The organism is Mesorhizobium robiniae, from assembly GCF_040545535.1.
Lineage (GTDB): Bacteria > Pseudomonadota > Alphaproteobacteria > Rhizobiales > Rhizobiaceae > Mesorhizobium > Mesorhizobium robiniae.
This window is the reverse complement of the sequence record NZ_JBEPMC010000003.1, coordinates 507,272-563,767: the sequence shown is the minus strand read 5'-3', so window position 1 is coordinate 563,767 and position 56,496 is coordinate 507,272. Positions and strand designations below refer to the sequence as shown.

Genomic DNA, 56,496 nt, shown 5'->3' with positions numbered 1-56,496 from the left:
CGGGATAGTTTCGATGCGCGGCCTTTTGATGGCGCTTCTTGCATTCGACCTCCCCGGCCGCAATGCGAACCATTGCGCCGGACGCGTCGGCGCGTCTCCTCGTTCCAGCAAAATCCCATTCTTGGTCAAAGAAGCCGGTAAACCGACCACTAAAACGGTCTGATTCCCTTGGCCTAACCACCCTCTCCCGGGTCCGGCCCGGGGGTTGAAACCCGCATCGGCCGGCGGGTTTTCTTCAAAAACCGAGCGGAGAGGACAGGAGATTTCGATGAGTTTCAAGGTTGCAATCGTCGGCGCCACAGGCAATGTGGGCCGGGAAATGCTCAACATACTGGAAGAGCGGGGCTTTCCAGTGAGCGAAGTGGTGGCGCTGGCCTCGCGGCGCAGCCAGGGCACGGAAGTGTCGTTCGGCGACCGCACGCTGAAGGTCAGGGCGCTCGACCAATATGATTTTTCCGACACCGACATCTGCATCATGTCGGCCGGCGGCAACGTCTCCAAGGAATGGTCGCCGAAGATCGGTAAGCAGGGCTGCGTCGTCATCGATAATTCGTCGGCCTTCCGCTACGACCAGGACGTGCCGCTGATCGTGCCGGAAGTGAACCCGGACGCGATTTCGCTGTTCACGCGCAAGAACATCATCGCCAATCCGAATTGCTCGACGGCGCAGCTGGTCGTGGCGCTGAAGCCCCTGCACGACTTCGCCACCATCAAGCGCGTCGTCGTCGCCACCTATCAATCGGTATCCGGCGCCGGCAAGGAAGGCATGGACGAATTGTTCACGCAGACACGCGCGGTGTTCGTCGCCGACCAGGTCGACGTCAAGAAGTTCACCAAGCGCATCGCCTTCAACGTCATCCCGCATATCGACGTCTTCCTCGACGACGGCTTCACCAAGGAAGAGTGGAAGATGGTCGCCGAAACCAAGAAGATGCTCGACCCCAAGATCAAGCTGACGGCGACCTGCGTGCGCGTGCCGGTGTTCATCGGCCATTCGGAAGCGGTCAACATCGAGTTCGAAAAGCCGATCACCGCAGACGAGGCACGCGAGATCCTGCGCGATGCCCCCGGCTGCCAGGTTTTGGACAAGCGCGAGGACGGCGGCTACATCACGCCGCTGGAATCGGCCGGCGAGGATGCCACCTTCATCTCGCGCATCCGCGAGGATTCGACCATCGACAACGGCCTGTCGATGTGGATCGTCTCCGACAATCTGCGCAAGGGCGCCGCACTGAACGCGGTGCAGATCGCCGAATTGCTGATCGAGCGCGGACTGATCCAGCCGAAGAAGAAGGCGGCTTGATTTTCGCTCACGGGCTCGGCCTTCGGCCGTTTAGGTTTCGCTCACGGGCCGTATCGCCGCTGCCGCGGCGGGCCCTCCGCGGGGCGCCGGAAAGCCGGCGGCCCGCAGTCGCGGGCTCGGCCTTCGGCCGTTAGTTCCCTTCTCCCGTTGACGGAGGTTAGAAGGTCCCGGCTGGGGATGAGGGGCGGCACCGGCGTCTCAAGTAGGCAGCCGGTGCTCCTCCGTCAGCTTTTCCAACATCGCCATCGCCTCCTCCGCCCGGTCGGCCGGGACGAACAGATGGTCGTGGTAGAAGGCCGAGACCGGATTGACGCCCATGCCGGCGGCGGCCAGACGCGTGGTGATGGCGGCGAGGAAGCCTACCGCCTCCAGCGAGGAGTGGATATTCAGCGTCACCATCCGGCAGCGGAAGACGGTTTCCAGGCCAGCGGCCTTGGCTTTCTCCTCTAGCGCGATCACCGTTATGCCCTCGCGCTCGCGAAACAGCATCACCGGCTCGAGGATGTCTGGCACGGGCGCATCGGGCGGCAGTGTGGCGAAGACATGGATGCCGGGACGCAATTCCGGCGTCATCGTCGCCAGCAGTTTCTTCAGGTCCGTCTCGCCGGCCATCGATTTGCTCCCGAACGTCTTGCAGATTTCGATAGCGTGCTCTGCCCCATCCAGGCAAGACGACATCGGCATGTCGCTGGCAGCCGGGCTTGTGCGTGTATTGAACCGCACAATGTAACTGATCAGGACCATTGCCGGTCCGTGAAAGGGGTTTCGATGATCGTTCGCCCGCGCCCGGGATTTCTGCGTCTGTTTTTCATCCTGCGCGGCTCGGTGGTACCGCGCATCCTGCCGCAGATCTTCGGCTTCGGCGTCTATGGCGCCGTGGTGGTGCTGGTGTTCAGGGCGCTGAAGCTCGATTTCGGCAATGCCGGCCCTGCGCCGTTCGCCTTGCTTGGTGTAGCGCTGTCGATCTATCTCGGCTTCCGCAACAATGCCGCCTATGACCGCTGGTGGGAGGCGCGCAAGCTGTGGGGCCAGCTCGTCTTCGACATTCGAAATCTGGCGCGAGCCAGCACCGGGCTGATCGAAAACCGGGCGGAACTGCGCGGCTTCCTGATGGAGGCGATCGCCTTTTGCCACTTCCTGCGCGGCCTGCTCAGGCGGGTGGATGCAACAGCCGAGGCACGCGCCTTCATCGGCGACGACGCCGAAAGTGCCGCCAAGGCGGCCAATGCGCCCGACGCCATGGTGCGGCGGATGGGCGAGCGAGCCGCCGCGCTGTACAGGGCCGGCGCGATCGATGTCATGGGTTACCGCATTCTCGATGAGCGCCTGTCGGAAATCGCCGCGGCGCAGGCCGGCTGCGAGCGCATCATGGGAACACCGCTTCCGTTTGCCTACACGCTGCTGTTGCAGCGCACCGCCTATATCTTCTGCCTGCTGCTGCCGTTTGGGCTCGCCTCGACTGCCGGTTGGGCGACGCCGCTGTTCACCGCGCTGATCGCCTACACCTTCTTCGGCCTCGACGCGCTTTCGGAAGAGCTCGAGGATCCGTTCGGCACCGAGGCCAACGATCTCGCCCTCGACGGCCTGTGCCGCGTCTGTGAAATCTCGGTGTTCGAGGCACTCGGCGAGACGCCGCCGAAAATGATCCCCGCCGAAAAATTCTATTATTCCTAGAGCAATTCCAGGAAAAGTGCTTGGCAGTTTTCCGTCCGGAATTGCGTAAAAACAAATACTTAGAGCGGTTCGGCGGTTCTATCAAAAGCTGAACCACTCTAGGGTTTTGTTCCCGCACTCATCGCAGCACCGCGCCCAAAAATCTTAGGCGTGTCGGATCGTCAGCTCACGCCGCGTCCTTGGTTCGGGTCCTGGCTAAGAGGATCAGTGCTCAAAACAGCTGAGGGGAACATCAATGACCATTTCTCAAACAGCATCCGTCACGCCGCGCGCGCTGTGGACTAGCCGTGGGCTCAGCGCTCTCATCGTGCTGTTCATGATTTTCGACGGCGTCATCAAGCTGCCGCCGCTCGACATCGTCACCCAGACCATGGTGCAGCTCGGCTGGCCGGCCAATCCCAACGTCTCGCGCACGCTCGGCATCATCGGGCTGGTCTCGACCGCGCTCTATGCGGTGCCGCGTACCTCGGTGCTCGGCGCCATTCTGCTCACCGCCTATCTCGGCGGCGCCATCGCAACCCATATACGCATCGGCAGCCCGCTGTTCTCGCACACGCTGTTCGGCGTCTATCTTGGATTTATGCTGTGGGGTGGGCTGTTCCTGCGCGATCCCAGGGTGCGCGCGCTGATCCCGTTCACGTCTTAAGCGGCGGCCTAGAAAGGCTTTTGATAGCTGTCGCGCCGCCAGCGAGGGCACTTCCTGCCGCCGCCCTTCTTCTTTGTCCTTGGATCAAATCGCCCGGTTGCGAGTTAGGAGATGTGGCGGTGAGGACGGAAAACCCCCGTTTGGGAGGAATGACGATGAAGAAACTCGTAGTCCTGATGGTATTGGCAGTCTCGCTCTCAGCCTGTTCCCGGACAGAACAGGGCGCTGCTGTCGGTGGCCTGGGTGGCGCTGCTGTAGGCGCTGCCGTGGCAGGCGATCCGGTGGAGGGAGCTGTGGTTGGCGGCGCGGTCGGTGCCGTCGCCGGCGCGCTGATCGGTCGCGCCACCGAAAGCGGCCAGTGTCGCTATCGCGGTCGCAATGGACGCGTCTACACCGCCCGCTGCCCTGAAGGCTACTGATCGGGCCGCGTCACAGTCGGACGAAACAGCAAAACGGCGGACAAAAGCGCCCGCCGTTTCGTAGGTGATAGAAAGCGAATTATTCGGCGGTCGCGGCTTCCGCCTCGGCCGGCGCGGCTGTCGCCGCGGCAACGGCGGCGGCAGCATCTTCCTGCGCCTTCTTCAGCAGTGCGGCGCGTTCCTGCGCCTTCTTGCCGGGTTCGGCCTTCTTCGGGTTGGAGCGGGCCTCGCGCTTGGCAATGCCGGCCTCGTCAAGGAAGCGCAGCACGCGGTCGGTCGGCTGGGCGCCGTGCGAGAGCCAATGCTTGACGCGGTCGGCATCGACCTTGACGCGCTCGCCGTCCTTGGGCAGCAGCGGGTTCCACGAGCCGAGCGACTCGATGAAACGGCCGTCGCGCGGCGAACGGGCGTCGGCGACGACGACATGGTAATAAGGACGCTTCTTCGAGCCCGCACGGGCCAGTCGGATTTTCAGTGGCATTTTTTTCTCCTAAACTCTGATTTTCGTTGATCGGGGTTATGGCTGTTGTCAGCCGGTTTTCGTTACGCCGTTTGATGCGGCGATCTGCTCGTGATGCCGGATCACTTCGCGGACGACGAAGTTCAGGAATTTCTCCGCGAAATCCGGGTCGAGATGGGCGTCCTTCGCCAGCTGGCGAAGGCGGGCGATCTGCTGCTGCTCGCGTGCCGGATCGGCCGGCGGCAGGCCGTGCGACGCCTTCAGCACGCCGACCGCCTTGGTGCAGCGGAAACGCTCGGCCAGCATGTGGATGAGCGCTGCGTCGATGTTGTCGATCGAGGCGCGGTAGTCGACCAGCGCCGCATATGCGTCGGCCATGTCCTTTTCTTCGTTCATGGCGCCCTCACTTCTTCTTGCCGAGGCCGGGCAAACCGCCGCCGCCCAAACCGGGAAGCTTCATACCGCCGGGCAGCCCAGGCAGGCCGCCGCCACCGGGAAGGCCACCGGGCAGGCCTTTCATGCCACCGAGACCGGCCTGCTTCTGCAAGGCTTCGAGCTGCTTGGGGTCCATCTTGGACAGGTCCGGCATGCCGCCGCCCATACCCCCTGGCATCATGCCGCCGAGGCCCATCTTCTGCGCCAGGCCGCCCATCATGCCGCGCATCAGGCCGCCGCCTTTGCCCTTGCCGCCCATCGCCTTCATCATGTCGGCCATGCCGCGGTGCATCTTCAGGAGCTTGTTGATCTCGGCCGCATCGGTGCCTGAGCCGGCGGCGATGCGCTTCTTGCGCGAGTGCTTCAAAATATCGGGATTGGCGCGCTCAGCCTTGGTCATCGACGAGATGATGGCGAGCTGGCGGCCGAACATCTTGTCGTCGAGACCGGCGGCGGCCATCTGGTCCTTCATCTTGCCCATGCCCGGCATCATGCCCATGATGCCGCCCATGCCACCCATCTTCGACATCTGCTGAAGCTGGCCGGCAAGATCGTTCAGGTCGAACTTGCCCGACTGCATCTTCTTGGCCATCGCCGCCGCCTGCTCGGCGTCGATGTTTTCGGCAGCCTTTTCGACGAGACTGATGATATCGCCCATGCCGAGGATGCGGTCGGCGATGCGCTTGGGATGGAATTCCTCCAACCCGTCCATTTTCTCGCCGGTGCCGATCAGCTTGATCGGCTTGCCGGTGACGGCGCGCATGGAAAGTGCCGCACCACCACGGCCATCACCGTCCATGCGGGTCAGCACAAGGCCGGTGATGCCGACGCGCTCATCGAAGCTTTTCGCCAGATTGACGGCGTCCTGGCCGGTCAGCGAATCGGCCACCAAAAGGATTTCGTGCGGCGACGACACCTTCTTGATGTCGGCCATCTCGACCATCAGCGGCTCGTCGATATGGGTGCGGCCGGCGGTGTCGAGGATAACGACGTCATGGCCGCCGAGCTTTGCCGCCTGCACGGCGCGGCGGGCGATGTCGACCGGCGTCTGGCCCTCGACGATCGGCAACGTCGCGACCTTGACCTGCTCGCCGAGCTGACGGAGCTGCTCCTGCGCGGCGGGACGCCGCGTATCGAGCGAGGCCATCAGGACCTTCTTGTTCTGACGCTCGCTGAGGCGCTTGGCGATCTTGGCCGATGTCGTCGTCTTGCCGGAACCCTGCAGGCCGACCATCATGATGACGACCGGAGCCGGCGCGTTGAGGTCGATGGCGACGCCCTCGGCGCCCAGCATCTCGACCAGCTCGTCATGGACGATCTTGACGACCATCTGACCGGGCTTGATCGACTTCACTACCGCGGCGCCGACGGCCTTCTCGCGCACCTTGTCGGTGAACGAACGCACCACTTCCAGCGCCACGTCCGCCTCGAGCAGCGCACGGCGCACCTCGCGCAACGCCGCCGAGACATCGGCCTCGGACAGGGCACCGCGGCCAGTGAGGCCGTTCAGGATCGAACCAAGGCGCTCTTGCAGGGACTCAAACATCGGTCAAACCGCCGTGCGAGAGCGCCTTGGATTCATGCTGATCCCCGTCAGGCCTGCGGCCCTCCACGCCTCTTGTGCGTTCCTGTAGCGATTCAAACATTCTTTTTCCTTTTCCCTGGCACCCGAATGATGCCCGAGAGGTAATGCGTTCGCGCCCAGTGTCCAAGCAGTCCGGGCAAAAGCCCAAAGCCAAAAAGCACCCGGGGGCGCACAGCGCTGCCGGATGTTGGCCTCCAGGATCGATTTACAGCACGTCACCTCAAAGAGGCTTCGGCGTCCCGGTCGGCTTGCTCGGAGGGATACTCGTCGCGGAATTCGCGGCGTGTAGACAGGAAATCGGCCGCGGAGTCAAGGCGTGGGCCGAATACGGCCAGGTGCGGCCCTTCCCTTCTCCCCTTGTGGGAGAAGGTGGCCGAGCGAAGCTCGGTCGGATGAGGGGTGTTCCAGATTGCAATGACGGCACTCCGTCCAACACCCCTCATCCGTCTTGGCGCTGCGCGCCAATCCACCTTCTCCCACAAGGGGAGAAGGAAAAAAGGGGCGATTCATGGCAACGTTTCGCCATCAAGAATCCGGGCATAGAGATCGAGATAGCCTTTTGCGGTGCGGGTGATCGGAAACCGGTCGACGGCGGAGTCCCGGCAGCGCTGCGGGGAAAGGCCGGCGACGGCGTCGAGGGCCGCAGCGAATTCCTCATCGCTGTCGAAGAATCGCCCGGTGTCGTCGTCGACGATCTCGAGCATGGCGCCGCGCCGCGTCGTCAGCACCGGCGTTCCGCACAACATCGCTTCGACCGGCGCCATGCCGAACGGCTCTTCCCAGGCGATTGGGTTGAGAAAGGCCTTTGCCGTGCCCAGCAAGCGCAGTTTTTCGTCGCCGTCGACGACGCCATGGAAGCGAAAGCGGCTGCCAAGGCTCTTGAAGAAAACGCCGTCGCGCCGGACCTGGCTGCGCGTCAAAAGCTTCCAGCGCGAACCACCGGCGATATCGAGGACGAAATCGAATTTTTTCGCGAGATCGACCGCGCGATTCAGATTCTTGCTGGCGCGCGCGATGCCGGCGAGAAACAGAAGGTGGTCGTTCTTCGAACCGGCCAGGCGGTAAGCGTCAGTCGGAAAGCCGTTGTAGACGAAGGTCTTCCTGCCGTGGTTGCGCGCGTGGCTGGCGCTGACGAAGCTCCAGTTTGCCTGCGGCCTGGGCCTTTCCGGGGAAATGCCGTGCGTCGTGTTGAGGGTTGGGAACGGAACGTCGAGAAACCAGCCGTGAAAGTGGACGATATCGGCGTCCGCGGGGATGGCGGCCCGGCATTGCGCTTCCGAAGATGCATGCCGCACCTCGCATAGGGGGTGGCTCGAGCCGGGGTCGGCAATCAGCACGACGCGATGGCCAAGCCGGGCAAATTCTCCAGCCAACCAGTCGACCTGGCGCTGGGTGCCGCCATAGCCCCTGGAGGGGATGGATCCGGTCACCGCCAGTGTGATGCGCATCAGCTTGGCACGCCAGTTTTTTGCCCGACCATGATCTTACCCAAAAACCGGATTCCGCTTTCTGGGATCATGATCTGTCCGGTTCGACCTTCAGCGGCGAGCGCGGATGCAGCAGCAGCAGGATCGTCAACAAGCTGCAGACGATGCCGATCGCCGCGATGAGTACGGCGTCAAGCGTCGTCCAGCCCGGGCCTTCGAGCGGCTTGGCGTTGAACAGCGCGAAGGAATTGTAGCTTTGCTGATGGGAAATCAGCAGGAAACCGATCAGATTGTTGCCGAGATGGGCGCCGAAGGCAGCGCCGAGATTGCCCGTAGCATAGACCACAAGCGTCAGCAGCAGCGCAAAAGCGGCGATCGAGGCCAGCACGCAGGCGTTGATGGCAGCACTCGAGCCTGGGCTCCAATGCATCGAGGTGAACAGAAGTCCCGGCAGCAATGCCCAGATGAAGGGGCTTTTAAACCGGTTGGCCAAGCCCCTGAGGAAATAGCCGCGGAACAGCACTTCCTCGGACGAAGTCTGCAACAGGGTCAGCACGGCGATCGGGATCAGGAACAGCAGCCAGGACGACAAGCCGATCGCTCCGCGCGCAATGTCAGGCTGCAAGAGATAGAGCAGGATTTCGGAGAGCGCCGAAGTGACCAGCACCGCGGCCAATCCGTTGAGGAATCCCGAGCGCGAAACGCGGCGGCTGGCGCCGATCAGCGCCGACAGCGGCTCACGATGGACCCAGCGCATGGCAACCCACAGGCCGAGCCAGATTCCGGCAAAAGAGGCGAGCGCGGCGAGGATTCCGGCGGGCGAAGCCATGAAGTTCTGCACCGCCTCTCCGTCTATCGGGGCCGATGATGCCTGCCAGACAACAAAAAGATAGGCGCCGCCGAACAGCACGGCGATGGTTGTCGCGACCCAGAACAGGATGACGATCGCCGTTCCGAGCAGCAGGCGCGGCAGCGTCGTCTTGGCGTTGGGGATATGCCGGTAACGCTCGAAAGCGGTTGGATCGATCGTCACGCGGGTTCCTTGCCTGATGCATCGGGTCGCATGATCTAGAGCATTGTATCCAAAAGTGGAACCGGTTTTGGGAAATCCGGAGTTCAAACAAAAGAGCTGGCGCGGCGGCGGCCGCTCCAGCGGGAAGCTCAGGTTAATAAGATATCGGAAAAGCGGCGGCCGCCATTGGCTCTTGCCCGGCGGCCGCCTGATTGCTTGGTGACGTCAGCGCTCGACGTACATGATGCGTCGGGTGCCCGGATCGACCAGTGCCGGCTGGCCGTTCACATAGACATAGCGGTAGTCATAGTCCGGAATCTCGCGCAACTCGACGGTATCGGGCAATGTCGCGCCCGTAACCACCTCGCCCTCGAGATAGACCGGGTCGAGCCGGTTCGTATCGATATAAGTTCGGACTTCGGCCGGTGGCCGCCTGATCGGCTCGATCGGATCGCCAGCGACGATCGCTCCGGTATAGGTGTCGGGGTAGTCGACGTCGGCGGGCGCTTCGACGATGGTAATGTCTGCGTCATCAGGGCGCTCGGTCAGGACGACCTTGTTACCGCCGAAATCGGCCGTCACATAGTCGGAATAGATCCAGCCTTGGCCGTTGGCCTCGGCTATGGTGCACCATTTGCTGTTTTGGATGCAGCCATCGAGGGTTGCCGACTGGCCGGCGGCGAGCACGCCGATAACCGGGTATTGCGGGCCGGGGCCGGCGCGCACATTGAGATCGGCGACAGCCGAGACGGCAGTATCGGCCAAGGCTGCGCCGGACATAGCGACAAGCGCTCCGGCGACAGCAGGAAACAGTATGCGCTTCATGGTTTTCGCTCCGTTTTTGGGTCCCTCGCGAACGAAAACGAAACAACACCTCATGCGTTCCGGCTAAAACGCTTCGGCCGGCTCACGTTTTGTTCCAGTTTCTTTCGCTACACCGGTCAGGAGTTCGTGGACGAAGGCCAGCTTGCGTGCAGTCACCTCCGAGATGACGAAGGGATAGAGGTCCGGCAGGCCCATGCAGCGGTTGATCGAGTTGGACGCTTCCGACAGCACCAGCCAGCGCGCCAGGATCTTTTCGAACGGTTCGGGAACGGCGGCAGGTTCCGACGGCGCCGGTTGCAGCTGGCCGCCGGTGTCGCCCCGCGACAGGTCGTTGGCCTCCACGGTTTCCAACCGGCCGAGCGGGAAATTCAACGCGTGCACCATCTCCAGCGTATCGGTGATGTGCAGATGGTGCGCCCATGTCTCGGCCCAGTCCTCCCAGGGATGGGACGTGGCATAGGCCGAAATGTGGCCCTGCTGCCAGTCGGGCGGAGCGCCATTGGCATGGTATGCCTTCAGCGCCTGCTCGTAATCGGTGCGCTCGTCGCCGAATAAAGCGCGGAAAGCGACAAGCCGTTGCGGATCGTCGCGGATCAGGCGGTCCCAGTAATAGTGGCCGAGCTCGTGGCGGAAATGGCCGAGCAAAGTGCGGTAGTTCTCCCCCATCTCGACGCGCCGTCTTTCACGCTCGGCCGAGTCCGCCTCGGCGACATTGAGCGTGATCAGGCCGTTTCCATGGCCGGTGAGGATACGGCCGCCACCCGGCCCGCCGCCGATCGGATCGGCGAGGAAGTCGAAGGCGAGACCGGCTTCGTCGCCGGCGTTCCGCTTGGGCGCGACCGGCAGTCCGGCTGCGAGCAGCGAATAGATTGCCCGCTTCTTTGCCGCTTCGACGCGGATCCAGCGACGGCGGTTGCCATCGACCGAAAGGTCCGGAATCAACTGGTTCAGCATGCAGGCGCGGCAGAAGGCATGGCCCGGTTCCGCCATCCAGTTGCAGGCGCACTCGTCGGCATTGGTGCACTGGAAAACGCCATCGACGCCAGACAACACGAAGCGCGCGTGTCCGGGATCGTAGAGCACGGAGCTGGCGCAGTTCAGGCACTGGGCGTTCTCGAAATAGAGGCGGTGGCCGCAATGCGGGCAATCGAAGAGCTTCATCCCAATCTCAAATCAGGTCTCAAATCATCAGGTCCGGATATAGTGCGGAGCGGCATTTCGCCCAAACGCCTATCAGCGACCGGCGTTCCTGCCGATGCTATTTTGCCGCAAGCTGGGCGGCGACCGCTCTTGCCACTGCCTCGCCCGACAGTCTGGCGCCGCCGCAGGTCTGCATCAGCGGACCGGCCAGATGCTCGCCGGCGAAGAAGATTTTTTCTGCCACTGGCTGCATCAGCGTGGCGCGCGCCTGCGAACGACCGGGGCGGGCCGCCGCATAGGCGCCGCGCACGAATCGCTCGCCGCCCCAATTGGTCATCATGGCGCGCCCGACATGTTTTCTGACGTCGCTGCCGAAGATGGCGCACAGCCGGTCGACGACGAAGTCGACGCCTGCCGCCTCGCCCGCCGCCGACATCTCCCAGGCGAAATCGCCGCCGACGAAGCCGACCATCAGATCGAGGTCGAAAGGAAAGCAAAGGAAGTAGATGTCGTGCCTGGCCAGCCGCTCGATCAGCAGGTCGTCGAACGGCGCCAACCCGAGCCTTGTGCCACTGATTTCAACCGGCAGCTTGGTCAGCATGCCCATCGGCAGGTCGAAGAAGGCAGCGAAATGCGTGTCGGGCAGTGCCGGCGAGAATTCGATCTCCTCGAAGGCGAGCACCGCCGGCGAGGCGGTGACGATGGCTGCCTTGGCGCGGATGGTGCCGCGATCGGTGACACAGGCAACGCCAGGCACGTCCCAGAGGATTTTCCGCACCGGCGTCGACAGCTCGACCGGCACGTCTGCGCCAAAACGGGCGACCAAAGCGCCGAACCCTTCCTTGGTGAAATAGTTCGGCTCGAGATCGGCGGCGGCCTGAAAGTCGCGGATCGATATCTCGTCCTCGTCGGCGCCGAAATCCATCGGCCCGGCGAAGGTGGCGGCGGCGCGCGGCGCATGGCCCCTGGCGAGCAACGCCGAAAGGCGGTCGTCGTCGCCATCGCTGACCTCATGCGCCGCCAGCAACTCGAACAGCCTGATATCGGCCGCCTTCATTGCGGCCTCTTCGTCCTCGCTCGCCTTTCGGTTGCGATAATAGAGATGATCGACATTCATGTCGTGATGGTGGAGTGTCCAGCGGGCGGCTTGCGCCTCGGGAAAATAGGGATTGCGGTCGGCCGCGTGCAGCCAGGCGCAGCCGATGTCGAAAGGAACGCCGAAATGCTGATCGCTGGTCCAGGCGCGCCCCCCGATCCGGTTCATCGCTTCGAAAAGCTTGAAAGAAAGGCCGGCTGCACGCAGGGTCTTGGCGGCGGAAAGTCCCGCCGAGCCGGCGCCGATGACCACGACATCAACGTCATCCATCAATATTCCAGCCCCCGCCACAATAATTACTTGATCGTAAGCAAGTTCTCCGGCATTCGCCAGCGCTGCGGCGGGCATGCGTAAACGACTTCTTAGCGCATCGGCCTGAAAATCAGGATCGATTTTCAGAAAGCATGATGCGCAGAGTTAAAGTGTAGGAGCGTACTGCGTCCAGGCGGACGAACCCCGCTCCAACAGTGACAAGCGCGCGTTTCGCTGGCAAATTCGTATTTGGGACGTGATCCAGGTAACCAGGAGAGCAACATGGCATTTCTTGCCAAGGGAAAGATTTTCGCGGCGGCAGCATTGATGATGCTTACGGCGGCAACGGGTGCACAGGCCGCCCAGTGCGGCAGGACGAGCGCGGGCTTCGAAGCGTGGAAGGCGGATTTCGCCGCGGAGGCCAAGGCCAACGGTGTAGGCTCGAAGGGTCTGGCCGCTCTGGCTCGTGCGACCTACGCAACAAAGACGATCGCCGTCGACCGCGCCCTTCATAAAGCCTTCAGCGGCTCCGTGGAAAGTTTCATGAAGCGCCGTGGCGGATCCGCGATCATCGCCAAGGGCCGCGCGCTGAAGAAGTCGAACGCGGCGCTGTTCGACAAGATCGAACGGACCTACGGCGTGCCGCCGGGTGTGTTGCTCGCCATCTGGGGTATGGAAACTGGCTTCGGCGCTTCGATGGGCAAACAGAATACCGTCTCTGCCATTTTAACGCTTACCTATGATTGCCGCCGCCCCGAGTTCTTTTATCCGCACGGCATTGCAGCCCTGAAGCTGGTTGATCGCGGAGCGTTGAGCGCCTCGTCGGTCGGTGCCGCGCATGGCGAGATTGGCCACACGCAGTTCCTGCCCGGAAATGTTTTGAAGTACGGCGTCGGCAGCAAAAATCTTCGCGACAAGAGCACCGCGTTGGCTTCCACTGCCAACTTCCTCAAGGGTCATGGTTGGCAGGCCGGCGCGGGTTATCAGGCGAATATGGGCGCAATTGCTGGCTGGAATTCCGCCAGCGTCTATCAACAGGCCATCGCCCGCATGGCCACGGCGATCGATGGGGATTGATAGAAATCTCTATTCGACGGAAAGCCCGGCCATGCGCCGGGCTTTTTGTTGATGCTCTAAAGTGACGACTGCCGCCGCTCGGCCCCGCTCCGGAACGAAAGCGCGAGGCAAAGAAGCTAATTCGGCGAGCCGAACGCCTTGTCCATCGCTTGCCTGACCTCGGCGGGCCACGTGTTCACAGCTGGCCACGCGTCAGGCTCGAGGGTGTCGCCGCGGCGGGCGAAATAGAGCTCTTGGTTGGCCGGATCGACCGCCATGAAGCCGTCATTGCCGCCGCAATCGTGCGGCACGCAGCCGCTGGCATAGAAGGCGCCCGAGGCGGTCTTCTCGGTGCCGCCGCCAACCAGCAGGCTGGTCGCCATATCGGGCATGTCCTTGCCGAGCAGCTTTTCAGCCGCCTTGTAGACGGCCTCATTGTGGAGAGCGTCGATGATGTTGTCGTATTTCGCCGGATCGATATCCTTCCAGTCGGTACCCGGTTCCGGCATGTAGGTGAGATTGCCCGAGGTCGACAAGCCGCCGGTCGGCGACCACTGCAGCGCCGGCTTGGAATCTCCCGGCAGCAGATAAGGCACGAAATAGATGGCGTCGTCGGACACCGCGGCCGGCGGCGCGCCGCATTCGTCCTGCTCGACGGTGGTGCTCTGGATCGTGCCGCCTTCCGGCTTCCACACGATCACCTTGGCCGGGCCGCATTGGTTGCCGCCGTCGCCGACATCGACCAGCGCCACCTTGACGCCGCCGATCTCGACGATCTTGTCGAAGAAGACATCGTAGTTGCTCGCCAACTGCTTGCCGTCGAAGGCAAGCACCTTCTCGCCGTACTGCTCCTGCTGCGTGATGGTCAGCTGGCCGCCCTCGAACGGTATCGGCGCCTGCTTATCGTCGTCGACAGCCGCCCGCATCGTCGCTGCCGGCGCCTTGATCGGTCGCCGGCTGATCGCCCGCAGCCGGGGTTTGTTGCGCGGCGGGCGTCTGCGTCTGGGCATAGATGGCCGTTGCGGGCAGGAGCATCAACACCAGCGCGCAGGCGCCGGCAGGAAGCGAGCGTGTCATGGCTGTCCTCCGTTTACCGCTTGTGCGGCCATCGGGCTGCTTCGCCGGCCTCTATCCGTTCAGATCTCGCCGTTTACGCCCAGGGACGCAGCTCGGCGTTCTTCTTCTCGAACGAGGCGATGGCGCCGGCCTTCTCCATGGTCAGGCCGATGTCGTCGAGCCCGTTGAGCAGGCAGTGCCGCTTGAAGTCGTCGAGGTCGAACGTGACCACACCGCCGTCCGGTCCGCGGATTTCCTTGGCTTCCAGGTCGACCGACAGCGTCGCGTTGGAGCCGCGCGAGGCGTCGTCCATCAGCTTCTCCAGATCCTCCGGGCTGACGGTGATCGGCAGGATGCCGTTCTTGAAGCAGTTGTTGTAGAAAATGTCGGCGAACGAGGTCGAGATGACGCAGCGTATGCCGAAATCGAGCAGCGCCCACGGCGCATGCTCGCGCGAAGAGCCGCAGCCGAAATTGTCGCCGGCGACCAGGATCTGCGCTTTGCGGTAGGCAGGCTTGTTGAGCACGAAATCAGGGTTTTCCGAACCGTCGTCCTTGTAGCGCATTTCGGCGAACAGTCCGCTGCCGAGACCGGTGCGCTTGATCGTCTTGAGATAATCCTTGGGGATGATCATGTCGGTGTCGACATTGACGATCGGCATGGGTGCGGCGACGCCGGTGAGCTTGGTGAATTTTTCCATGGTCTTTGCCCGTCTTCTTTTCGCTGCGGGGATGTGTTGGCGCCCGGTTTACACAAAGAGGCGGGCAAATAAAAGGTGGCTGTCTTCGCTCGTGGTCCCGGAACACGAGATCAGCACCAAGCAGCTTCAAAACCGCCGCCCGATGGTGCACTTTCACCGGCATGACAACGCGACCCAAAATCCTCTACGCCAGTGAACCAACCCTCGACGCTGCCGAGTTCCGCCGCGTGCTGGTGGAATCCGGCCTCGGCGCTACCCGCCCTATCGATGACGAAGCCCGTTTGAAGACGATGCTTGCCAGCGCGGATATAGTGTTGACGGCGCGCCTCGATGCGCCCGGCAAGCCGCTGATTGGCCTCGCCCGCGGCATCACCGACTTTTCGTGGGTATGCTACATTTCCGAGCTCGCCGTTTGCAAATCGGCGCAAGGGCTCGGCATCGGCAAGGGCCTGCTCGACGAAGTGCGCCGGCAGCTCGGGCCGTCCGTCGCCATCTCATTGATTTCCGTGCCCGATGCCGTCGGCTTCTACGAGCGGATCGGCATGATGCGCATGCCCGACGCGTTCTGGTTCGGCCGCGAGCACTGACGCGTTGCCAAGACCATCGCGACGACAGTCACGTCGCCTGCTGCGATCCTTCGCGCGCCCTACGTCGTGCCCTCAAATCACGTTCAGCTCGCGAAAAGCCCGGCCTTCGGCGACACGGCTATACCCAAACGCCGTGCAATCCACCGTGCGGTAGCCGCCATGCATGATCAACTCGGCCAGCGCCTTGCCGACGGCCGGCGCCTGCTGCAGGCCGTGGCCGGAAAAACCGTTGGCGAAGAGGAAATTCTTCACCTCGGGATGCGGGCCGATCACCGCGTTCTGGTCGAGCGTGTTGTAGTCGTAATGACCGACCCAGGCGCGTGTCGGCTTGATTGCCTCGAAGGCGGGAATACGGGTCGCCAGCACCGGCCAGATCACCTCTTCGAATAGCGGCCAGTCGGGCTCGAAATCGCCGGGGTCGGCAGGACCGTCGCCCTCTTCCGGTTCGGCACCGCCGGTGATGTAGACCGAGCCTTCCGGCCTGACATAGATGCCTGAGGGGTCGACCAGCAGCGGCATGTCGGTATATTTTTCGCGTGCCTCGAAGACGAACACATTGCGCTTGCGCGGCTCCACCGGCAGCGCCAGCCCGGCCATATCAGCCACCTTGCCGGCATTCGGCCCGGCGGCGTTGACGACGACGCCGGCCTCGAGCCGCTCGCCATTGTCGAGGCTGATGCTGGTGATACGATCGCCCTGCCGCTCGATGCCGGTCACATCGGCGGTGACGAAATCGATCTTTTTCTCGCGCAACGCCTTGCGGAACAGCATCAGCATCGCATGCGCGTCGAACCAGCCCTCGCCCGTGCGGCCATAGGCGCCGGCGGTGATGCCCTCTGCCGACAGCCACGGGAAGCGACGCACCAACGCCTCGGCATCCTCAAGCACGATGTCGGCCCCCTCGGCGATCTGCGCCTTGTGGTTGGCCCGCAGGATCGGCAGCCCGTTCTCGCCGGCGAGGATGAGATAGCCGCCTTCCCGAAAGCCGATATCTGCGTCCGCCCCGAACTCTTCCGTCAGCCGCCGGAACAGTTTCAGCGTGAACTGCGACAGCCGGATGTTTTCTGGGATGGAAAACTGCTGGCGGATGGAAGCGCAGGACAGCGTCGTTGCCGCATGGGCGAATTGCGGATCACGCTCGACCAGCGCGATCGAGCCCGAAAACCCTTCCTCGCGCAGATAGTAGGCGATCGAGGAGCCGACGATGGCTCCGCCGATGATGACGATGTCGTAGCGCACGTTTTCCGCGTCTCCAGTTCTGAAGCATGATCCCGAAAGCCGGTCTTCGGAATCAGGCTCCAATTTACACAATCGGCAGGATGATCTCGAAGCGCGTGCCGCGCTCGGAGTCAACCAGCCGGATCGTGCCATCATGCGCTTTCAGGAGGGCCAGCACGATGCCGAGGCCCATGCCGGTGCCGCCTGAATCACGGCGCGTGGTGAAGAATGGCTCGAAGATGCGGGCCCGGTTGCTGGGCGAAATGCCGGCACCATCGTCGCTCACCAGGATCGTCGCCTTGCCGTGCGCGCTCGCTGCCGTGATCGAAACCAGCGTTGCGCCATGCCGCGCCGAATTGTCGGTGAGATTGGCGAGCACGATTGCCGCGTTCTCGGCCGAGATGCGCAGACCGATATCGCCGCCGGCCGCGACGCGCACCGCCAGCCTGTCTTTGGCCGGCAGCAGCGCCAGTGCGGCGTCAATCGATGTGCTTTCGCTGCTGGGCGCCAGATTTTCGGCGCGCGCCAGGTCGAGCAGGCGGCGCACCAGCAAATTGAGCCGGCCGGCGTCGGTGACGATGTTGTTGGAAAAGCGACGCCGCTCGGCCTCGTCCATTGTGCTGCCCGAATCGCGCAGCAGTTCGGCGGCCCCCTGGATCGCCGTCAGCGGCGATTTGAGTTCGTGCGAGACATGAGTGGCAAAGGTCTGAATGCTGTCCGAGCGCTCATGCAGCTTTTCGGCCATATCGAGGAAGGCGGCGGAAAGTGCCGCCATCTCGCGCGTGCCGTGATGGTCGAGCGGCCTGATGGCTTCGCGGTCGCCGGCGGCGATGCGTTTCGTTCGTTCCATCAGCGCGTATATCGGCCGGCTGACGGTGCGCAGGAAGACGAGCGCGATGAGCAGCGTGCCGCCGAGAATGGCGATCGTCGCCAGCACCACCTTGCCGCGCTCGCCATAGAGATGCTTGACGATATTGTTTGGCGTTCGCGACAGGTAGACCACGCCGGCGACCTTGCCGTCGACCGCAACCGGCAGGGCGACGAAGACGCGGACTCTCGTGCCGCGGCTCACCGAATAGAGCGATGGCGGCGGCTCGTCGGAGATCCTCAGCCTGAGCACGCTGGCATAGCGGCCGGCCAACGCTTCGCGAACCTCCGCGACCGCGCCGAGCGACAGGCCGACCTCTTCGCGCCCGGCGATGACGACGCCTTTTGCCTCGAGCAACCGAAAGCCGGCAAGCGTGGTTTTCTGCGTCTCGGCAAGAATCCCCGATAGCCGCGCCCCGACCGCCGCGAAGGCAGGATCGATGGCGGCAGCTGTCGCCGCAGGCCGGGTCGGCAGAACGGTATCGGAGGCAAGATCGAGGTGCGGCTCGATGGGCCGATAGGGGGAGTTCGAATCGCTGGCACTGGCGGCAGGCACCGCCGCGCCGAGCTTCTCGGCCGGGATGCCGGCGTCACGGATCTCTTGTGCATAGATGGCGGCAAGGGCGGCACCTTGCGCGATCAGCTCGGCCTCGGTCTGGCGGATCAGCTGGTTCTCGTAGAGCCGGAAGAAGAACAAGCCGACCAGCGGCAGCGCCATCACCATGATCAGGATGGCAACTACGATGGTGGCGAGGCGAGGCCGCCATTTGCTGCCAATCCATTTTTGGGTGTTCACGCGCCGCACCGGCCGAGCCGGAAACCGACGCCGTGAACCGTCTCGATCGCGTCCGTGCAGCCGGCCGCCGCCAACTTGGCGCGGATGTTGCGGATATGGCTGTCGACGGTGCGCTCGGCGACATGGATGTTGGCGGCATAGGCATTGGCCATCACCATGTCGCGGCCGAGCACATGCGCCGGACGCGCCAGAAACCCTTTCAGGATCGCGAACTCGATCGACGTCAGCACCAGCGGCTGGCCGTCGAAACTGGCCGCATGGCTGGCCGGCACCAAGGCGAGCTTGCCATGCGAGAATTGCCTGTCGTCGGCCTGTTCGGCCTTTGTCGGGCGAGCGCGCCGCAGGATGACATTGACGCGGGCGACCAGTTCGCGCGGGCTGAACGGCTTGATGACGTAGTCGTCGCCACCCATTTCGAGCCCAAGGATGCGGTCAATCTCTTCATCACGCGCGGACAGGAACAGCACCGGCACGTCGGATGTGTGCCTGAGCCGCCGGCAGACCTCCAGCCCGTCCATTTCCGGCATGCCGATGTCGAGCACGACAAGATCGGGCGGTCGGCGTTCGATCGCCTGCAAGGCGGCGGCGCCGTCGGCTACGGCAACCGTCTTCATCCCCGCCTTTTCGAGCGCAAAGCAGATGATTTCGCGGATGTGCGGATCATCGTCGGCGACCAGGATGTGATGCGGCATGAATCAGCGGCCCGGCACGAAGGGTTCGGAGCCCTGAGGAACCACGAACGGGATACGCGTGTCGAGAGTACGAAGGAGCCGCCAGTCGCGAAAGCTCCAGGCGCGCCAGTTTTCTCGGGCCGCACGATAGCAGGCCTCGTCCTGCCCAAGCGTACGGGCGAGTTCGCTGTAGGAGGGAAGGCTGGCCGCATTCGTGCTGGCTTGATGCTCGAGGAAGCGGTCGAGCGCCGGCCAGGCGCTGGGGCCGAGCGAGCGCAGGTACCAGAAATCGAGTTCGGTGCCCTGGCCGGTCATTTCGAATGAGTACTCGACATTGTAGTTGGCGATCAGTGCGGCGAAGTTGACGAAGCAGCAGGCATAGAGCGTCATCGAAAGCGTCAGAAGATTGGCGGAAAGCAGCCATTCGTTGGATTTTTCGAGCGCGATGCGGGCGATGATCAGGGCAAGGCCCGCCGCAACCAGTCCCATCCAGACGAAGGCGGCGACGCGCCAGTAGGTCAGCGCATAGATGCCGATATAGAGGTCGAGCCGCAGGATCGACGAGATGACCAGCACGATGTTCTGCGCCACCCAGACATAGACCAGCCGGCGGATGAGCGGATCGCTGGAGGTCGCACTCCCCGGCCGCAGCGCCGCCAGCACGAAGCCGGCGGCGAGCAGTGCCGTGACGATCAAGGGATAGGCGCCGCGATGTGCATAGGCGGCGTAGGTCAGCCCGTCGGGAAGGGCGACGCCGCCCCACAGATAGGTGGCGTCGAGCGCGGTCTGGATGGCGAATAGGATGTTGAAGACGACCAGCGCGCGAAGAATGGCGGCCTTGCCGAAGATGATGTCCTCGATCGCTTTGGCGGGTTTTGTCGTCGTCACCCGACCGACAGGCACAGACGACACCACACGCGCAATGCGGCGGAGAAAGCGTGGCAGGCGCGGGCGCAGAAAGGCCCAGACACCGGCAAGTATGAACAGCCAGAAGGCCAGTCGCGGCAGCTGGATGAGGTCGAGCAGTGCGAGGAGATCGATCAGCGACAGCCAGTATTCGACAACCGGATTGGCGGCGCCGAACAGCGCGAGAAACACCGCTCCCAGCGTCAACGGCATCACCCAGACGGCGATCGCCGCAAAGCGGATGCGCCGTCGGCCAAGCCGCCGCGCCGCCTTGCGCCAGCGAAAGAAATCGTGGGCGAACCGGAATGGTGCCGCGAGCAGGAAGAGCGCAACCTGGCCGGCAATGCGGGCAAACCCGCGCCGCAGCCGGCCGGCCAGCGAAAGCGCGAAGACGGCCATCGCCGCAAGCCCGATCGCGACGGAGAGCGCACTGACATTTTCAATGAGCGGCAGCAGCCCGACAAGCAAGGCACCGAGCCCGAGCCACAGGCCGCGGGCGCTGAGCGCCGAAGGCTGGATGACCGCGGCTGCGGCGGCAAGCGTAATGCCGAACAGGAAAAGCGTGATGCCGACGGGCTGCCCGTAGAAGAGAAAATCGGCCAGCGCGGCAAGCAGGACCGCAACGCCGAATCGCGCGCAATAGCTCGGCGCGGCCGTAAGCAACGATGTCATGATCGGATTCTCTCGGCGGCTTTGATGCGGCCGGCATATCTGGGCAGAGATTTAGGGATGAGGGGGAAGAGGGTCGCCGAACGATGCGTCCGGGGTGGATCGACGAGCCACCAGCCCTCACTTCGGAGCCGGTAAGGCAGGGACCAACGGAGTTTTTCTCGCTCTTGCATGCCGCCCTTGTCGTCGGCGGAAGTGCCGGCGGCGGGGCGGATGCGAGGAGATTTTCGGGACTTTTGTGCAGTTTTTATGCAGGTCAAAGCGGCTTGCCTCGACCGGCCGCAGGCGGCATAGATTTGGTATGATGACCGAAACCTACCGCCCGCGCCGTTCGGTGCTCTACGTCCCGGCCTCGAACGACAAGGCGCTGGCCAAGTTTGCCTCGCTGACTTGCGACGCCGTCATCATCGATCTCGAAGATGCCGTCGCTCCCGCCGACAAGGTCTCCGCGCGCGAAAAACTCGCCGGCATCTTCGCCGATCGCCCAGTTGCCAACGACTATGGCCGGCGCTGCGAGATGGTCGTGCGCATCAATGCGCTTTCCAGCGAATGGGGCGCCGACGATTTGCTGGCCGCGGCACGCTGCGAGCCCGACGCCATCCTGCTGCCCAAGGTCGACACGCCGCGCGATGTCCTCGAACCCGGCGACGTTCTCGACGACAATTTCGCACCCGACGCGGTGAAACTATGGGCGATGATCGAAACCCCCAAGGCTCTGCTCAACATCGGACCGATTGCCGAGCTTGGCCGCGATCCGGCCTCGCGGCTCACTTGTTTCGTGGCCGGAACGAACGATCTGGTCAAGGAGACCGGCATTCTCGCCACGCCCGACCGGCGCTATCTCACACCGTGGCTGATGCAGATGGTGCTCGCCGCGCGCGCCGGCGGCCTTGACCTGCTCGATGGTGTCTTCAATGATTTTCGCGACCTGGACGCTTTTGCGCGCGAATGCGGGGAGGCGGCTGCCATGGGGTTTGACGGCAAGTCGCTGATCCATCCGACCCAGATCGAGGCTGCGAACCGGGCCTTTGCGCCATCTGCCGAAGCGCTGGCCGAGGCGCGTTCGGTGAAAGAGGCGTTCGCGCTTGGCGAGAATGCCGGCAAGGGCGTCATTGCACTGAATGGAAAAATGGTCGAACGGCTGCATCTGGCGCAGGCCGAAAAACTGCTGGCGAAGGCGGCCGCCATCGGGGCATGATTGGCAACTCACGACAGGAATGAAAAATGAAACTCTACCGCTTTTTGTCCGGCCCGGACGATTCCAGCTTCTGCCACAAGGTGACGGCGGCGCTGAACAAGGGCTGGCACCTGTTCGGCTCGCCAACCTATGCCTATGACAAGCAGACCAAGAGCATGCGCTGCGGCCAGGCCGTGGTGAAGGATATCGAGGGCCAGGAATACGGGCCCAACACCAAGCTCAGCGATTGGTAGGGAGGTTTCTGCTCGTCTTTCGTCATCCCAGGGCGGAGCAGGAGCGAAGCGACGTCGCGGAGACCCTGGGATGACGAAGCGTGGGGCCCTTTACTCCGCCGCCTCTTCGATCCGCTCCATATCATCGTCCGACAGGCCGAAATGATGGCCGATCTCGTGGATCAGCACATGGGTAACGATGTCGCCCAGCGTCTCTTCGTTCTCGGCCCAGTAGTCGAGGATGGCGCGGCGGTAGAGCGTGACGCGGTTCGGCCCCTCGCCGGTCTGCGGGTTCCAGCGCTCGGCAATGCCGCGCCCCTCGAACAGGCCAAGCAGGTCGAAAGGCGTTTCCAGCGACAGATCGTCCATGATCTCGTCGGTCGGGAATTCGGCGATCTGGATGACGATCTCGCCGGTCAGCTTGCGAAAATCCTCCGGCAGGTGGGCATAAGCCTCCAACGCCAGGAACTCCATTTCCTCCATCGACGGCGAAAGCTGGTCGTGCCAGACACGGGTCTTGTAGATGCGGGCCATGCTTTGTCCTTCTGATCCCGGCATATAGGCTTTCGAGCCGGACTCGGCAAATGGCCGGGTTGCCGTTAACGCAAGGGCAGGAATAAATTCCCCATGACTCCGCTTGACTCTTCGGGTGGCCTCTGGAATCTATAGGAACATAACAGGAACAATTGTGAGTGGAAGCTGACCGTCATGGCGACAAGCGCCGTGGCGCGGGAGACTGTTTTTGCCCTGCGCCGCCAGATCGCGAAGATCGAGGGAACGCTGCCCGAGCGCTTGGAGGCGCCGGCCGGCGCAGCCCCCGTTGATGCTGACGTCACCTCCCAGAATCCAACAGCGGATGGTCTGACAATCGTCCGCCGCGGCCTCGCCGTGGCGCCGCCTGATGCGTTTCTGCGCACCGGTGCCGAAGGTCTCGACACCGCGCTTAGCGGCGGCCTGCCGAAGGCGGCGCTGAACGAGATCCATGGCGCCGCGACACGTGATGCCGGGGCCGTCGCCGGCTTCGCCCTGTCGCTCGTCAGCCTGATCCTCAAACAGGGGCCGCAATTGCCGGTCCTGTGGATCGGCACCGCGGAAATCTTCCGGGAGGCGGGCTTCCCCTATGCCAGGGGGCTTCACGCTGTTTTCGGCATCGAGCCGGAGCAATTGCTGTTTTCCGAGGCGCCAAAACTCCTCGATGCGCTGTGGATCGCCGAGGAAGCCGCCCGGATGACCGCGCTCGCCGCCGTCATCCTCGAAATCCGCGGCAGCCCGCAGCGGCTGGACCTCACGGCGACGCGGCGGCTGCACGCCCGGGCGCAAAATGCCGGCCGGCCGGTGTTTCTGCTGCGCCAGGCCGGCGAACCCGAGCCGACGGCGGCACCCGTACGCCTCGTCCTGTCGGCGGCGCCGTCGGCATCCCGCCAGACGATTGCCCGGCCGCTTGCCGGGTCGATCGGCCGTCCCGCCTTCACCGTCAGCATCGGCAAGAGCCGCACGGCCTTGCCAGGACAATTCACACTGGAGTGGAACCCCGATGAACACAGTTTCGAAGAAAGACGGGGCGAGGAAAGAAGGGCAGCGAATTCTGTCCCTGTGGTTCCCGCATCTCGCCGCGGAAAGGGTCCTGCGGCAGCGTCTGGGGCGGTCCTGGCGTTCCCGGCCGTCGGATCACCTGCCGCTGGTGATCAGCCATCGCCAGGGGAACGCGCAGCGCATCGCCGCCCTCGACGAGCGGGCTGAGGCGCTTCACCTGAAGCGCGGCATGGGCATAGCCGACGCGCGTGCCATGCATCCGTCGATCGACGTACTGGAAGCCGATCCCGAGGCCGACCGCCGCCTGCTCGAAAGCCTTGCCGACTGGTGCGATCGCTACACCCCGCTGGTGGCGCTCGACGCAGCCGATGGCCTGTTCCTCGACGTCACCGGCTGCACCCATCTTTTCGGCGGCGAACGCTCGATGCTCGACGACATCCTGTCGCGCTTTTTCCATCAGGGTTTTGATGTCCGCGCCGGCCTTGCCGCGACGCCAGGTGCTGCCTGGGCGGCAGCGCGGTTTGCCAGTGACCGCATCGTCCCCGGTGGCGAGGAGGAAGCGCTTCTCGCACCCTTGCCACTGGCGGCTCTACGCATCGAGCCTGATATCCGCGCCAGCCTGGAAAGCGTCGGCCTGCGCACGGCGGGGGCCGTCATGGCAGCCCCCCGCGCGCCGCTCGCCCGCCGCTTCGGTGTCTCTCTGCTTTTGCGTCTCGACCAGGCGCTCGGCCGCCTCGACGAGGCGGTGTCGCCGCGCCTGCCGGTCGCGCCGCTTTCGGTCGAACGCCACCTCGCAGAACCCATCATGCTGACCGACGAAATAGAGCGGCTGGTGAAAATGCTGGCGACGACTTTGAAGGTGGATCTCGAGCGTCGCGGCGAAGGCGCAAGAAGGCTGGCGCTGCTGCTCTTCCGCGTCGACGGCGCCGTCAGCCGCATCGCCGTCGGCACCTCGCGGCCGTTGCGCGAGCCGCTGTTGATCCAGAAATTGTTCCACGAAAGGCTAGCCGCGCTCGAACAGGATATCGATGCCGGCTATGGCTTCGATCTCGTGCGCCTCTCGGTCCTGACGGCCGCGGCCTTCGACATGCAGCAGGCGGATCTCGCCGGCGAGACGCGCGATGACGGCGCCGACATCGCCCTTTTCGCCGACCGCATCCGCGCCCGGCTCGGCGACAGCGCGGTTTTGAAACCGGTTGCCGTCGAGAGTCATCTGCCCGAGCGCGCCGTCGCCACGCTTCCCTTCGCGGAAGCGCCGCAAAGGGTCTCTCCGCCGAAGAAGCCGGACAAGATACAAGACGCTAAGCCTGTCTTCCGGCCGGAACGCCCGATCCGGCTGTTCCGTTCGCCCGAACCGATCGAGGTCCCGGCCACCGAAATGCCTGAGGGGCCGCCTATGAACTTCCGCTGGCGGCGCGCGCTGTACCGGGTTGCGCGCGCCGAAGGGCCGGAACGCATCGCCCCGGAATGGTGGCGGGAGGCGTCGGGGCAGGAAGACGCGCCGACGCGGGATTATTTCCGCATCGAGGATAGCGACGGCCGCCGTTACTGGCTCTACCGCCAGGGTCTCTACGGCGCCTCTCAAATCCCGCCGCGCTGGTTCATGCATGGGGTCTTCGCATGAACGCGCTGACGGCCGTTCCCTATGCCGAATTCGGCATCCAGTCGAATTTCTCGTTCCTGCGCGGCGCCTCGAAACCGGAGGAGCTGGTGGTCGCAGCAAAGTTCCTGGGATTTTCGTCGATCGGGCTTGCCGACCGCAACACGGTGGCCGGTGTCGTGCGCGCCTGGCAGCAGGCCAAGGTGGAAGGTCTTTCCTATCATCCCGGCTGCCGCCTGGTTTTTTGCGACGGCACGCCTGATGTTCTCGCCTATCCGCAGGACCGCAAGGGCTGGGGCCATCTGTGCCGCATGCTGACGCAAGCCAATATGCGCGAGGAAAGCGAAAAGGGCGCACCGCTTCTCTATCGCGACGACCTTTTCGAATGGGGCGATCTCATGTCGCTGGCGGTCCTGCCGGATCTGTCGGCGCCGGCGGAAGATCACCTTGGACTGATTAGCCGGCTTAAGGATAGATTTGGCAAGGCTTTGCGGCTTGCCGTTGCGCCGGATTATCAGGGCAACGACCGCTTCCGCATCGAGCAGGCGGCTGCCATGGCTGAGGCATCGGGCATTCCGCTGATGGCGACCAACGACGTTCTTTACCATACGTCCGAACGGCGCCGGTTGCAGGACGTGCTGACGGCGATCCGCCTCAACGTGCCTGTTGCCGAAGCGGGGCTGGAGCTGGCGGCCAATGCCGAGCGCCATTTGAAGCCGCCAATGGAGATGGCGCGGCTTTTCCGCAGGCATCCGCAAGCGCTGGCGGAAACGTTGCGCTTTGCCGGCGAATTGAGCTTCTCTCTCAGTGATCTCCAATACAACTATCCCGACGAACCGACGGAATCGGGCCTCGGGCCACAGGCCGAGTTGGAAAGGCTGGCTCGAGAGGGTGCAGCGATACGGTATCCCGCAGGCGTTCCCGCCGATGTGACGAAGCGCATCCGGGAAGAGCTCGCTTTGATCGAGCGTCTGAACTACGCGCGCTATTTTCTGACCGTCTACGACATCGTCAAATTCGCCCGCAGCCAGGGCATACTTTGCCAGGGGCGCGGCTCGGCGGCCAACTCGGTGGTCTGTTATTGCATCGGCATAACCGAAGTGGGACCCGAGCGGATCGACTCGCTTTTCGAGCGTTTCATTTCCGAGGAGAGAAACGAGCCGCCCGATATCGATGTCGATTTCGAACATGAGAAGCGCGAAGAAGTCATCCAGTACATCTATACCAAATACAGCGGCAAGCGCACCGCGCTTGCCGCGGCCGTCGTCAGCTACCGGGGCCGGTCGGCGATGCGCGAAGTGGCCAAGGCGATGGGCCTGTCGGACGATGTCAGGAGCGCGTTGTCCAGCTCGATCTGGGGTTGGTCGACCTCGGAGCTCGGCGAAAAGGAGACCAGGGCCGGCGGTCTCGACCAGGCCGATCCATCGACAAGGCATGTGATCGAATGCGCCAACGAGATCATGGGCTTCCCCCGTCATCTGTCGCAGCATGTCGGCGGCTTCGTCATCACCAGGGACCGGCTCGACGAGATCGTGCCCATCATCAAGACGGCGATGGATGAACGCAAGATGGTCGAGTGGGACAAGGACGATCTCGACGCGGTGAAAATCCTTAAAGTGGATGTGTTGGCGCTCGGCATGCTGACCTGCCTGCAGCGCGCCTTCACGCTGCTTAGGGATTATTATCCGGAGGCGCGGGATGACTATGGCCAGCCCTATGTGCTGGCCACCCTGCCGCCGGAGAACGAACATGTCTACGACATGATCTGCCGCGCCGACACGCTCGGCGTCTTCCAGATCGAATCGCGCGCCCAGATGTCGATGCTGCCGCGCCTCAAGCCGCGCACCTTTTATGACCTCGTCATCGAGGTGGCGATCGTGCGGCCGGGCCCGATCCAGGGCGACATGGTCCATCCCTATCTGCGCCGCCGGCAGGACAAGGAGAAGGCCGAATATCCCAAGCCGGAACTGAAGGAGATCCTCGGCAAGACGCTGGGTGTGCCGCTGTTCCAGGAACAGGCGATGAAGATCGCCATCGTCGCCGGCGGCTTCAGGCCGGGCGAAGCCGATGAATTGCGCCGCGCCATGGCCACTTTCAAGCGCACCGGCACGATCGGCAATTACCGCAAGCGGATGGTGGATGGCATGATGAAGAGAGGGTACGAGAAAGACTTCGCCGAACGCTGCTTCAAGCAGATCGAAGGTTTCGGCGAATATGGCTTTCCCGAAAGCCATGCCGCTTCCTTCGCCCTGCTGGTCTATGCCTCGTGCTGGTTCAAGACCTTCTATCCCGACGTGTTCTGCGCCGCGATCCTGAACTCCCAGCCGATGGGATTTTATCAGCCGGCTCAGCTTGTTCGCGACGCGCGCGATCATGGCGTCGAAATCCGCGAGGTCGACGTCAATTTTTCCGGTTGGGACTGCGCGCTGGAGGAGGAGCCTTTCGATCCGGCGCGCATCCTCGAACGCCATGCCCAGATGCGCGGCGTCATCCGGACCAATCATGCCGTCCGGCTGGGTTTCCGCCAAGTCAAAGGTCTGTCGAAGGAGCGCATGGAGGTGTTTGTCGCCAGACGCGGCGACGGCTACGCATCCGTTCGCGATGTCTGGCTGCGTTCAGGCCTCTATGTCGATGAGATCGAGAAACTGGCGCAAGCCGACGCTTTCCGTTCGCTTGGTCTCGACCGCCGCGACGCCCTGTGGGCGGTCCGCGCCCTCGACGGCAGGAGTGCGGCCGAGACCCTGCCGCTGTTCGACCGGCCGGCGATCCGTTTGCGCGACCTTGAACCCGAAACCAGGCTCCCGACAATGCCGCTCGGCGAGCACGTCGTCCACGACTACCGTTCGCTCGGCCTGTCGCTGAAGGCGCATCCGCTTGCCTTCCTGCGCCAACGGCTGGATCGTTCCGGCGTCACGCCCAATGCGCGCCTCCCCTCCGTGCCGGATGGCAGGCGGGTCTCCGTCGCCGGCCTGGTGCTCGTGCGGCAGCGCCCAGGCACTGGCAAAGCGATTTTCCTGACGCTGGAAGACGAGCAGGCCGTCGCCAACGTCATTTTTTGGGAAAGGACCTTCAACCGCTACCGGCCCATTGTCATGGGGGCGCGGTTCGTTCGTGTCACCGGCAAACTGCAGTCGGAATCGGATGTCATCCATATCGTCGCCGAAAAGGTCGAGGATCTGACGCCCTGGCTGTCCGTGCTTTTGGAGGAGAAGCCCGATGTACCTGTCGTGCAAAGCGACCGGCAGGATATCGCGACGCTATCGGGGAAGGCAGAAAGGGTCATGCCCAAGGGGCGCAATTTTCAATAAAGGATGCCGGTGCGGCGCTGCACAATCTCGCGAATGCCGGCGGGACAGCGAAGAATCGCTGTTGTTCAGGACGGTCCGCCCAGGCGCGGCGGCAATCCGTCCTCCAAAGGGATCGCGCGCGCCTCCGAAGGCAGCATGATCGGGATGCCGTCACGCACCGGATAGGCAAGCCGAGCGACCCTTGAGATGAGCTCGCCCCGCTCCGGATCCCAGGTGAGCGGGCCCTTGGTCAGCGGGCAGGCCAGCAATTCCAGCAGCCTGGGGTCGACATTGGCATTCTTTCCGTCACGCCCATCCACCATTTCCGTCTGTCCTTCTCTGGGGCAATCACTTCAGGTTTCGCGCAGCCTTCTCCCCTTGTGGAAGAAGGCAAGACAGCGCCCTTCCACCCAACCTATTGCAGGCTCGACCCGAAATCCTCGTTTTCGCGCGCCAGCGCCATTTCGGTGATGGCGATCAGCGTTTCGGCGCGTGTTTTCAGGTCCGCCGCTTCGAGCAGCGCCTGTTTCTCGGCCGGCCCGTAGGGTGCCATCATCGACAGCGCATTGACCAGCATGGCATTTTCGGCGCGGCTGACGCTTTCCCAGTCGGCTTCAAGATCGTTGGCTTGCAGATAGGCGCGAAATGCCTTGAGCAACGCCGGCCGGTCGATCTCTGTCTCTGCCTGATCTTCATCGAGATCGGTGAGAAAGGGGGCAAACCGGCACTGGCGGAAGGGCGTCTTGACCGCGAGCTCCTGCACGATGCGGAACCGGCACACGCCTTGCAGCGAAATCAGGTAACGGCCGTCGCCACTCTCGGAAAGCGCAATGATGCGTCCCGCGCAGCCGACATTGCAGAGTTCAGGTTCGCCATCGGCGCGCCGCGCGCCGTCGAGGCTGGGCTGGATAATGCCGATCAGCCGCGATCCGGCGATCGCCTCATCCACCATCTCCAGATAGCGCGGCTCGAAGATGTTGAGCGGCATGCGGCCTCCCGGCAGCAGCAATGCGCCTTCAAGGGGGAAGATCGGCACCGTCGACGGCAAATCCGTATCGAGCCGGTAATGCGCGTTTCCCGCCTGCACTTCAGTCCTCCGCTCGCTTCGTCCAGAAGCGCATCAATCCGACCGCCCATCGCAACCTGGCGTGTAAATCGTCAGGAAGCGAAAAACGGATCCGGTCTGGCCCCTAATCTGGCGCAGCCGCCGCCGACCGCAAGGCCACCAGGCAAAAACAGCTTGATGCGCGCTCAGGAGAACAGCAGCGACGACAATTTGCGCCGCGCCGCCAGCGTTGCTTCGTCGGTCATCCCCCATGCCTCGAAGAATTGCAGCAACTGCATCTTGGCGCCGTCGTCGTTCCACGAGCGATCGGCCTTGACGATTGCCAGCAGATTGTCGGCCGCCGCCATGCGCTCGCCATTGGCGTTCTGGATCATGGCAAGATCGAAACGTGCCTGATGGTCCCCGGGGTTCTCAGCCAGCCGACGCTCGAATTCGGCCGGATTGCCGAGCGCGGACGCCTGTGCGGCAAGCGCCATCTTGGCGCGCACCGCGGCCAGTGGCGGTGCATCCTTCTTTGCTTCCGGCGCCCGCGCCAGCACGGCTTCGGCGCCCTCGGCATCGCCGGCCTCGAACAGCAGATCGCCAAGCCCGGCAATGGCCTCGATCGTCTCCGGCGCCTGCTCCAGGATCGCGTCGTAGATGTCCGCCGCGGTCTGCACATCGCCGGCGTCGCGCGCCTCCGCGGCCGCGGCAAGCGCCTCGGCCACCTGCGGCGCACCATTGGTCTTGCCGCCGACCTTCTCGATAAACGCGGCGATCTGGCTCTCGGGAATGGCGCCCATGAAGCCGTCGACCGGCTGGCCATCCTTAAAGGCGATGACCGCCGGGATCGACTGGATGCCGAGCTGTCCGGCGATGGAAGGATGGTCGTCGATGTTCATCTTGACCAGCTTGACCTTGCCGCCGGCGGCCGTGACCGCCTTTTCCAGCAGCGGCGTCAGTTGCTTGCAGGGCCCGCACCAGGGCGCCCAGAAATCGACCAGCACCGGCTGACGGCGCGATTCCTGGATGACGTCGGCGGCAAAAGCGGCGGTCGTCGTGTCCTTGATGACATCGACAGCCGGCTCGCCAAGCGCGACTTTCGCCGGGGCGGCCTCGGTGCCGCCATACTGCACTGTGGTGGCATATTGCCCGCCATTGCTGCCAAACGGGCCGCCAAATTGATTGTTGTCGCTCATCTCGTCGCCCTTTCGGTCGCGCCGCCAGCCCACCGGCCCGGCACAACGTCCATATCCTCACTCAGAAGTCGGTTTATCGCCATCCATGTGGCGATCATGCCGTGACTTTCAAGATAACAGCATCATGCCCGGTTGCCTCGACGAATTTGACGAGGTCGGCGGCAGCGATCGATGTCGTTGCCTCGTTGGTCAGCGGATGGGCGTTGATGATGGCATGGTCCATCAACTCCTGATCGAGAACCACCTTCACTCTTCCCGCCGTGTCGTTGATTACGCCGAACACGGTGACCGCGCCCGGAACGACGCCGAGAAGCTCCATCAGCATCTCCGGCTTGCCGAAAGACACGCGCCCGGCAGCGCCGATCACATGGTGTATCTGCTTGAGATCGACCACCGCCTCCTCGCCGACGCTGACCAGGAAGAAATTGTCCTTCTTGTCCTTGAGAAACAGGTTCTTGGTGTGCCCGCCGGCGATTTCTCCGCGCAGCGCCTGCGAATCGGCGACCGTGAACAGCGGCGGATGACGTAGGGTCGAGACCTCGATCCCAAGATCGGCGAGAAAAGCAAAAAGCTCGGCTTCGGTTTTCGGCATGTTGTTTCTTGTCGGACTTGTTGTTGTCGCGGTTTGGATCACGCCGTTTACGGCCAATGACGCGGCCGAGACAAGACCGTCGCGCGGCGAGGCCACCGATTCCGTTCCTGTCCTCGCTACGGAAGGCTTGTTTATGTCGCCGGGTGCGGACCAAAAAACCTGCGATTTCCCTGTTGCAATCGCCGCGCCCTTCAGCCATATAGGCGCGGCTTGCGGCCCAAAAAGCCGCGCGAGCGGGTGTAGCTCAGGGGTAGAGCACAACCTTGCCAAGGTTGGGGTCGAGCGTTCGAATCGCTTCACCCGCTCCAGTTTCCCAAGGGAATCAAGCAATTGCGAAGTAGGCCGGATCCCCTTCCGGTCTTTTTCGTTTTGGGGAGCGGCACGCCCAGGGCGGTCTCCGCTCATATATTTTTATCCATGGTCAATTTCACACCCCGGCTTAGGGGATTTTGATGCTGCCGCCGCTTCACCTGAATGCCCGCGCATCATGGCGCGGGCACGAGTCCTCCCACGGCACGAAGTTCCAAAGTTTCCGACCCTCGTGGAACCCCTGAAGGCACCAAAGAGTTGCGTTTGAAACGAGGTGACCGTCATGCCATCGCGAGAGAATGACACCTTTCGAGTTTTGATCAGATCGGAAGATTATCGTCGGAAGATACGCAGGTTGCTAAGGTTTGTCGGCGATCAGCCTTTGACCCCGAAGCTTATCGCGCTGGCGGCGGAACTTCAGGAGGAACTTGATCGGCGAGAGCGCCAATCGGCCGACGAGAAAGACCCTGATTAGGAGGTATTCGGCAAAGCGTGCTACATGGGTGCTAGCGTGGTTCTGCGTGCAAGCCCTTGACCTCATCGGGCGCGAATCATGGAAGAGCTGCTGGCGCGCCTCCAAAGCGTTTTAAGGGTTCGGCAGTTTTTTTGTGAAGCGTGTGGAACACAGGCCATCGACGATGGTTCGGCCCCAGCAGCGTTATTCCAGTAGACAAATGCTGCGAGATCGGATGCTCCCTCCGATCAGCCCGCGTCCTTTCCCTCCTCGGGCGCGGGCTTTCATTCATTTGGCCGATGCGCTGGTCGTGCAAGATACCCACATTCATCTGGATCAGCCTCTCTGATCCCAACAGACCTTTGCCCGCGACCTCTCCCGGAGGCGCGGGCATTCTTCATCTCATCCTTCATCTCATCGGCCGACGTGCCAGGCTGTTACGACATGCCGGGCCGTTACGACATGCTGGACGGTTATTTAGGTTCGACCGCGCCAGCTTCTCTCCCGCGTGGGAGAGGTGGAGCGAGCACCGAGATCGCCTTCGGCAGAACTTTGAAATGGGCGGGTGTCGAGGTGACGATCTCGCCATCCGTGTTGACCGGCATTGGCACTTTCGTCTCGATGTCGAACTCGATGCACCTGGCCGTGCGCACCTCTCGCCAGAGGCCATGCGTTCCGGAGCGGAACGAGCGGAGCATCAGCGCCAGCTTCCAGAGATTCGTCATCTCCAAGCTATAGAGGTCGAGATGTCCGTCATCGATCTCAGCCGTCTCTTCCACCACATTGCCGCCGCCGTAATGCACTCCGTTTCCAACCGCAATCTGGTAGGTCTCGGCTTCGATAGTCGTACCTTTTTCGGTAATCTTCGCATGGAACCGCTCGGCCTTGGTCAACACCTTCATCGCCGCCAACGCATAGCCAAGCCTGCCGAAACGCTTCTTCAGAACGGGATCGAGCCCCAGCGCCAGTTCGGTGCTCAGTCCAATGCTCGCGACGTTGAAAAAGGCGTGCCCATTGACGGTGCCGACATCGATCCGTCGAGTTCTGCCTTGCACGATCACGTCTGCGGCCTGCAACAGATTTGTCGGAATGTGAAGCGTTCGCGCGAGGTCGTTCGCCGTTCCCATCGGGATAATGCCCATTGGCAGGCCGCTTTCGACGACCGCCATCGCCGCCGACGACACCGAACCATCGCCACCGCACACGATCACAAGATCGGCCAGATGGCGCAAACGCACGATGTCGCGTGCAAGCTCGGGCAACGCCTCGAACGTCTCGACGGTGACGGCAAGCCCGCCGACCTCCAGCCGCTCCACAATAGGCGCCATCGACTCCTGGCCGCGCCGCGCCTTGGGATTGAGGAGCAGCAATGCGCGCCTGTTGGTTTTTTTGCTCATTCAGAGCCTGGCCGGACGGTTCATGGCCACGCACATAAGGTGGCTGGCGGCAAATTTCGACCCCAATCCTCGCTTCTTGACCTCCGGCGAGGTTTCCCCCGCGGCAAAACGGTGTCCGATGTCCAAGTACTGCTGTGCCGCGCGGAATAGGCTCTCCTCGAGAGGGCTTTAGGACTTTTGCGTTTCAATCTCGGACCAAGGTCCCTTGCGGGCGGTTGTATTTAAACGAAACTGGCTAAGTAGTGGACCTTCAGATTAGAGAGTCCTCACATACTTGGAACCATCCTGGCGGGAGGGCGGCTCGAAGGAGAAACCATGAAAACTCGAACCATTCTGTTCGCAACGGCCGCCGTCCTCGCCCTTGTCGCTTCTCCAGTCCTAGCCGGACCCGGTGGCAATGGCGGCGGCAAGGGTAATGGCGGAAGCAAAGGCAACGGCGGAAACTCGGCTGGAGCAGGCTCGCAAGGACACGGAGCCGCCACGTCTGCGGCGGCCAAGGATAAATCCACGAGGGGAATTGCTCATGCAATGGCTGTCGTTTCGACGACGCCCGCCTCACCGCAGGCCACCCTGTCGTTGCAGGCAGCCTTGGACAAGTTCCTGGCAAGAAAGGCCGGGGATGACCCGGCAGAGTCTTCTGACGACTCCTCAGGCGAAATTCCAGACGCAGCCGAATAAAATTGCAACTCGGCCGGCGCACCGCACCATCGAAAATTCTTGCCCGCCCGGGGGGCTCCTTTCATCTGTTCGGCCGATGCCCTGGGTCAAAGAAGAGCCGACATTGATCCCGATCCCCTCGGATCCCTGGACGGTCCTGCCCCTACAGACTGTCCAGAGAGCACCACCGGCTTCGGCCGGTGGTGCGTTTCTGTGTGAGAAAAGGCGCTGAGCGAGCCGAAGCCGGAGTCCATAGCGGCGCGCAGCACGTTGGCAGCTTCACCCACGGCGCCTACTCCGGTGCCCTGGGCCCGGGCAAGCCACCTAGAGCAATTCCAGGAAAAGTGCGTAGCGGTTTTCCGTCCGGAATTGCGTAAAAACAAATACTTAGAGCGGTTCGGCGTTTCCGTGAACGATGAACCGCTCTACATCTCAGGCCGCCGGTGCTTCCACGGCATCTCCCGCTCCAGCTGCGCGGAGACGGCGAGCACGCTCGCTTCATCGCCATAGCGGCCGACTAGCTGCACGCCGATCGGTACGCCGCCCGCGGACCAGCCGAGCGGCAGCGAGATCGCCGGCTGTCCGGAGATGTTGAAGGGGAAAGCGAAGACGGCGTCCGTCCATTTCGCGTTGTAACGGTCGATGTCGGGTTCCGACATGTCGTAGTAGCCCAAAGGCTTCGGCAGTTGAGTGAGCGTCGGCGTGATGAACAGATCGTAGGGCGCGAGATCGCCGACGATGTCGCGGCCGATCTGACGGATCGTCTCGACATCGGAGATGTGGCGGATGCCACTCGTCGCGCGGCCGCGCTCGATGATCGCCCAGGTTACCGGCTCGACGTCGGCCTGCGTCACCGGCCGGCCGATGACCGTCTCATGATAGCCGAAGGCTGCCGCCGTCTGCACGCAGGTCATGTTGGTGTAGGTTTTCCACACCGCATCGGCGTCGAGCGGCATGTCGTGCTCCTCGGCATCGTGCCCCAGGCGCTCGAGCGCAGCCACCGTCGCCAGCACCGTGGCCTTGACCTCGGGGTCTACAGCCGTGCCGTTGGGCGGCGTGACTGTGAAGCCGATGCGCAGCTTCGTTGGCGCGCGCGTCAAAAGGCTGAGCCAGCTGCCGTTCGGGACCGGCGGCGTATAGGGATCGCCGGGCAGCGCGCCGGCCACGGCATCGAGGTAGGCGGCGGTGTCGCGCACCGTGCGCGAGCAGCACAGGAAATAGGCGCCGCCGTACCAATAGTCGCCGAAAGGCGCCAGGCTGACGCGTCCGCGCGACGGTTTCAGGCCGACAATGCCGCAACAGGAGGCCGGAATGCGGATCGAGCCGGCGCCATCGCTGGCCTCGGCGATCGGCACCATGCGCGCGGCGATCGCCGCCGCCGCGCCGCCGCTCGAACCGCCTGGCGTGATGCCGTCCTTCCAAGGGTTTTTCGTCGCGCCGTAAAGTTTTGGTTCTGTGGTGATCGACCAGCCATTCTCGGGCGCATTGGATTTGCCGACAAGCACCAGGCCCGCCGCCTTCATGCGGCGCACGACCTCGGTGTCGAAATCGGCGACGACATCTCTGAGGAAAGAACAGGAGTTGGTGTTGGGCGCTCCAGTCCAGGACGAGGCCAGTTCCTTGAGCAGGAATGGTACGCCGGCAAAGGGTGCGCTTCTATCGACCGTCTCAGCCGAAGCCCGCGCCATGTCGTAGAGCCGGTGAATCACCGCGTTCAGCGCCGGGTTGAGCCGCTCGATCGTCGTGATGGCCGCCTCGACAAGCTCGGCCGGCGAGACTTCCCCACGCTTAACCAGCCCAGCGAGGTCCAGCGCGTCGGACTCGGCGTAGGTTTCCAGGAAACTGTCGGTGATTTCGGCCATGTCTCTCTCCCTCGTTCTGCCGTCGCGGATAGGCCCGACGGCTATCGCTTCCAGGCCAATCGCCGGATCGTAGCGCCGCCCCTCATCTGCCTGCCGGCATCTTCTCCCCGTAAACGGGGAGAAGGGGACTGGCCGCAACGCTGGCGCTCCCTCTGCAACGCCGGAGATTGGCGAAATCCTTTGCGAAGGCGTCCTTCTCCCCGTCACTATACGGGGAGAAGTGCCCGGCAGGGCGATGAGGGGCGGCGCCAAGATCCGCCATTGTCGCTCAACACGGCGATCATGCTACGGGCTTGCCGGCGCCTCCTCTTCGCGCCAGCAGCCGGACTTTGTCAGGCCAGTTCCACGGTCCGCCCTTCCGCGATGCTCTGCTCGGCGGCAAGCACGATGCGCAGGCTGTTGACCGCGGCATCCATTTGCTCGGTCAGATCGAGATCCTCGCGGATGGCGCGCAGGAAGAATGCCTGCTCGCGGTCGCAAAGCTCCTGGTGGCCGGGTTCATCCTCCATGCTGACGATCTCGTCCGGCTTGCTGAAATTCTTGTCGCCATCGACCGCGGCATAGTGAATCTTGAGCGCATCGGTCTTGGTGTGGCGATCGATGTCGGCGGAGTTCGACACCTCGGCTGCTTCAGCCGCACTGCTTGCCGTCTGGCCGGCGACGATGGAGACCGCCCCCTTGGGGCCAACCACATCCTTCACGAAATAGGCCGTCTCGCTCATCATCGGCCCCCAGCCCGCCTCATACCAGCCGACCGAACCGTCATCGAAAGTAACGTGCAGATGGCCGTAGTTCTGCTTGTCGGCCTCCGCCCACAATTTGGCGCCGATGCCGTGCACGCGGACCGGCTTGGCGCCGGTTAGCTGGCACATCACGTCGACATAGTGGACGCCGCAATCGACGATCGGGATCAGCGAATCGATCAGGTTCTTATGCCAGTGCCAGGCGCTGCCGCTGCTCTGCTGGTTGAGGTTGAGCCGCATGACCAGCGGCTTGCCCAGCGTCTTGCCGACCTCGATGAACTTGATCCAGGACGGGTGGACGCGCAGGATGTACCCGAGCACCAGCTTGCGGTTCTTTGCTCGCGCTGCCGCGACGACCTTTTCGGCATCCTCGATATTGGTGGCGAGCGGCTTTTCCATGAACACATGGCAGTTGGCGTCGATTGCCTTCAGCGCGTATTCGGCATGGGTGTTGGGCCAGCTGTTGATGGAAACGGCATCCGGCCCGGTCTCTTTCAGCGCCTGGTCGAAATCCTCGTAGAGCGGATAGCCGGCTAATTCCGCCGGGATCTTTGTGTTGCTTTTGATCGTGCGGCTCATGATGCCGACGATCTCGAATCCGTCGAGCCGATGGTATGCGCTGGCATGCGACGCGCCCATATTGCCCAGCCCAACCACCAGCACTTTCACCTTGTCGGCCAAAGCCACCTCCCTTTTTCTTGATTGAATCGCGGGTGGCACTCCCGTCGCCGCCCGTATGTTTATCCAGGGCAATCACTTCAGGTTGGCGCTGCCCCTCATCCGCCTGCCGGCACCTTCTCCCCGTATAGTGACGGGGAGAAGGGAGACCGCCGCAACCTCAGCGCCCTTCCTGCAACGCTGGTGATTGGCGAAACCATTGATGATGGCGTCTTTCTCCCCGTCACTATACGGGGAGAAATGCCCGGCAGGGCAATGAGGGGCGGCGCCGACATCGACAATTGCCGAGCAGACTTACTTGACCGCCGAGTCGAACAGATGCGCCTTGATCTTCTCGACATCCAGCGCGGCAAAGCCTTCCGACAGCTTGTAGCCATCGGCATCGGCCTTGACCTTGGCCTTGTCGAAATTATTGGCCGGCCCGATCAGCTCGTTGGTGCAGACGTCCTCGGCCTTCACCGGGCTGGTGATCTGGCCGATCTTATGGATCTCCTCGAAGAAGCCCTGCCAGCTCGCCATGTCGTGCGAGCCCCAGCCTTCGCGCTTGTCCATGTCGCCGCGAAAGACGTTGATCTGCTGCAGGATCGAGGTGGTGCCGAGCTCGGGCCCGAGATTCTTGGCCAGCGTCGGGAACTGCCCGAACACCGCTTCGACGGCGGCGCGCGGATTCTGGTAGCCGAATTCGAGGCCCATCGCCCAGCCGCGCAGGTACTTTTCCAGGAACGCCTTGCGGTCGGGATCCTCGAGATCTGCTGCGCGCACGACGAAAGTGTTCGCCGGCAGCTTCGAATTCTGCACGCCGAGCCAGTACTCGAAGTCGAGACCTTTGGCGATCCATTCGGCGCGCAGGCCTTCCCACGACAGGGCGGCGTCACCCTGGCCGCCGGCCAGTGCAGTGCCCCAGGTCGGCCAGCCAGCCTCGACATACTTCACCTTCTTGATGTCGACGCCCTGCGCCGCCAGCAGCGGGTCGGTGATCGACTGCCATGCGGCGGAGCCGAGCAGGATGGTCTTGCCCTCGAGCGTCTTCAAATCGTTCGAGCCCTCGCCCTTGCGGAAGGCGATGCTGAACGTGTCGCGCGCGCCCATATGGAACACGGATTTGAGCTTCATGCCGTTCTGGATGGCGAAGGAGAAGACGCCGGGCGAGGGGAAGCCCATGTCGGCCTGGCCGACATCGACGAACTTCACCGTCGCGGTGCCGTCCGACGGCCCCGGCTGCATGTCGGTGTCGAGGTCGCCGAAATAGCCTGCCTTCTTGGCAGCCCAATAGGGATAGTCGTCCAGCACTTCGAGCGTGCCGCGCGGCGAGATCCAGGTGAATTTCTCATAGGCTTCGGCCTTGGCTCTGAGGCCGGAAGCACCGAGCGCGGTGGCCGTCACCAGGCCGGCGCCGGTGACTTGCAGAAAATACCGGCGGCTGATCCCCGCACTATGGCTGATTGAACTTTCTTTGGTCATGGCATTCCCCTTTTTGTTGATTGCTTTGCCCTGACGCCCGCCTCCCGGGCGCCATTATCACCTTTGCGCCTATGCCTCCCAGCTCGCCCACTTCTTGCCGATCAGGAAGAACAGCACGTAGATCAGGATGCCGAGGATCGAGAGGATCAGAACCACCGCGAAGAATTGCGGCATCTGGATCATCGACGAATAGGTGGTCAGCCGGTTGCCGAGGCCGAAGCCGCCGCCGACCATCTCGGCGCCGACCGCGGTCAAAAGCCCGAAGATCGCACCGATCATCAGCCCGACCAAGATCATCGGCAGCGCCATCGGCGCCCGAATCTTCCAAAATATCTGCAAGGTGCTGGCGCCATAGGAACGCGCCAGCGCGATCTTGGCGCTGTCGACGCGGCGAAAGCCGGTCGCCGCATTGATCATCACCATCGGACCGGCGGCCAACGCCACCGCGATGATGCGCGGCGTGTAACCGAAGCCGAAGCGCAGGATCAGAAGCGGCACCAGCGCCAGCATCGGCGTGGTGACCAGGAGCAGAATGTAGGGCGCCACGATCTTCTCGGCGAAAGGAAATTGGGTGATCACCGCGGCCATCACCAGGCCGATAATGGCGCCGATCGAAAAGCCGGAAACAAGCTCGACCAGCGTGTAGCCGAGATGCGGCGCAATCAGCGGGAACTCGTCGAACAGCGCGTAGGCGATCGCGCTTGGCGCCGGCATGATGTAGTGCGGCACATTGAACAGCCGCAGCGCCAGCTCGATGCCGCCGATGATGATCACCGCAACGGCGACGATGGCAGCGAGCTCGGCGCCCGACCTGATGCCGGGGCCGCTGGCGAAGGCCGAAAGATTGGTCAGGCTGACCTCATGCCCATCGCCAGCCTTGGCGCCCGACTTGGTCTTGGAGAATTCCGGGATAGTGTCGCCTCCGCTCATGGCCTGATCCTCACAATCTCGGCGGTGCCACGCTCCCGCGCCTTTGGCCGTACGCGCTCGCCGACAATGTCCATCTTGATCGTGTTGGTGAGGTCGAAGACTTCCTTCGTCGCCATGATCTCCAGTGAGCGCGGGCGCGGGAATGGCACACGATATTCCTTGGCGACGCGGCCCGGCCGCGCGCTCAGCACCACCACCCTGTCGGAGAGGAAGATCGCTTCCTCGATGCTGTGAGTGATGAAGACGATGGTGGTCTTCGTATCGAGCCAGATCTCCTCGACGAGACGGTTCATCTCCTCGCGGGTAAAACTGTCGAGCGCACCGAAGGGCTCGTCCATCAGCAGGACCGAGGGCTTCAGTGCCAGCGCCCGCACGATCGCCGCGCGCTGCTGCATGCCGCCAGAAAGCTCGCGCGGAAACTTGCCGCCGAAGCCGTCGAGCCCGACGCGATTGACGAGATGGGCGATCCAGGCGCGATCCGGCTTCTCGCCCTTGATCTCGAAGGGAAAATGGATGTTGGCGTCGAGATTGCGCCAGGGCAAAAGATTTGCCTCCTGGAAGACGATGCCGATATCCGGATGCGGCCCGGTGATCTCCTTGCCGTCGAGCCGGATCGTCCCGCTGGACAGGCGGTGCAGCCCGGACATCGACCACAAAAGCGTGGTCTTGCCGCAGCCCGAGGGGCCGACGATCGAGACGATCTCATTGGCATGAACATCGAGGCTGCAGCGGTCCAGCGCCAAAAGGTCGCCGGAAGCCGTATGATAGATCTTGGTCGCGCCCTGCACGCCAAGCTTCGGGGTTTTTGCACTGCCCGTATTCATGCGCCCCTCGGAGATCGCGCGATGATCCAGTGGGCCATCTGTCCGCAAAATCAGTCTGTAACTATCCTACTTTACTGTCAAGCGGCGACCGCAGCTGACGTCGGCAAGATCGCTGTAGCGGCACCTACGCTGTTGTTTGGATTAGCTTTTCTATTTCTTGAAAAGCTTGTTGCTTTCCTACATACTTCGATAGCCGGCCGCCTGGAATGGCCATTCCAACAGACGTTGCGGATCGCATGAGGCGGAGCAGGCAAGCGATGCGCAGACATGGTAGAGGTCCAGCTCAACCAACGGCAGAGGAAGGCTCAGTTCATGACCGAAGCTGACGGCCAGGCACGGCGGACCTCCGACGACGATGCCGAGGGGCACGACCATGTCAGGCGCATCCCCGACATCATCTCGCTGGTCAAGGACTCTTACGCTGAATTGCGCCCGGCGGAACGGCGCGTCGCCGATGTCGTGCTCGACGACGTCAAATTCGCGGTCGACGCTTCCAATGCCGTGCTCGCCCAGCGCGCCGGGGTGAGCGAACCGACAGTGACCCGGTTCTGCCGCGCCATCGGCTGCGAGGGCGTGCGCGATTTCAAGCTGAAGCTGGCGCAGAGCCTCGTCGTCGGCGCGCTCTATCTGAGCAAGCCGCCGCCGACCAGCAGCGACAACGGCATGCCGTTCTGGAACGCCGTGTTCGGCGAGGCACGCCGGGCGCTGCAAGAAGCCGAACGGCAGCTTGATCCGGCGCAGCTGGTGAAGGCGGCCGAGCTCATCGCCAAGGCGCGCCAGGTCACAGTGTTCGGCCTCGGCGGCAGCTCCTCGGCGCTGGCGCAGGAAACCCAATACCGGCTGTTCCGCTACGGCATCACCGTCAGCGCCCAGTGCGACCCCTATCTGATGCGCATGACCGCCTCGACCTTGAAGCCGAGCGATCTGGTGATCGCCATCTCGGCGACCGGACGCACGCGAGAAGTGATCGAAGCGGTGGAACTTGCCAAGCACTACCGCGCCAATGCGATCGGCGTGACCGCGCCCGACACCGACCTGGCCCGCGCCTGCGACGTCAGGCTGACGGTCGCGGTGCCAGAATATCCCGACACGTTGAAGCCGACAGCCTCGCGCTTCGCCTTCCTGGCCGCGATCGACCTTATGGCGGTCGCGGCGGCCTACAAGCTCGACGGCTCGGCCCGCGAAACGGTCCGCCGCATAAAATACAACGCCCAGATCCACAGGACGGGTAAGGAGATGGAGCCGCTCGGGGATTGAGGAGTGGCTCTTCCTTCTCCCCTTGTGGGCCTGTTGCAATATTCGGAACAAAAGGAATCGAACCGGAATCGGAACAAGAACAGAAAGAATCCAAAACGGGTCGTTTGTTCCCGGTTTTCCCCATTTTGCAACAGCCCCCTTGTGGGAGAAGGTGGATTGGCGCGCAGCGCCAAGACGGATGAGGGGTTTTGGACGGAGTGCCGGCGGGCCAAGCTGGAACACCCCTCATCCGTCGCCTTCGGCGACACCTCCTCCCACAAGGGAGAAGGAAAGACCGGGCGGCGCCGACTTGAAAAGGTAGAAGGACAACAGATGCTCGACATGGCACCATCGAAACAGGCCGCCACCTGGCTTTCCTCCCTCGCCCGGGCGCTCGAAGCGGGCGACGCCGAGGCCGCGACCAACCTGTTTGTCGAAGACTGCTACTGGCGCGACCTGCTGACCTTCACCTGGAACATCAAGACCATGGAAGGCCGGGCCGCGATCCGCGATATGCTGGACGCCACGCTGGCGACGATAAAGCCGGCTAGATGGCAGCTCAGTGGCGAAGCAAGCTCGGATGAAGGCATCGTCGAGGCCTGGTTCACTTTCGAGTCATCATCGGCATGGGGCCAAGGCATCATGCGCCTTCAGGACGGCCGGTGCCGGACGCTGTTCACGGCGATGACCGACCTCAAGGGCTTTGAGGAGCGCAAGGGTCCGGCGCGGCCGCTCGGTGTCCGCCATAAGGCCGATCCCGACCGCGAGACCTGGTCGGAGGCGAGAGCGCGCGAGACGCGCGACCTCGGCTCCGGCCAGCAGCCCTACTGCCTGGTCATCGGCGGCGGCCAGGGCGGCATCATGCTGGGCGCGAGGCTGCGGCAACTCGGCGTGCCGGCCATCATCATCGAGAAGAATGCGCAGGCCGGCGATTCCTGGCGCAACCGCTATCGCTCGCTCGTGCTGCACGATCCGGTCTGGTACGACCATCTGCCCTACATCCCGTTTCCCGAGAACTGGCCGGTGTTCACGCCCAAGGACAAGATGGGCGACTGGCTGGAAATGTACACGCGCGTCATGGAGCTCAATTACTGGACCTCCACGAGATGCGTCAGCGCCAGCTATGACGAGGCCGAAAAAATCTGGACGGTCGAAGTCGAACGCGCCGGCGAGCGCATCACGCTGAAGCCGAAGCACATCGTCTTTGCGACCGGCGCCTACGGCCCGCCAAGACGGATCGACCTGCCGGGCGCCGATGTTTTCCAGGGCGAGATCCTGCATTCCAGCCAGTATTCCAGCGGCGAGAAATTCCGCGGCAGACGCGTTGCGGTCATCGGCGCGGCGAGTTCGGGCCATGACGTCAGCGTCGACCTCTGGGAGAGCGGCGCCGAGGTGACGATGATCCAGCGCTCGCCGACCACGGTGGTCAAGTCCGACACGCTGATGGAGGTCGGCTTCGAGATTTTTTCGGAAGATGCGCTGGCCCGCGGCATCACCACCGAGAAGGCCGACATGATCGTCGCCTCGACCCCATTCGCGCTGCTGCCGCAAAGCCAGCGCGCGCTCTACGACATCATCAAGGCGCGCGACGCTGCTTTCTATGATCGTCTGCGCGGCGCCGGCTTCGCCATCGATTTTGGCGACGACGAGACCGGACTGCTGATGAAGGCCTACCGCACCGGCTCGGGCTATTACATCGACGTCGGCGCTTCGGATCTAATCATCAACGGCGAGATCGGCGTCCGCAGCGGCGTCGGGATCAAGTCGCTGACGCCGACCGGGATCCTCTTCGACGACGGCACCGAACTGGCGGCCGATGCGATCATCTCCTGCACCGGCTATCAGTCGATGAACGAAACTGTGGCGGCGATCGTCTCGCGTGAGGTCGCCGACAAGGTCGGCCCGTGCTGGGGGATAGGCTCGGGCGTGAAAGGCGACCCGGGGCCATGGCAAGGCGAATTGCGCAACATGTGGAAGCCGACCGCGCAGGAAGCGCTATGGTTCCACGGCGGCAATCTGGCGCTGTCGCGTTTTTACTCGAAGTTCGTGGCGCTGCAGATCAAGGCGAGGATGGAAGGGGTTGCGACGCCGGTTTATGGAGCGCCGGGGGTGAAGCTGTAATCTCCCCCCTTGGGGGGGAGATGGCCGGAAGGCCAGAGGGGGTCGCCGCGCGTCGAGCGCCAACCTCCATCCGTTGCAAGGAGGCGAGCCCGGTCGAACCGACCCCCTCTGTCGCCTTCGGCGACATCTCCCCCTCAAGGGGGGAGATCACCCACGCCCGAAATGCCTGGCCACCACATCGACATGCGTCTCATGGGCATGCGCTTCGAAGCGCTCGGTATCGCTCAGATCGTCTACGGCCTCGTTCGGCCACCAGGTGCCGCCGACCACGATGCCGTCCGAGACCAGCCTCTGCTCGGCGACCAGCGACGCGCCGACGGCATCGACGAAGGTGAAACGCCCCGGGCGCAGCCGCAGCACCGCGATGTCGCCGACGGCACCAACCGTAAGCGCCCCAAGATCGGGCCTTGCGATCGCCTCGGCCGGCCGCTGTGTCGCAGCGCGCAGCACCTCGACCAGCGGCATGCCGAGCGCCAGCAGCTTCGACATGCAGACCAGGATGTCGAAAGCCGGCCCGTCGACGCAGTAGAGATGCACGTCGCTGCTGATCACATCCGGCGCCAGCCCTTCCTTAAGCATCGCCTTGGCGACCTCGAAATCGAACGAACCCATGCCGTGGCCGATATCGAAGATGACGCCGCGCTCGCGCGCCAGCCGCATGTCTGGCCGCACCGCCCCCGATGCGAAGATCGGCGCATTGGGAAACGGCCGGAAGCAGTGGGTGAGGATGTCGCCCTTGCGCAGCCGCGGCAGCACTTCCGAACGCCCGGGGGGCGGCTCGTCGATATGCGCCATCAGCGGCAGGCCGGCCTGGTCGGCGGCCTCCAGCGCCAGGTCGACCGGCGCAATGCCGCTGGTGCCGCCGGCATGGCGGCCCGAGCGGACTTTTACGCCGACAACCACGTCTCGATGCTCGCGCACCGCCGCCACCGTCTCGCGCGGCTCGCAGAGCCTGAGGTCGCTGCACTCGCCGACCGAAACGGTCTGCGAGAAGCCGAAAATGCCGGCAAAGGAAATGTTGACATAGGCCAGGATGCGAACTTTCGAGCGCTCGATGACATGACGGCGAAAGCCGAGGAAATTACCGGCGCCGGCGCTTCCCGCGTCGATAAAGGTGGTGGTGCCGCTTTTGGCGGCGAGGCGGTCGGCATCGACGCCGAGCGAGGTGCCGCCCCAATAGACGTGGCTGTGCAGGTCGATAAGGCCGGGCGCGACGATGGAGCCCGTCGCATCGATGACACGCGCCGCGCGGTCAAACGGAATGTCGGCATCGATCGCGGCGATGCGGCCATCGGCAATGGCCAGGTCGCGTTGCGCGTCGAGGCCGGACGCCGGATCGATTAGACGGCCGCCCTTCAGGAGGAGATCAAATTGCATCGGCGTCCGCCTCCGTTCCGTCTTCACACCGGTCTATAGGCGACAGCCTCGACCTCGATCTTGATGTCGATCATCAGGCGCGATTCGACGGTGGTGCGCGCCGGTGGATCTTTTGGGAAATGCCTGGCGTAGACGGCGTTGAAGGCGCCGAAGTCGCGCGCGTCCTCTAGCCACACGGTCGTCTTGACGACGTCGTCCATCGTGCAGCCAGCCAGTGCCAGGGCTGCCTTAACGTTCGAAAGCACCTGCTCTGTCTGCTCGGCGATGCCGCCCTTGACCACCACGCCGTCGCTGCCGACAGGCACCTGGCCCGAGATATAGACCATATCGCCAGCCCGGACCGCGGGCGACAGCGGCACATGGGATGTTCCAAAACACTGCTTGGGCACGGAAAGTCTCCCTGTTCAAAAGCATCAGCGCTTTGCCCTCCGGCAATCGCCGCCGAGCCGCGCGGTTCGGGCTCTTTCGCTGCACCGGTTTGCCCGTTTACTGCCGGAAGGTCTACGCCTGTCCCGGCGATTCTCATACAGGCTGTGTTGGAAAGCAACATTTTTTGGAATTCATGTTGCTTTATTACAAGAGCATCCGCATCCTGCTCGATCAGCGATTGCGTCGAGTCATCCGGCAGGCGAGGATTGGCGAGGGAGAACGAGGAAGCCGCATGATCGATTTCGGTGGCCGCAGCGTGGTCGTGACAGGTGCCGCCGGCGGCGTCGGTAGTGCGCTGGTCGCGGTCCTGTCCGCCTGCGGGGCCAGGGTGGTCGCCTGCGATCGCGAGGGCACCGACCTGACCGGCGCCGGGATAGAAGAGGCGCATCATTTCGACCTGCTCGATGACGAGGCCGTGGCGGCATTTGCCAAGCGCATCGGCGGAAACGCTGCACCAGCGGCAGTCATCTCCAACGCCGGTTGGACGCGGGCGGAAACGCTCGCCGATGTCTCGACGGTGGCTCTCGATCACGAAATGGATCTGAATTTTCGCAGCGCCGCCCTGCTGTCGCAGGCACTGCTTCCCGTCATGCGCAACCAGCCGCAGGGCGCCGCCTTCGTGTTCATCTCCTCGGTCAACGCACAGGCCCATTTCGGCAATCCCGCCTATGCCGCCGCCAAGGCAGCACTCAACGCCTGGATGCGCGCCATCGCCACCGAGGAAGGCCGCAACGGCATCCGCGCCAACGCCGTCATTCCCGGCTCGATCCGGACCGGCGCCTGGGAACACCGCCTAGCGCACAAGCCGGAGATCCTCGCCGCCGTCGGCAAGCTCTATCCGCTGGGAAGGCTGGTCGAGCCCGTCGAGGTCGCCCGCGCTGCGATATTCCTGGCGTCGCCCTTCGCCAGCGGCATCACCGGCACGACCTTGAATGTCGACGCCGGCCTGATGGCCGGCAATCTGCCGTTTCTGGACCAGATCGGCGGCTGATCGGATCAAGTCGAGCCTTCAGCCGGCCGAAACATCGCACACAGGGGAGCAAAAGTGACCTTCGACAAGAACCCGTTTCCGCCCGGCGACGCCGACCGCCATGCGCTCTGGGAGATGCTGGTGCGGCGCGACATCGACGCTTTCCTTGGCCAGGACTGGGCGATGGTCGAGGATGATTTCGTCGCCTCGAGCTTCTTCGGCATGCACGCTCATTTTCTCAGCGACGCAGATGCCTGGCGGCTGCAATTCCCGACGCTTCGCAGCTATCGCGACGAGTGGCTGCGCCAGGCCGGGGAAACCGCCGCGACGACATTTGCCGAACCGCTGCGCGAGGCGCTGTTTCGCATCACCAACATGCGCGATATCGACGTCGACGGCGACCGCGCCGTGCTGCACAAAAAGTTCAACGGCTCGATCGCCAAACCCGACGGCAGTGCCGAGAAGCTGAAATGGCAAACCTTGTATTTTTGCACCAAGGTCGCGGGAAGCTGGAAAATATCAGGCTTCGTCGGCTATATGCCGCATCCGCTCGGGAGTTAGCCACGATGCCTTCGTCATCTCAGGGCGAAGCGGAGCGCAGACCCTGGGAATGACGAAGCGATCGCTCGCTGGCGCAAATTTGTGAGAATCGGTGGCGGGTACCGACCCCCGCGTCCATGGTAAGAAGCGATCCTAGCCCAGGACGGAATCATGACCGGCTTCACACCCATCGTCTCGACCATTACAGCCGCTTTTCTCGCTTCCTTCGTCGAGGTCGTTGAAGCGTTCACCATCGTGCTGGCTGTCGGCGTAACGCGCAGCTGGCGACCGGCGCTGATCGGCGCGGCACTGGCGCTGGCGCTGCTCGCCGCGCTGGTCCTTGCGTTCGGGCCGCTGCTGGCGCTCGTTCCCATTACTATCATGCAGTTCGTCGTCGGTGTGCTGCTGATCCTGTTCGGCATGCGCTGGCTGCGCAAAGCTATCCTGCGCGCCGCCGGTGTCATCGCCCTGCGTGACGAGGAGGCGGCCTTTTCCAGGGAAACCGCAGTGCTGCATCGGCAGGCCAATGACAGGCGGGCCGACTATCTGGCGGGGGTGGCGGCGTTCAAGGCGGTGCTGCTCGAAGGTGTCGAGGTGGTGTTCATCGTCATCGCGGTCGGCGCAGCACACGGCCAGACGCTCTATGCGAGCCTGGGCGCCCTGGCAGCGTTCGTCCTGGTGATGCTCGTCGGCCTCGCTTTGCATCGGCCGCTGGCGCGCGTTCCTGAAAATGCGCTCAAATTCATCGTCGGATTGATGCTGACCAGCTTCGGCATCTTCTGGACCGGTGAAGGCATCGGCGCCGATTGGCCGGGCGACGATCTGGCCCTGCTCGCGATCTTCGCTATCGTCGCGCTGGCGTCCTTTGCCATCGTTCGCTGGCTGCGCAGCGCCCATCCCGCACTCACCGGAGGGTTGGCCCGATGAATGTCATTCGCCTTGCCGCGAGGGAATTCATCGGCATGTTCGTCGACGACGGCAATCTGGCGCTGCTCGCTTTGCTGCTGATCGCGGCAATCACGGCAGCGGTAAAATTCTTGGCGCTGCCGCCGCTCGTTGGCGGCATCCTGCTGCTAATCGGCTGCGTCGCGATCCTGGTGCAGAGCGTGCGGCGCGCCGCGCGGAACCGGTAATCCGGGCAGCACTCACCGATCGATCCGCGTCGACAGGATGATCGAGGAGGACGTCCGTTCGACCCCGTCCATCGCGCCGATCTGATCGAGGAGTGTGTCGAGATCCTTGATCGACGGCGCGTCGACGATGACGATCATGTCGAAATTGCCGCTTACAGAATGCAGCGTCCGCACCGGCGGTAGCGCCTGCAGGCTGCGCACCACCTTGTCGGCAAGCTTGGGCGTGACGGTAAGCAGGACATGCGCCCGCACCAGTCCCTGTTCGTAATCAGGCGAAAGCCTGACCCCATAGCCGGAGATGATGCCGCGCTGCTCCAGCCGCTCGATCCGGCTCTGCACCGTCGTCCGCGACACGCCGAGCCGCCGCGCCAGCTCGGCCGTCGAGGCGCGCGCGTTCACCCGCAGCAGGGAAAGCAGGGCCTGTTCGGCGTTGCTAAGCACTTTCGACGAACCTCATCGGCATTTTGATTAACAAGAGGCTTCGTTTCGCACAATTCCACGCTTCCTTTCGACAGGCAAGCTGCGAATCTGTTCTTCGCAATTAACGTTCGGGTGAGGGAATCGGTCATGAAGAAAATCATCGTTGTCGGCGCGGGGAAGATCGGCTCGACCATTGCCGAGATGCTGGCGTCCACCGGCGATTATCACGTCACCCTCGTCGACCGCTCGGCCGCACAGCTCGGCGCAGCCGAACTGCCTGATACGGTCGAGACGCTGGAACTCGATATCGAAGCATCAGGCACGCTCGAAGCAGCCCTGGCCGGCAAGTTCGCGGTGCTCAGCGCCGCGCCCTTCCACTTGACCACGCGCATCGCCGAAGCGGCAGCCAGCGCCGGCGTCCACTATCTCGACCTGACCGAGGACGTCGTCAGCACCAGGCGGGTCAAGGAACTGGCGCGCTCCGCCAACAGCGCCTTCATTCCGCAATGCGGGCTGGCGCCGGGCTTTATCTCGATCGTCGCCAATGATCTCGCCAGCCGCTTCGACACGCTGGAAAGCGTGCGCATGCGGGTCGGCGCGCTGCCGCAATACCCGTCGAATGCACTGAACTACAATCTGACCTGGAGCACCGACGGCGTCATCAACGAATATTGCGAGCCTTGCGAAGCGATCGTCGAAGGCGAGTTGATCGAGGTGCCGCCGCTGGAGGAGCGCGAGGAATTCTCGCTCGACGGCGTCACCTACGAGGCGTTCAACACCTCTGGAGGGCTCGGGACGCTGGCCGAAACGCTGAAGGGCAAGGTTCGCACGCTGAACTATCGCACCATCCGCTACCCCGGCCATGCCGCGATCATGAAGGCGCTGCTCAACGATCTCGGCCTGCGCCACCGCCGCGACGTGCTGAAGGACATTTTTGAAAGCGCCCTGCCGGCAACGCTGCAGGACGTGGTCATCGTCTTCGTCACCGTCAGCGGCCGCAAGAACGGCCGCCTGCTGCAGGAGACCTACGCCAACAAGATCTACGCCAAGCGTGTCGGCGACATGGTGCGCAGCGCCATCCAGATCACCACCGCGTCAGCCATTTGCGCGGTGCTCGACATGCTGGCCGACGGCACCTTGCCGGCGAAGGGTTTTATCAAGCAGGAGGAAATCGCGCTCGACGCCTTCCTCGCCAACCGCTTCGGCCACGCCTATGCGCAGCATGAGATGGTGAGCCGGCTGGCGGGGTGAGCTGCCGCCTCTTTGGAGAAGGATGGGAGCCGGAAGGAATAAGTTCGCGCCATTCCTCTCCCCCGTCGACCGGGGGAGAGGTGTCGAGCGAAGCTCGACGGAGTGGGGGAGCGACCTGCCCTCAGGCGTTGTTATTTCAGACCGGGGCGATGCCTCGCCCTAATGAGCCCCTGTGGTGAGTTGTCAGCGGCGGCGCATTTGAGGACCGCCTTCCCCCACTCCGTCGCTGCTTCGCAGCGCCACCTCTCCCCCCTCCGGAGGGAGAGGAAAGGCCCCTGGCGAGGTAGGTTCGCGCCGTTCCTCCCCCTTGCGTCCAAACAAGAGGGAGGGTGAAGCACTTCAAACATGCAGCGCGTGCCCAAGCGCTTTCAGCGCCGCTTCCTGAAAACCTTCGCCTTGCGTCGGATGGGCGTGGATAGTGCCGGCGATGTCCTCCAGCCTTGCGCCCATTTCGAGCGCTAGGCCGAAGGCCGTCGACAGTTCCGATACGCCCTGGCCGACCGCCTGGATGCCGAGCACCAGATGATTGTCCGCGCGGGCAACGACCCGGACAAAGCCCTCCTCACCAAGCTTGGTCATGGCGCGGCCGTTGGCAGCAAACGGAAATAGCCCGACCTTGATCTCGCCGCCGAGCGCCTTAGCCTCGTCCGGCGACAGGCCTGCGGTGACCAGTTCCGGATCTGTGAAGCAGACGGCGGGAATGCAGCGCTTGTCCCAGCTGCGCTTGTGACCAGCGGCGATCTCGGCGACCATTTCGCCTTGCGCCATCGCCCGGTGCGCCAACATCGGCTCGCCGGTGACGTCGCCAATGGCAAAGATACCGCGCATCGAGGTGCGGCACTGGTCGTCTATGCGAATGAATTTTCCCGCCATATCGAGGTCGATCTGGTCGAGCCCCCAGTCTTCGATCACCGGCTTGCGGCCGATGGTGACCAGGATCCTGTCGGCAGCGATCTTGGCATTCTTGCCGTCCTTGGTCTCGACCAGCAGCGCATCGCCCTTGGTCGACAGCCCCTTGGCCTTGGCGCCCACCAGCACCTCGATACCGAGCTCGGCAAGCCGCTTCACGATCGGCCGGGTCAGCTCGGCATCATACTGCGCCAGTACGCGCGGCAAAGCCTCGACCACGGTCACCCTGGCGCCCATCTTGGCGAAGGCGATGCCGAGCTCCAGCCCGATATAACCGCCGCCGACGACGGCAAGCCTTTCCGGCACTTCGCTCAGAGCCAAGGCTTCGGTGGACGAGATCACCGGCCCACCGAACGGCAGCGACGGCAGCTCGACCGGCGCTGAGCCGGTCGCGATCACCACCGTCTCGGCGCGAACCACCTGCATCCCGGTCTCGGTCTGGACTTCGATGGTCTTGCCGTCGCGGAATTTCGCCCAGCCATGCACGGTCTTGACTCCGGCCTTCTTGAGCAGGCCGGCAACACCGTTATTAAGCCGGCTAATAATTCCGTCTTTCCAGGCGATGGTGGCTTCGAGATCGATGGATGGTGTTGCGATTGAAATGCCGAGCGGGCTCTTGCCGCCGGCCATATGGGAGATTTTCTCGAACTCCTCCGCCGCGTGGATCAGCGCCTTGGACGGGATGCAGCCGACATTGAGACAAGTGCCGCCAGGTTTGCCGAACTCGACGATCACCGTGTCGATGCCGAGCTGGCCGGCGCGGATGGCGCAGACATAGCCGCCGGGCCCGGCGCCAATGACGAGCAGCTTGCAGGAGATTTCTTTCATGTTGGCACCTTGATTGTCGCCGCGCCAGGTTTGGCAAATCTGTAGCTTCGGACATTGGCCGAAACGTCCCTCCCTTCGTCATCCCACGGCGAAGCAGGAGCGAAGCGACGTCGCGAAGACCCTGGGATCCATGCCGTGACATCAAAACGTCGCGGCGGTGCGGAATTCTGCTCCGCGGCGCCATTCAGCATTGGTCGCGGCATGGATCCTCGGGTCAAGCCCGAGGATGACGAAGTCATGGTGACCTGCCACCAATCGCAACCGTTGGGGCTCGACGGCTGCCAACCAGTCCGCAGTGCCAGTCCACTGTCTCTGTTCATGGCACTAGTCCACGAAAATCAGCGCCGGCGTCTCCAGCAGCGTCTTGATCCGTTGAATAAACACCGCGGCATCCCAGCCGTCGATCACCCGGTGGTCGAAGCTGGAGGACAGGTTTATCATCTTGCGCGGGATGAACTGGGTGCCGTCCCATACCGGCCGCACCATCATCTTGTTGACGCCGAGGATAGCCACTTCCGGGTGATTGATCACAGGCGTTGTCGCGACGCCGCCCATGGCGCCGAGCGAGGTGATGGTGATGGTCGATCCCGAGAGTTCGTCGCGCGTCGCCGTGCCCGATTTGGCCGCCTCGGCGAGCCTGACGACCTCGGCGCCACAGTCCCAGATGTCGCGCGCCTCGGCGTGCTTGACCACCGGCACCACCAGCCCCGAAGGTGTCTGGGCGGCGATGCCGATATGGACGCCGCCATGCTGGTGGATGATGCCCGCTTCATCGTCGAACAGCGCGTTGAGGTTGGGCTGGTCGGCAATCGCCTTGACCATCGCCCGCATCAGGAACGGCAGCAGCGTCAGCTTCGGCCGTTCCGCGCCGCTGCGCTTCTCCTTGTTGAGCGCGGCACGCAAATCCTCGAGCGCGGTGACGTCGATCTCCTCGACATAGGTGATGTGGGGGATGCGCGACTTTGCCAGCGTCATCTTCTCGGCGATCTTGCGCCTGAGCCCGACGATTTTGATGTCCTCGATCGTCTCGTTGCGGGCGAGGCCGGAGACCTTCGCCACCTGCGGTCCGCGCGCCAGGAACGCATCGATGTCCTCGTGCTGTATGCGGCCGGCCGGGCCGCTCCCCGCAATTTGCCGGAGATCGATGCCGGCCTCTTTCGCTCTCAGGCGAATGGCGGGCGAGGCCAGCGGCTTTTCACCTTCGAAGCGTGGCGCGCCGGAGACGGGGGACTGTGATCTGCTTTTCGGTACGACCGGAAACGGCTCTGGTTTCCCTTGTGCCTCGGCCACCTGGGGCGATGGCCTCGGCACCGCTGCAGCGGCCTCGGGCTTGGAGGCGGCTGCCTCTGCCGGCGCTTCGGCTTTGGCGATCTTTTCCGGCTTGCCGGTCTCCGGCTTTACATTACCGTCACCGGCCACTTTCAGGCGGACGATGGGCGAGCCGATCGCCACCGTGTCGCCGATCTCGGCGCCGAGCCAGAGGATCTCGCCATCTACGGGCGACGGAATCTCGACCGTCGCCTTGTCGGTCATGACAGCGGCCAGCACCGCGTCCTCGCGCACGAGATCGCCGACCTTGACCTGCCATTCGACGAGCTCGGCCTCGGCGACGCCTTCGCCGACATCGGGCAGCTTGATCACATATTCGCCCATCGTCAGCCCCTCTCAAGCTTCCATCGTTTCAAGCAAGGCCCGGCCGAGCCGGGCGGGACCGGGAAAATAGTCCCACTCCTGCGCGTGCGGATAGGGCGTATCCCAGCCGGCGACCCGCGCCACCGGCGCTTCCAGAAGGTAGAAGCAGTTCTCCTGCACCAGCGCCGACAGCTCAGCGCCGAACCCCGATGTCAGCGTCGCCTCGTGCACGATCACGCAGCGGCCGGTCTTGTTGACCGAGGCAACGATCGTCTCGAGATCGAGCGGCAGCAATGTCCGGAGATCGATGATCTCGGCATCGATGCCGGTTTCCTCGGCCGCCGCCTGCGCGACATAGACCATCGTGCCATAGGCGAGCACGGTGACAGCGGCCCCCGGCCGCCGGATGACCGCCTTGCCGAGCGGGACCGTGTAGTGGCCGTCGGCGACCTCGCCGAGCTCATGTTTCGACCACGGCGTCACCGGGCGGTCGTGATGACCGTCGAATGGCCCGTTGTAGAGCCGCTTCGGTTCCAGGAAGATCACCGGATCGGGGTCCTCGATCGCCGCGATCAAAAGACCTTTGGCGTCATGCGGGTTGGACGGCACGACGACTTTCAGGCCGGAGACATGGGTGAACAGCGCCTCCGGGCTCTGACTGTGGGTCTGGCCGCCGAAAATACCGCCGCCGGTCGGCATCCTGACCACGATCGGGCAGGTGAAATCGCCGTTCGAGCGATAGCGCAGCCGCGCTGCCTCGGAGACGATCTGGTCGTAAGCCGGATAGACGTAGTCGGCAAACTGCACCTCGACGCAAGGTTTTAGGCCGTAGGCGGCCATGCCGATGGCCGAGCCGACGATGCCGGCTTCGCTGATCGGCGCATCGAAGCAGCGGCTCTTGCCGTACTTCGCCTGCAGCCCTTGCGTGCAGCGGAAGACGCCGCCGAAAAAGCCGACATCCTCGCCATACACGATGACGCGTTCGTCGCGCGCCATCGACACGTCCATGGCATCGCGGATCGCCTCGATCATTGTCCGTCTTGGCATGATCAGACCCCTGCCTGCTGGCGCTGGCGCCTGAGATGCGGCGGCATCTCGGCATAGACGCCTTCGAACATGTCGCGCGCCGATGGCTTGCCGCCGGCATGCAGCGTGCCGTGGCGCTCGGCCTCCCTTTGCGCCGCGATCACCGTTTCGAGGATCTCCGCTTCGGCCTGTGTGTGGCGTTCGTCCGACCAGACGCCGCGCTGGATGAGATGCTTCTTCAGCCTGACAATCGGATCGCCGAGCGGCCACGCGTCGGACTCGGCCTTGGGCCGGTAGGCAGACGGATCGTCGGAACTCGAATGCGCGCCGACGCGGTAGGTGACATATTCGACCAGCGTCGGCCCGAGATTTTTCCGCGCCCGCTCGGCGGCCCATTTGGCCACCGCATGGACGGCGAGATAATCGTTGCCGTCGACCCGCAGCGACGGAATGCCGAAGCCGAGACCGCGGGCGGCGAAAGTGCCGGAGCCGCCGCGGGCGATGCCCTGGAAGGTCGAGATCGCCCACTGGTTGTTGACGACGTTGAGCACGACCGGCGCCTTGTAGGTCGAGGCGAAGACCAGCGCCGAATGGAAGTCGGACTCGGCCGTCGAACCGTCGCCGATCCAGGCGGCGGCGATCTTCGAATCATTGCTGATCGCCGAAGCCATCGCCCAGCCGACCGCCTGGATGTATTGCGTCGCCAGATTGCCGGAGATCGAGAAGAAGCCATGCTCCTTCGACGAATACATGATCGGCAACTGCCGCCCCTTCAGCGGATCGGCCTCGTTCGAATAGATCTGGTTCATCATCGTGACCATCGGATAGCCGTCGGCGATGAGCAGCCCTGCTTGCCGATACGTCGGAAAGTTCATGTCGCCCGGCGCCAGCGCCTTGCGGAAGGCGCAGCTCACCGCCTCTTCGCCGAGATGCTGCATGTAAAAGGAGGTCTTGCCCTGGCGCTGCGCCATCTGCATGCGGGCGTCAAAGCTGCGCAGCGTCATCATGTGGCGCAGCCCTTCCAGCAATTCGTCGTCGGAAAGCAGCCCGGCCCATGGCCCGACGGCTTCGCCGGCGCGGTTGAGCACCCGGATGATCGAAAACGCCAGATCGCGGATGGTGCGCGGATCGACATCGATCTCGGGACGCGGCACCGAGCCGGCCTTGGGGATGGTCACGTCAGAGAAGTCAGGCGTCCCGCCCGGCCGCACTTCCGGTTCCGGCACATGGAAACGCAACATTCCTGCATCGGCCATGACCAAGATCCTCCAATGTTGCCCGGCCAAGATATTTGCACACCGCCGGACCAGTGCCAATTCGTTGAGGCTTCGGGCCAGCGACGCGCCAGCGCCAGCACTCGTCAAGATGAAGATATATCGGCGAAATTTCTTGTCGATCTTCCGCGCCAGCGCGCAATTTGGCAAATGATTGCGCCGGGTTCCCGCCAGATAAGCAATTCGCGGATCAGAACGTTGCGATTCAGATCAGGGCGCCGAGCGGGGCACGCGAGCGAGCACTGGATCGCCGCACTCCTCGGCTGATGTTACGGCATGGATCCTAGGGTCTCCGCTACGTCGCTTCGCTCCTGCTCCGCCCTAGGATGACGAAGGGAGGGGAGGCTTCGGCTAGTCTCGCAGGCTTGCGATTTGTCGATAGCCGCCACCCCGCAAGCCATCCGGTGCTATCTGTTACATGGCAACGCAACTGCCAAATCTACGGCATCCACAATTGGCCCTAAGCCACTACGCCTTCGTCATCCTAGGGCAGAGCAGGAGCGAAGCGACGTAGCGGAGACCCTAGGATCCATGCCGTTACCTTCGAGCGCTGCCGCGTTGCAGGCGAG

General features: G+C 63.4%; 52 protein-coding genes, 1 tRNA gene and 1 pseudogene. 21 read left to right on the top strand and 33 right to left on the bottom strand.

The annotated features are described in order from the left end of the window. The first annotated feature begins 268 nt into the window (after positions 1-268). Entirely contained in the window at positions 269-1,303 is a 1,035-nt protein-coding gene (locus ABID19_RS10865; protein ID WP_354490335.1) for an aspartate-semialdehyde dehydrogenase, read from the top strand. Between the two features lie 198 nt (positions 1,304-1,501). Here ABID19_RS10865 and ABID19_RS10860 read toward each other — a convergent pair whose 3' ends face one another. Further along, on the bottom strand, positions 1,502-1,915 hold the full coding sequence (locus tag ABID19_RS10860) for an ACT domain-containing protein (RefSeq protein ID WP_354490332.1): 414 nt from the start codon (positions 1,913-1,915) through the stop codon (positions 1,502-1,504). 156 nt (positions 1,916-2,071) lie between these two features. Between ABID19_RS10860 and ABID19_RS10855 the strand changes: the two genes are divergently transcribed. The 3 genes from ABID19_RS10855 to ABID19_RS10845 all read left to right on the top strand — a co-directional run bounded on the left by ABID19_RS10855 (position 2,072) and on the right by ABID19_RS10845 (position 4,042). Continuing rightward, a complete protein-coding gene (locus ABID19_RS10855) occupies positions 2,072-2,977 on the top strand; it encodes a bestrophin family protein (RefSeq protein WP_354490331.1) in 906 nt (301 codons plus the stop codon). 235 nt (positions 2,978-3,212) lie between these two features. Continuing rightward, entirely contained in the window at positions 3,213-3,623 is a 411-nt protein-coding gene (locus ABID19_RS10850) for a DoxX family protein (protein ID WP_354490329.1), read from the top strand. 155 nt (positions 3,624-3,778) lie between these two features. Then, a complete protein-coding gene (locus ABID19_RS10845; protein WP_354490328.1) occupies positions 3,779-4,042 on the top strand; it encodes a YMGG-like glycine zipper-containing protein in 264 nt (87 codons plus the stop codon). Positions 4,043-4,121: 79 nt separating this feature from the next. On the opposite strand, the gene rpsP is transcribed toward ABID19_RS10845, so the two are convergent. The 8 genes from rpsP to ABID19_RS10805 form a co-directional block, all read right to left on the bottom strand. Beyond that, complete coding sequence (gene rpsP, locus ABID19_RS10840; RefSeq protein ID WP_354490326.1) at positions 4,122-4,523, bottom strand: 30S ribosomal protein S16; 402 nt, start codon at positions 4,521-4,523, stop codon at positions 4,122-4,124. Between the two features lie 48 nt (positions 4,524-4,571). After that, a complete protein-coding gene (locus ABID19_RS10835) occupies positions 4,572-4,898 on the bottom strand; it encodes a chorismate mutase (protein WP_352936661.1) in 327 nt (108 codons plus the stop codon). A 7-nt stretch (positions 4,899-4,905) separates the two neighbouring features. Beyond that, positions 4,906-6,483 carry a signal recognition particle protein gene (gene ffh / locus ABID19_RS10830; protein WP_354490325.1) on the bottom strand — a complete coding sequence of 526 codons (1,578 nt, stop codon included), beginning with the start codon at positions 6,481-6,483 and terminating at the stop codon, positions 4,906-4,908. A 545-nt stretch (positions 6,484-7,028) separates the two neighbouring features. Continuing rightward, positions 7,029-7,970: a glycosyltransferase gene (locus tag ABID19_RS10825; RefSeq protein ID WP_354490324.1), complete on the bottom strand. Its 942-nt coding sequence runs from the start codon at positions 7,968-7,970 to the stop codon at positions 7,029-7,031. Between the two features lie 67 nt (positions 7,971-8,037). After that, entirely contained in the window at positions 8,038-8,982 is a 945-nt protein-coding gene (locus ABID19_RS10820; RefSeq protein ID WP_354490322.1) for a CPBP family intramembrane glutamic endopeptidase, read from the bottom strand. Between the two features lie 204 nt (positions 8,983-9,186). Continuing rightward, a complete protein-coding gene (locus tag ABID19_RS10815) occupies positions 9,187-9,786 on the bottom strand; it encodes a DUF1236 domain-containing protein (protein ID WP_352936653.1) in 600 nt (199 codons plus the stop codon). A gap of 63 nt (positions 9,787-9,849) precedes the next feature. Continuing rightward, positions 9,850-10,947 (bottom strand): zinc-binding metallopeptidase family protein, encoded by a 1,098-nt coding sequence (locus ABID19_RS10810; protein WP_354490320.1) that lies wholly within the window; start codon positions 10,945-10,947, stop codon positions 9,850-9,852. A gap of 97 nt (positions 10,948-11,044) precedes the next feature. After that, positions 11,045-12,292, bottom strand: a complete 1,248-nt coding sequence (locus tag ABID19_RS10805; RefSeq protein WP_354490318.1) for a flavin monoamine oxidase family protein — start codon at positions 12,290-12,292, stop codon at positions 11,045-11,047. Positions 12,293-12,556: 264 nt separating this feature from the next. Between ABID19_RS10805 and ABID19_RS10800 the strand changes: the two genes are divergently transcribed. Continuing rightward, entirely contained in the window at positions 12,557-13,351 is a 795-nt protein-coding gene (locus ABID19_RS10800) for a lytic murein transglycosylase (RefSeq protein ID WP_354490316.1), read from the top strand. Between the two features lie 116 nt (positions 13,352-13,467). Here the strand turns inward: ABID19_RS10800 and ABID19_RS10795 are convergent. Together ABID19_RS10795 and leuD are read right to left on the bottom strand one after the other, a co-directional pair. After that, positions 13,468-14,407: pseudogene (locus ABID19_RS10795) on the bottom strand (hypothetical protein). A 73-nt stretch (positions 14,408-14,480) separates the two neighbouring features. Further along, the gene (gene leuD / locus ABID19_RS10790) at positions 14,481-15,086 is read right to left on the bottom strand and encodes a 3-isopropylmalate dehydratase small subunit (protein ID WP_354490314.1); all 606 of its coding nucleotides are present in this window, start codon (positions 15,084-15,086) and stop codon (positions 14,481-14,483) included. A gap of 161 nt (positions 15,087-15,247) precedes the next feature. Between leuD and ABID19_RS10785 the strand changes: the two genes are divergently transcribed. Further along, positions 15,248-15,673, top strand: a complete 426-nt coding sequence (locus ABID19_RS10785; RefSeq protein ID WP_354490312.1) for a GNAT family N-acetyltransferase — start codon at positions 15,248-15,250, stop codon at positions 15,671-15,673. Positions 15,674-15,745: 72 nt separating this feature from the next. On the opposite strand, the gene ABID19_RS10780 is transcribed toward ABID19_RS10785, so the two are convergent. The 4 genes from ABID19_RS10780 to ABID19_RS10765 form a co-directional block, all read right to left on the bottom strand. Next, the gene (locus ABID19_RS10780) at positions 15,746-16,912 is read right to left on the bottom strand and encodes an NAD(P)/FAD-dependent oxidoreductase (protein ID WP_354490310.1); all 1,167 of its coding nucleotides are present in this window, start codon (positions 16,910-16,912) and stop codon (positions 15,746-15,748) included. Positions 16,913-16,976: 64 nt separating this feature from the next. Continuing rightward, positions 16,977-18,554 (bottom strand): sensor histidine kinase, encoded by a 1,578-nt coding sequence (locus ABID19_RS10775; RefSeq protein WP_435528708.1) that lies wholly within the window; start codon positions 18,552-18,554, stop codon positions 16,977-16,979. Continuing rightward, positions 18,551-19,246: a response regulator transcription factor gene (locus ABID19_RS10770; RefSeq protein ID WP_354490305.1), complete on the bottom strand. Its 696-nt coding sequence runs from the start codon at positions 19,244-19,246 to the stop codon at positions 18,551-18,553. Before ABID19_RS10770 ends, ABID19_RS10775 begins: the two co-directional genes overlap by 4 nt. 3 nt (positions 19,247-19,249) lie before the next feature. Beyond that, positions 19,250-20,803, bottom strand: a complete 1,554-nt coding sequence (locus ABID19_RS10765) for a DUF4153 domain-containing protein (protein ID WP_354490303.1) — start codon at positions 20,801-20,803, stop codon at positions 19,250-19,252. 301 nt (positions 20,804-21,104) lie between these two features. Here ABID19_RS10765 and ABID19_RS10760 point away from each other — a divergent pair, with 301 nt between their 5' ends. Further along, positions 21,105-21,998 (top strand): HpcH/HpaI aldolase/citrate lyase family protein, encoded by an 894-nt coding sequence (locus ABID19_RS10760; protein ID WP_354490301.1) that lies wholly within the window; start codon positions 21,105-21,107, stop codon positions 21,996-21,998. 26 nt (positions 21,999-22,024) lie between these two features. Further along, positions 22,025-22,231, top strand: a complete 207-nt coding sequence (locus tag ABID19_RS10755) for a DUF1737 domain-containing protein (RefSeq protein ID WP_292164902.1) — start codon at positions 22,025-22,027, stop codon at positions 22,229-22,231. 90 nt (positions 22,232-22,321) lie between these two features. Here the strand turns inward: ABID19_RS10755 and ABID19_RS10750 are convergent, their stop codons facing one another. Then, on the bottom strand, positions 22,322-22,744 hold the full coding sequence (locus tag ABID19_RS10750; RefSeq protein ID WP_352936630.1) for a metallopeptidase family protein: 423 nt from the start codon (positions 22,742-22,744) through the stop codon (positions 22,322-22,324). 174 nt (positions 22,745-22,918) lie between these two features. On the opposite strand from ABID19_RS10750, the gene ABID19_RS10745 reads away from it, so the two are divergent. Genes ABID19_RS10745 through ABID19_RS10735 form a run of 3 tightly spaced genes read left to right on the top strand, consistent with a single transcriptional unit; the run spans position 22,919 to position 28,651 of the window. Beyond that, positions 22,919-23,950, top strand: a complete 1,032-nt coding sequence (locus ABID19_RS10745) for an ImuA family protein (protein ID WP_354490299.1) — start codon at positions 22,919-22,921, stop codon at positions 23,948-23,950. Continuing rightward, entirely contained in the window at positions 23,892-25,367 is a 1,476-nt protein-coding gene (locus ABID19_RS10740) for a DUF6504 family protein (RefSeq protein ID WP_354490297.1), read from the top strand. Before ABID19_RS10745 ends, ABID19_RS10740 begins: the two co-directional genes overlap by 59 nt. Then, positions 25,364-28,651 carry an error-prone DNA polymerase gene (locus tag ABID19_RS10735; protein WP_354490296.1) on the top strand — a complete coding sequence of 1,096 codons (3,288 nt, stop codon included), beginning with the start codon at positions 25,364-25,366 and terminating at the stop codon, positions 28,649-28,651. The genes ABID19_RS10740 and ABID19_RS10735 overlap by 4 nt, the downstream gene beginning before the upstream one ends. Before the next feature lie 65 nt (positions 28,652-28,716). Here the strand turns inward: ABID19_RS10735 and ABID19_RS10730 are convergent, their stop codons facing one another. The 4 genes from ABID19_RS10730 to ABID19_RS10715 form a co-directional block, all read right to left on the bottom strand. Continuing rightward, entirely contained in the window at positions 28,717-28,953 is a 237-nt protein-coding gene (locus tag ABID19_RS10730) for a Trm112 family protein (protein WP_352936622.1), read from the bottom strand. A 92-nt stretch (positions 28,954-29,045) separates the two neighbouring features. After that, positions 29,046-29,717, bottom strand: coding sequence for an LON peptidase substrate-binding domain-containing protein (locus ABID19_RS10725; protein ID WP_354490294.1), 672 nt, complete (start codon positions 29,715-29,717; stop codon positions 29,046-29,048). A 164-nt stretch (positions 29,718-29,881) separates the two neighbouring features. Continuing rightward, entirely contained in the window at positions 29,882-30,874 is a 993-nt protein-coding gene (gene trxA, locus ABID19_RS10720; RefSeq protein WP_354490292.1) for a thioredoxin, read from the bottom strand. A 94-nt stretch (positions 30,875-30,968) separates the two neighbouring features. Next, positions 30,969-31,466 carry a prolyl-tRNA synthetase associated domain-containing protein gene (locus tag ABID19_RS10715; protein WP_354490289.1) on the bottom strand — a complete coding sequence of 166 codons (498 nt, stop codon included), beginning with the start codon at positions 31,464-31,466 and terminating at the stop codon, positions 30,969-30,971. Between the two features lie 233 nt (positions 31,467-31,699). Here ABID19_RS10715 and ABID19_RS10710 point away from each other — a divergent pair. Beyond that, positions 31,700-31,774: transfer RNA gene (locus tag ABID19_RS10710), tRNA-Gly, on the top strand. A 928-nt stretch (positions 31,775-32,702) separates the two neighbouring features. Here the strand turns inward: ABID19_RS10710 and ABID19_RS10705 are convergent. After that, entirely contained in the window at positions 32,703-33,626 is a 924-nt protein-coding gene (locus tag ABID19_RS10705) for a lipid kinase (RefSeq protein WP_354490288.1), read from the bottom strand. A gap of 315 nt (positions 33,627-33,941) precedes the next feature. Here ABID19_RS10705 and ABID19_RS10700 point away from each other — a divergent pair, with 315 nt between their 5' ends. Beyond that, positions 33,942-34,304, top strand: a complete 363-nt coding sequence (locus tag ABID19_RS10700; protein ID WP_354490286.1) for a hypothetical protein — start codon at positions 33,942-33,944, stop codon at positions 34,302-34,304. A gap of 404 nt (positions 34,305-34,708) precedes the next feature. Here the strand turns inward: ABID19_RS10700 and ABID19_RS10695 are convergent, their stop codons facing one another. From ABID19_RS10695 to ABID19_RS10675, 5 genes are all read right to left on the bottom strand, one after another. Beyond that, positions 34,709-36,145, bottom strand: a complete 1,437-nt coding sequence (locus ABID19_RS10695; protein ID WP_354490284.1) for an amidase — start codon at positions 36,143-36,145, stop codon at positions 34,709-34,711. A gap of 332 nt (positions 36,146-36,477) precedes the next feature. After that, the gene (locus ABID19_RS10690; protein WP_354490282.1) at positions 36,478-37,569 is read right to left on the bottom strand and encodes a Gfo/Idh/MocA family protein; all 1,092 of its coding nucleotides are present in this window, start codon (positions 37,567-37,569) and stop codon (positions 36,478-36,480) included. A 291-nt stretch (positions 37,570-37,860) separates the two neighbouring features. Continuing rightward, positions 37,861-39,027, bottom strand: a complete 1,167-nt coding sequence (locus ABID19_RS10685; RefSeq protein WP_354490280.1) for an ABC transporter substrate-binding protein — start codon at positions 39,025-39,027, stop codon at positions 37,861-37,863. A gap of 69 nt (positions 39,028-39,096) precedes the next feature. Continuing rightward, a complete protein-coding gene (locus ABID19_RS10680) occupies positions 39,097-39,957 on the bottom strand; it encodes an ABC transporter permease (protein WP_354490278.1) in 861 nt (286 codons plus the stop codon). Further along, on the bottom strand, positions 39,954-40,781 hold the full coding sequence (locus tag ABID19_RS10675) for an ABC transporter ATP-binding protein (RefSeq protein WP_354490276.1): 828 nt from the start codon (positions 40,779-40,781) through the stop codon (positions 39,954-39,956). The genes ABID19_RS10680 and ABID19_RS10675 overlap by 4 nt, the downstream gene beginning before the upstream one ends. A gap of 21 nt (positions 40,782-40,802) precedes the next feature. Between ABID19_RS10675 and ABID19_RS10670 the strand changes: the two genes are divergently transcribed. The 3 genes from ABID19_RS10670 (at position 40,803) to ABID19_RS10660 (ending at position 44,138) form a co-directional block, all read left to right on the top strand. Next, positions 40,803-41,021, top strand: a complete 219-nt coding sequence (locus ABID19_RS10670) for a hypothetical protein (protein WP_354490275.1) — start codon at positions 40,803-40,805, stop codon at positions 41,019-41,021. 72 nt (positions 41,022-41,093) lie between these two features. Beyond that, positions 41,094-42,038, top strand: coding sequence for a MurR/RpiR family transcriptional regulator (locus ABID19_RS10665; protein WP_354490273.1), 945 nt, complete (start codon positions 41,094-41,096; stop codon positions 42,036-42,038). Positions 42,039-42,350: 312 nt separating this feature from the next. After that, the gene (locus ABID19_RS10660; RefSeq protein ID WP_354490668.1) at positions 42,351-44,138 is read left to right on the top strand and encodes an NAD(P)/FAD-dependent oxidoreductase; all 1,788 of its coding nucleotides are present in this window, start codon (positions 42,351-42,353) and stop codon (positions 44,136-44,138) included. A 147-nt stretch (positions 44,139-44,285) separates the two neighbouring features. Here the strand turns inward: ABID19_RS10660 and ABID19_RS10655 are convergent, their stop codons facing one another. Together ABID19_RS10655 and ABID19_RS10650 are read right to left on the bottom strand one after the other, a co-directional pair. Beyond that, positions 44,286-45,515, bottom strand: a complete 1,230-nt coding sequence (locus tag ABID19_RS10655) for an amidohydrolase/deacetylase family metallohydrolase (protein WP_354490271.1) — start codon at positions 45,513-45,515, stop codon at positions 44,286-44,288. A 23-nt stretch (positions 45,516-45,538) separates the two neighbouring features. Continuing rightward, positions 45,539-45,904 (bottom strand): RidA family protein, encoded by a 366-nt coding sequence (locus ABID19_RS10650; protein WP_354490269.1) that lies wholly within the window; start codon positions 45,902-45,904, stop codon positions 45,539-45,541. 272 nt (positions 45,905-46,176) lie between these two features. Here ABID19_RS10650 and ABID19_RS10645 point away from each other — a divergent pair, with 272 nt between their 5' ends. The 4 genes from ABID19_RS10645 to ABID19_RS10630 all read left to right on the top strand — a co-directional run bounded on the left by ABID19_RS10645 (position 46,177) and on the right by ABID19_RS10630 (position 48,587). After that, entirely contained in the window at positions 46,177-46,935 is a 759-nt protein-coding gene (locus ABID19_RS10645) for an SDR family NAD(P)-dependent oxidoreductase (protein ID WP_354490268.1), read from the top strand. 54 nt (positions 46,936-46,989) lie between these two features. Then, positions 46,990-47,475 carry a hypothetical protein gene (locus tag ABID19_RS10640; RefSeq protein ID WP_354490266.1) on the top strand — a complete coding sequence of 162 codons (486 nt, stop codon included), beginning with the start codon at positions 46,990-46,992 and terminating at the stop codon, positions 47,473-47,475. 150 nt (positions 47,476-47,625) lie between these two features. Next, entirely contained in the window at positions 47,626-48,381 is a 756-nt protein-coding gene (locus ABID19_RS10635; RefSeq protein WP_354490264.1) for a COG4280 domain-containing protein, read from the top strand. Further along, a complete protein-coding gene (locus ABID19_RS10630) occupies positions 48,378-48,587 on the top strand; it encodes a hypothetical protein (protein ID WP_354490263.1) in 210 nt (69 codons plus the stop codon). Before ABID19_RS10635 ends, ABID19_RS10630 begins: the two co-directional genes overlap by 4 nt. Positions 48,588-48,599: 12 nt before the next feature. Here ABID19_RS10630 and ABID19_RS10625 read toward each other — a convergent pair whose 3' ends face one another. Next, the gene (locus ABID19_RS10625) at positions 48,600-49,028 is read right to left on the bottom strand and encodes an Lrp/AsnC family transcriptional regulator (protein ID WP_352936585.1); all 429 of its coding nucleotides are present in this window, start codon (positions 49,026-49,028) and stop codon (positions 48,600-48,602) included. A gap of 126 nt (positions 49,029-49,154) precedes the next feature. On the opposite strand from ABID19_RS10625, the gene ABID19_RS10620 reads away from it, so the two are divergent. After that, a complete protein-coding gene (locus ABID19_RS10620; RefSeq protein ID WP_354490262.1) occupies positions 49,155-50,258 on the top strand; it encodes a saccharopine dehydrogenase family protein in 1,104 nt (367 codons plus the stop codon). A 339-nt stretch (positions 50,259-50,597) separates the two neighbouring features. On the opposite strand, the gene lpdA is transcribed toward ABID19_RS10620, so the two are convergent. The 4 genes from lpdA to ABID19_RS10600 form a co-directional block, all read right to left on the bottom strand. Further along, the gene (gene lpdA, locus ABID19_RS10615; RefSeq protein WP_354490261.1) at positions 50,598-51,995 is read right to left on the bottom strand and encodes a dihydrolipoyl dehydrogenase; all 1,398 of its coding nucleotides are present in this window, start codon (positions 51,993-51,995) and stop codon (positions 50,598-50,600) included. Between the two features lie 324 nt (positions 51,996-52,319). Further along, entirely contained in the window at positions 52,320-53,648 is a 1,329-nt protein-coding gene (locus ABID19_RS10610; RefSeq protein ID WP_354490259.1) for a dihydrolipoamide acetyltransferase family protein, read from the bottom strand. A 12-nt stretch (positions 53,649-53,660) separates the two neighbouring features. Then, positions 53,661-54,674 carry an alpha-ketoacid dehydrogenase subunit beta gene (locus ABID19_RS10605; protein WP_354490257.1) on the bottom strand — a complete coding sequence of 338 codons (1,014 nt, stop codon included), beginning with the start codon at positions 54,672-54,674 and terminating at the stop codon, positions 53,661-53,663. A gap of 2 nt (positions 54,675-54,676) precedes the next feature. After that, positions 54,677-55,909 (bottom strand): 3-methyl-2-oxobutanoate dehydrogenase (2-methylpropanoyl-transferring) subunit alpha, encoded by a 1,233-nt coding sequence (locus ABID19_RS10600; protein WP_354490256.1) that lies wholly within the window; start codon positions 55,907-55,909, stop codon positions 54,677-54,679. Positions 55,910-56,496 lie beyond the last annotated feature (587 nt).

Bases quoted from the DNA above. Each gene is read 5' to 3' on its own strand.
- ABID19_RS10865 (WP_354490335.1), top strand. From the start codon at position 269: ATGAGTTTCAAGGTTGCAATCGTCGGCGCCACAGGCAATGTGGGCCGG.
- ABID19_RS10860 (WP_354490332.1), bottom strand. From the start codon at position 1,915: ATGGCCGGCGAGACGGACCTGAAGAAACTGCTGGCGACGATGACGCCG.
- ABID19_RS10855 (WP_354490331.1), top strand. From the start codon at position 2,072: ATGATCGTTCGCCCGCGCCCGGGATTTCTGCGTCTGTTTTTCATCCTG.
- ABID19_RS10850 (WP_354490329.1), top strand. From the start codon at position 3,213: ATGACCATTTCTCAAACAGCATCCGTCACGCCGCGCGCGCTGTGGACT.
- ABID19_RS10845 (WP_354490328.1), top strand. From the start codon at position 3,779: ATGAAGAAACTCGTAGTCCTGATGGTATTGGCAGTCTCGCTCTCAGCC.
- rpsP (WP_354490326.1), bottom strand. From the start codon at position 4,523: ATGCCACTGAAAATCCGACTGGCCCGTGCGGGCTCGAAGAAGCGTCCT.
- ABID19_RS10835 (WP_352936661.1), bottom strand. From the start codon at position 4,898: ATGAACGAAGAAAAGGACATGGCCGACGCATATGCGGCGCTGGTCGAC.
- ffh (WP_354490325.1), bottom strand. From the start codon at position 6,483: ATGTTTGAGTCCCTGCAAGAGCGCCTTGGTTCGATCCTGAACGGCCTC.
- ABID19_RS10825 (WP_354490324.1), bottom strand. From the start codon at position 7,970: ATGCGCATCACACTGGCGGTGACCGGATCCATCCCCTCCAGGGGCTAT.
- ABID19_RS10815 (WP_352936653.1), bottom strand. From the start codon at position 9,786: ATGAAGCGCATACTGTTTCCTGCTGTCGCCGGAGCGCTTGTCGCTATG.
- ABID19_RS10810 (WP_354490320.1), bottom strand. From the start codon at position 10,947: ATGAAGCTCTTCGATTGCCCGCATTGCGGCCACCGCCTCTATTTCGAG.
- ABID19_RS10805 (WP_354490318.1), bottom strand. From the start codon at position 12,292: ATGGATGACGTTGATGTCGTGGTCATCGGCGCCGGCTCGGCGGGACTT.
- ABID19_RS10800 (WP_354490316.1), top strand. From the start codon at position 12,557: ATGGCATTTCTTGCCAAGGGAAAGATTTTCGCGGCGGCAGCATTGATG.
- leuD (WP_354490314.1), bottom strand. From the start codon at position 15,086: ATGGAAAAATTCACCAAGCTCACCGGCGTCGCCGCACCCATGCCGATC.
- ABID19_RS10785 (WP_354490312.1), top strand. From the start codon at position 15,248: ATGACAACGCGACCCAAAATCCTCTACGCCAGTGAACCAACCCTCGAC.
- ABID19_RS10770 (WP_354490305.1), bottom strand. From the start codon at position 19,246: ATGCCGCATCACATCCTGGTCGCCGACGATGATCCGCACATCCGCGAA.
- ABID19_RS10765 (WP_354490303.1), bottom strand. From the start codon at position 20,803: ATGACATCGTTGCTTACGGCCGCGCCGAGCTATTGCGCGCGATTCGGC.
- ABID19_RS10760 (WP_354490301.1), top strand. From the start codon at position 21,105: ATGACCGAAACCTACCGCCCGCGCCGTTCGGTGCTCTACGTCCCGGCC.
- ABID19_RS10755 (WP_292164902.1), top strand. From the start codon at position 22,025: ATGAAACTCTACCGCTTTTTGTCCGGCCCGGACGATTCCAGCTTCTGC.
- ABID19_RS10750 (WP_352936630.1), bottom strand. From the start codon at position 22,744: ATGGCCCGCATCTACAAGACCCGTGTCTGGCACGACCAGCTTTCGCCG.
- ABID19_RS10745 (WP_354490299.1), top strand. From the start codon at position 22,919: ATGGCGACAAGCGCCGTGGCGCGGGAGACTGTTTTTGCCCTGCGCCGC.
- ABID19_RS10735 (WP_354490296.1), top strand. From the start codon at position 25,364: ATGAACGCGCTGACGGCCGTTCCCTATGCCGAATTCGGCATCCAGTCG.
- ABID19_RS10730 (WP_352936622.1), bottom strand. From the start codon at position 28,953: ATGGTGGATGGGCGTGACGGAAAGAATGCCAATGTCGACCCCAGGCTG.
- trxA (WP_354490292.1), bottom strand. From the start codon at position 30,874: ATGAGCGACAACAATCAATTTGGCGGCCCGTTTGGCAGCAATGGCGGG.
- ABID19_RS10715 (WP_354490289.1), bottom strand. From the start codon at position 31,466: ATGCCGAAAACCGAAGCCGAGCTTTTTGCTTTTCTCGCCGATCTTGGG.
- ABID19_RS10705 (WP_354490288.1), bottom strand. From the start codon at position 33,626: ATGAGCAAAAAAACCAACAGGCGCGCATTGCTGCTCCTCAATCCCAAG.
- ABID19_RS10700 (WP_354490286.1), top strand. From the start codon at position 33,942: ATGAAAACTCGAACCATTCTGTTCGCAACGGCCGCCGTCCTCGCCCTT.
- ABID19_RS10695 (WP_354490284.1), bottom strand. From the start codon at position 36,145: ATGGCCGAAATCACCGACAGTTTCCTGGAAACCTACGCCGAGTCCGAC.
- ABID19_RS10685 (WP_354490280.1), bottom strand. From the start codon at position 39,027: ATGACCAAAGAAAGTTCAATCAGCCATAGTGCGGGGATCAGCCGCCGG.
- ABID19_RS10680 (WP_354490278.1), bottom strand. From the start codon at position 39,957: ATGAGCGGAGGCGACACTATCCCGGAATTCTCCAAGACCAAGTCGGGC.
- ABID19_RS10675 (WP_354490276.1), bottom strand. From the start codon at position 40,781: ATGAATACGGGCAGTGCAAAAACCCCGAAGCTTGGCGTGCAGGGCGCG.
- ABID19_RS10670 (WP_354490275.1), top strand. From the start codon at position 40,803: ATGATCCAGTGGGCCATCTGTCCGCAAAATCAGTCTGTAACTATCCTA.
- ABID19_RS10665 (WP_354490273.1), top strand. From the start codon at position 41,094: ATGACCGAAGCTGACGGCCAGGCACGGCGGACCTCCGACGACGATGCC.
- ABID19_RS10660 (WP_354490668.1), top strand. From the start codon at position 42,351: ATGCTCGACATGGCACCATCGAAACAGGCCGCCACCTGGCTTTCCTCC.
- ABID19_RS10655 (WP_354490271.1), bottom strand. From the start codon at position 45,515: ATGCAATTTGATCTCCTCCTGAAGGGCGGCCGTCTAATCGATCCGGCG.
- ABID19_RS10645 (WP_354490268.1), top strand. From the start codon at position 46,177: ATGATCGATTTCGGTGGCCGCAGCGTGGTCGTGACAGGTGCCGCCGGC.
- ABID19_RS10635 (WP_354490264.1), top strand. From the start codon at position 47,626: ATGACCGGCTTCACACCCATCGTCTCGACCATTACAGCCGCTTTTCTC.
- ABID19_RS10630 (WP_354490263.1), top strand. From the start codon at position 48,378: ATGAATGTCATTCGCCTTGCCGCGAGGGAATTCATCGGCATGTTCGTC.
- ABID19_RS10620 (WP_354490262.1), top strand. From the start codon at position 49,155: ATGAAGAAAATCATCGTTGTCGGCGCGGGGAAGATCGGCTCGACCATT.
- lpdA (WP_354490261.1), bottom strand. From the start codon at position 51,995: ATGAAAGAAATCTCCTGCAAGCTGCTCGTCATTGGCGCCGGGCCCGGC.
- ABID19_RS10610 (WP_354490259.1), bottom strand. From the start codon at position 53,648: ATGGGCGAATATGTGATCAAGCTGCCCGATGTCGGCGAAGGCGTCGCC.
- ABID19_RS10605 (WP_354490257.1), bottom strand. From the start codon at position 54,674: ATGCCAAGACGGACAATGATCGAGGCGATCCGCGATGCCATGGACGTG.
- ABID19_RS10600 (WP_354490256.1), bottom strand. From the start codon at position 55,909: ATGGCCGATGCAGGAATGTTGCGTTTCCATGTGCCGGAACCGGAAGTG.